The following is a 54,311-nucleotide window of genomic DNA, read 5'->3' as shown; positions in this document are numbered from 1 at the left end:
ACGCTTCTCCGTCGTCCGGATGAAGTCGTCGTTCGCGATGTTCAGGTGCTCCCAGAGGGGCTTCCACGCCTCCTCCACGAGCTTGTCGCACCAGGCCTGAGGCGTGACGTTGTTCGCCTCGGCCGTGCGCATGATCTTCTGACCGTGCTCGTCCGTGCCGGTGAGGTACCACACCTTCTCGCCGCGCTGACGGTGCCAGCGCGTGAGCACGTCGCCTGCGACGGTCGTGTAGGCGTGGCCCAGGTGAGGAGCGTCGTTGACGTAGTAGATGGGGGTCGATACGTAGAAAGACTTCACGCCGTTCGCCCCCTGCTTCTCGGATCCAGTGGCCGCCATGGTCGAAATCCTAACGGGCAGTTCAAGATCCACTCACATCCATAACAAGGGGTGGGACGGGACGGGGGACGGAACGGGGGACGGAGACGTTCGCGAAACGTCGGCCCGCGTAGAAAGCGGGGGTGAGGGAGGACGAGGGAGGAACGTATGCGCGTACTGGTCGCCGAGGACGAGGAGGTCCTCGCGGAGCTCGTCGCCACCGGTCTGCGGCGGGCCGGATTCGCCGTCGACACCGTCTACAGCGGCGACGCCGCCCTCGCCTGTCTCGGCCTGCACGACTACGACGTCGTCGTCCTCGACCGCGACCTGCCGCGCGTCCACGGCGACGACGTGGCACGGGAACTCGTCGCCGGGGCGGCCCGGACCCGGATCCTCATGCTGACCGCGTCCGCGACGACGGAGGACCGGGTCGAGGGGCTCGACCTCGGCGCCGACGACTACCTCGGCAAGCCCTTCGAGTTCCCCGAGCTGGTCTCCCGGGTGCGCGCGCTGCACCGGCGCAGCGCCCGGCCCGTACCGCCGCAGCTGGAACGGGCGGGGGTGCGCATGGACACCGTACGGCGGACCGTGACCAGGGAGGGCCGCGTGCTCGACCTCTCCCCGAAGGAGTTCTCCGTGCTGCAGGTCCTGCTGGAGGCGGACGGAGCCACGGTCTCGGCCGAGGAGCTCCTGGAGCGCGCCTGGGACGCGCACACCGATCCCTTCACCGGCGCCGTACGGGTCTGCATGAGCAAACTCCGCGGAAAGCTCGGGGAGCCGGCGCTGATCCGCACGGTTCAGGGTGTGGGGTACGCGCTGTGAGCGGCGGCGGCGGCCGTCCGATCGGCGCGGGGTCCACGATCCGCACCCGGATCGCGCTCGTCTACGGGGGTGCCTTCATCGTCCTCGGCGGCTGCCTGCTGACCGTCGTGAACCTGCTCTCCCGCGCCGGTACGGAAGGGGAGGCGGAGGCCATAGCGGCGCGGGTCCGGGTGGTGGCGCCCTTCGAGACCGTCACCGCCTACCGGCTGAGCGACGACGTCAGCCGGGCCGCCGGCGAGCAGATGCTGATGTGGTCCTGCCTCGCCCTGGCCGTCATGGCCTTCGGCGCGGTCGTCGTGGGCTGGTGGACGGCGGGGCGGGTGCTGCGGCCGGTCCACGAGATGACCGCGCGGGCGCGACGGCTCTCGGAGCGGAACCTCCACGAGAGGATCGCGGCGGGCGGGCCCGATGACGAGCTGAAGGAGCTCGGCGACACCATCGACGCGCTGCTCGGCCGGCTGGAGGCCGCCTTCGACAGTCAGCGGCGGTTCATCGCGAACGCCTCGCACGAGCTGCGGACCCCGCTCGCCACGCAGCGCACCGCGATCCAGGTCGGGCTCGACGACTCCTCCGAGGTCAAGCAGGTCCTGCTGGATGCCAACCGGCGCAGCGAGCGGCTCATCGAGGGCCTGCTGCTCCTCGCCCGGAGCGAGCGCGGGCTGGCGGAGCGGGAGGACGTACGGCTGGGGGCCGTGGTCGAGGAGGAGTGCGAGACGTACGGGGTGGAGGCGGTGTCCGTGACGGGGGGTGCGGGGGGCGTCGTGCGGGGGAGCCGGGTGCTGCTGGGGCAGCTCGTACGGAACCTGGTCGCGAACGCGGTCGCGTACAACGTGCCCCGGGGGCGGGTGGAGGTGTCCGTCGAGGGGGGCGTGCTCACCGTCGTCAACACCGGGCCTGTGGTGGCGGCGGACGACGTGCCGGGGCTCTTCGAACCGTTCCGGCGGGGGGAGGGGCGCGACCGGATGGGGCCGGGGGCGGGGCTCGGCCTGTCGATCGTCCGGTCGATCGCGGTGGCGCACGGGGGGACGGTGGGGGCCGTGGCGCGGGGGGAGGGAGAGGGGGGCGGCCTGGTCGTGGGCGGGGGGCCGCCCCCCCCCCCCCGCCCCCCCCCCCCCGCCCGCCCCCCCCCCCCCCCCCCCCCCCCCCCCCCCCCCCCCGGGGCGGGGGCCGCGGGGGGGGGGGGCGGGGGGGGGGGGGGCGGGGGGGGGGGGCGGGGGGGGGGGGGGGGGGGGGGGGGGGGGGGGCCCCGGCGGGCCCCCGGCCCCCGAGGCCGGGGATCAGAGCTGCCAGTCCGCCAGCAGCCCGCGGTAGAAGGCGGCGTGCGCGGTCTCGGACGGGGTCGCGCCGGCGAGGAAGTGGCCGGTACGGGGGGCGGTCAGCTTACGGAGGTAGTCGAAGGCCTTGTTGTCCTCCTCGCCCCAGGCCACGAACTGCCAGTGGATCGGGCGGTCGGCGGCCTCGGCGAGGGCCTGGGTGGCCGCGGTCTTCGACTCGGGGGCGCCGTCGGTCTGGAAGACGACGAACGCGGGTCGGGTGGGGTCGGTCTTCTCGTGGTGGGCGAGGACCTCTTCGACGGCGCGGTGGTAGTTCGTCCGGCCGAGGCGGCCGAGGCCCGCGTTGATCTCGTCGATGCGGCCCTCGAGGCCCGCGGGGCGGAGTTCGGCGGTGCCGTCGATGTCGGTGGAGAAGAAGACGGCGGTGACGGTGGCGTCCTCGTCGAGGTGCGCGGCGAGGGCGACGGTCTGCTCGGCGAGGCGCTGCACGGAGCCGTCCTTGAAGTACCCGCGCATCGAACCGGACCGGTCGACGACGAGATACACGGCGGCCCGCGCCCCGATGAGCCCCTGCTTCTTGAGCACGGCCCCGGCGGCCTTGTACGCCTCGACGAGGTACGGGGCGTCGGCCTTGACCTGGGAGAGCGGGGTCGCGGTCGTGGCGGGGGCGCCGTGCGGCTCCGTGGCCGGGGCGTCCTCTGCCTCCGAGGCGGGGGTGCCGCCTGCGTCCACGGCGGCGGCGACCGGCTCGGGGGCGTCGGCGTCGGTCGCGGTGTCGGTCTCCGGCTCCGCCGTGTCAGCTGCCGCCGGCTTCGCGGCGGTGGCGTTGTCGGACGCGTCCGCGTCCCCGCGCTCGGCCTCCTCGGCGGCGGGTGTGTCCGCCTCACCTTCCGGCACGGTGACGTCGGCGTCGACCGTCTCCGCTTCGGCCTGCTCGGCCGGGGTGGTGGCCTCCTCGGCGGCGGGTGCGTCCGCCTGCGGTTCCGCCGTGTCGGCTGCCGCCGGTTCCACGGCGGTGGCGTCGTCGGACGCGTCCGCGTCCTCGGCGATGGGTGCGTCCGCCTCGCCCTCCGGCGCGCGGGCGTCGGTGTCGACCGTCGCCTCCGGCGTCGCGGGCTCGCCCTCCGTGACCTTCTCGGCCGTCGGCTCCAGGGCGTCCGGCTGCTCAACCGCCGTCTCCGACAGCTCGGTCGCCGCCGGTTCCGCCGTGGAACCGGCGGCAGCCGACACCTCCGTCGCCTCGGCCGCGGCGGCCACCTCGGTCTCCGGTTCGGCGGGCTCGGGGGTCTCGGCCGCGGCGGCCGCCTCGGTCTCCGGTTCGGCGGGCTCGGGGGTCTCGGCCGCGGCGGCCGCCTCGGTCTTCGGCTCAGCCGGCTTCTCCGGCTCCGCCGGCCTCGCGTTCGGGACCTTCAGGTTGTCGAAGGCCGCCGCCACCAGGTCGTCCGCGGCGCGCTTCGCCGCCGTGTCCGTTGTGGCTCGTTCGGTCGCGCTCTCCGCCGGCGTCGGGGACGGGAGCGTCACCGACGGGGGCTCCTCAGGCGTCGCGTTCTCCGCCGGGGTCGGCGACGGGAGTGTCACCGACGTCGCGCGGTCCGCCTGGGGCGGGACGGAGGTTGCCGGAGTTTCGTCGTGCTGGTCCGCACGGTCGCGTCCGAACACCTTGCGCAGCAAGCTCCGAATGCCCATGGGCGAGGCCTTTCGCATGAGTTGGGTGCGATGAATGTCCGTACTGGGAGGAATCATCCCTGGCCAGGGCGGACACGTAAGGTTAGCGGCCCCGGGTGTGTCGCCATCGGCGCCCCAAGCACCCCCCGAATGCCCCCGGTTTCCGCGCATTCATCCGACGTTCACTCCGGCGCCGCTCCGGTGCCGAGATACGCACATAGCGTCGCCGCCGGACGGAATTCCCGACGCCCTGTCGGGACCACGGCGGCGCACTGTGCGCCGGAGGAGGACGAAGTGCGCAAACTGCTGCCCCTGCTGAGCACCAACCCGCACGGAGGCGGCCGTTCCGCCCTCACCTGCCGGTTCCGTTGCGGTGACGCCTGCTTCCACGAGGTGCCCAACACCAGTGACAACGAGTACGTCGGCGATGTCATAGCGAGCGCCTACTCCCGCCGCTCCCTGATGCGCGCCGCCGCCGTCGTGACCGTCGCCGCCGCCGCCGGTGGCGCGGTCGTCGGCAACGCGCCGGTGGCCGAGGCACGTACCCACGGGCACAAGCCCGGACGGGTCGACGGCGCCCGCGGCCTGCGCTTCGCGCCCGTCGCGCCCAACACCGCCGACCGGGTCACCATCCCCACCGGCTACGAGCAGAACGTCGTCATCCGCTGGGGCGAGCCGATCCTCCGCGGCGCCCCCGCCTTCGACGCCGACAAGCAGTCCGCCGCGGCGCAGGCCGGGCAGTTCGGCTACAACTGCGACTTCCTCAGCCTCCTCCCGCTCCGCGGGGAGCGGGGCCGCCAGGTCCTCGTCGCGAACCACGAGTACACCGACGAGATCCTGATGTTCAAGGGGTACGACTCCGAGAACCCGACCCGCGAGCAGGTCGAGACCGCCTGGGCCGCCCACGGTCTCTCCGTCGTCGTCGTCCAGGAGGAGTACCGCTCCGGCAAGCTGACCCCGGTCACCCGGCACCCCCTCAACCGCCGCCTGCACACGACGTCCGAGTTCGAACTGACCGGGCCCGCCGCGGGCAGCGACCTGCTCAGGACCTCCGCCGACCCGTCCGGCCGCAAGGTGCTCGGCACGCTCAACAACTGCGCCGGCGGCACCACCCCGTGGGGCACCACCCTGCACGGCGAGGAGAACTTCAACCAGTACTTCGCCAACGGGTCGAGCCCCACCGACAAGCGGTACGGCATCGGCTCCGGCGCGTCCGAGCGTAAGTGGGAGCGGTTCGACAGGCGCTTCGACCTCAAGCAGGAGCCGAACGAGGCCCACCGCCAGGGCTGGGTCGTCGAGCTCGACCCGTACGACCCGGACTCCACCCCGAAGAAGCGCACCGCGCTCGGCCGGTTCAAGCACGAGGCCGCGCAGCCCCGCCTCACCGAGGACGGCCGTCCGGTCGTCTACATGGGCGACGACGAGCGCTTCGACTACTTCTACAAGTTCGTCGGCAGCAAGCGCATGAAGAAGGGCACCTCCCGGGCGGCCCGCGAGCACAACCTCACCCTCCTCGACGAGGGCACGCTGTACGTCGCCAAGCTGACCGGTGACAGCCCGCAGGACATCGACGGCACCGGCAAGCTCCCGAACGACGGCGAGTTCGACGGCTCCGGTCAGTGGATCCCGCTGGCCACGAACGACGTCTCGCACGTCCCCGGCATGACCGCCGAGGAGGTGTACGTCTTCACCCGCCTCGCCGGTGACAAGGTCGGCGCCACCAAGATGGACCGCCCCGAGGACGTCGAGCCGTCCCCGCGCACCGGCCGGGTCTACGTCGCGCTCACCAACAACAAGGACCGCGGCGCCGCCGGCAAGGCCCCCGCCGACGAGGCCAACCCGCGCAACGCCAACAAGCACGGCCAGATCCTGGAGCTGGCCGAGCACTGGGACGACCCGGCGAGCGACGGCTTCGCCTGGCGTCTCTTCCTCGTCGCGGGCGACCCGAACGACCCGGCCACCTACTTCGCCGGCTTCCCCAAGGAGAAGGTGTCGCCCATCTCCTGCCCGGACAACGTCGCCTTCGACCCGCACGGCAACCTGTGGATCTCCACCGACGGCAACCAGCTCGGCTCGCACGACGGTCTGTTCGGTGTCGCCACGCAGGGCGAGCGGCGCGGTGAGCTCAAGCAGTTCCTGACGGTCCCGGCCGGCGCCGAGACCTGCGGCCCGATCATCCAGGACCGCCGCGTGGTCGTCGCCGTGCAGCACCCGGGCGAGATCGACGGCGCGACCGTCGAGAACCCGAAGTCGGCCTGGCCCGACGGCCCCGGCAGGATCGTCCGCCCGTCCGTCGTCGCCGTCTGGCGCAAGGACGGACGCGACATCGGCGTCTGACCGGAGGAAGACCGTACAAGGACGGTGGTGTGAGGGCGCGGGGGGCGTCCTCACACCACCCCCAGGCCCTCCCGGAACCGTACGAACTGCTCCTCCGGAGCCCCGGTGTACGACCAGGGCACCCACGTCGCCCGCGCCCCGAGCATCCCGAGCACCTCCCGCGCCACCTCCACCTGCCCGGCATAACAGGCGGCATGGGCCAGGTAGTTGAGGTCCGGGACCTCCTCCGGGGCGACCGGGCGGCCCGGCTCGCGGCCGCCGATCCAGCGGGCGTGCGTCCGCCGCACCTCCGTCACCGCGAGCTCGTGCTTCCAGTGCTGGTCGAAGCCGCGCACCGGGCCCCGCCCGAGCGCCCCGTCCGCGATGTAGCGGTACTCCTCCACCCGCGCGACCTGGACGAGCACCGGCAGCGGCGACCCGGGCGGCGCCACGCCGGCCGCGTCCCGGGCGAAGTCGTACATCGCGCCGTGCGTGCCGTGCCACCGCGCCGACCAGTAGCGCAGCAGCTGCGCGTGACCCTCGGTGTGGTACGGGTCCCTCCGCCGCAACTCGTCGAACCACTGCCGCAGTTCGCGGCGCGGCACCCCGCCCTCGTAGAGCCGGGCGACCGAAAGGAGAGAGACCCAGGGCATCGGGTCGGTGGGTGCCGCCTGCGCCGCCGCGAGGCAGGCGTCGACGGTCGCGTCGAGCCGCCCCCGGTCCACGGTGCCGCCCCGGCCGGCCGCGATGGCCGTGTCGAAGACCCGGACCACCTCGGTCGCGGCCCGCAGCACCGCCGCGTCCGGGTCGTCCGGCTCGGCCGCCCGCCAGGCCTCGACCGTGGAGCTGCCCGCGGCGGCGTGCGCGAGGAGCCGCAGCCGGTGCGTGCGGCGCGGCCAGTCCTCGCCGGTGGCCCGCAGGAGGTCCCGTACACCCTGCCAGCGCCCGATGACCATGTCGTGGCGCGCCTCGGTGAGCGCACGGTCCCCGCAGTCCGGGTCGAAGACCGGGGTGAAGCGCGCCGGGCGGGGCCGTCGGCGAAGAGCGGCCATCCGGGTCCTCCCTCAGGGGTTACGAGCTGTTGGTTTGTAAGACCACTCTTGTGAGTGATGATGTGTTTTGGTGTGGGTGGCTACGGTCGTCTGTATGAGTTTCGAAGGGGTGGGCGGGCAAGGCGCTGGGGTGGCGGCCGGTGACGGCTGACCTGCCGGGGCTGCGCGCGATTGCTCCGACGTTTGTCGTCTCTGGCCCCACGGGTGTGGCGATCCGTGACCGGCTCAAGCACCTGACCGTGGGGGATGAGCAGGTTCTGCGGCTGGTGGGTGACTATCAGGGGATGCTCGCGTCCCGTGATCTGAAGGCCCGCTGCGCGGACGGCCTGGATCACAGCGCGGAAACCTGGGCCGCACGTAAACGGGAGCTGACCGGATTCTCGTCGTCGCGGATCGCGGGGTCGATCACGAAGGCCACCCACGACCAGTGGGCGCTCGCCCGGCGCTGCCTCGCCGCGCACATCAGGAATCTCGAAGCCGGTATCCGCATGCTGCGCCACCGGTTGTCCCTGCCCATCAGGCAGAGGTGCACCAAACGCGCGGCCGGTGGTTACCGATCGAAGAGCGAGTGGTTTCGCAAGTCCCGGCGGCTGGCTGCTCTGGAGGCTCGGCTGGAGGCGGCCCGCGCGGATTGGCAGTCCGGGCGGGTGCGTGTGGTGCGGGGCGGACGGCGTCTGCTCACCAGCCGTCATCACCTCGCCGACGCGCAGCTGACGGAGGAGCAGTGGCGGGAGCGCTGGGAGGCCGAGCGGTGGTTTCTGTCGGCTGATGGGGAGTCGGGGAAGCGGTTCGGGAACGAGACGATCCGTGTCACGCCCGACGGCGAAGTGTCGATCAAACTGCCCGCCCCGCTCGCCCATCTGGCGAACGCCACACACGGGCGGTACGTCTTCGCCTCCACCGTCACGTTCGTGCACCGGGGTGAGGAGTGGCGGGACCGCATCGAAGCGAACCGGGCCGTCGCCTACCGCATCCACCTCGATGTCGATCGCGGACGCTGGTATGTGACCGCGTCCTGGCAGCCTCCCGTCGTCCAGACGATCCCGCTCGAAGCCGCCCGAGCGAGCGGCATGATCGGCGTCGCGGCCATCGCGGTCGAGGATCTGGACTTCGCCGCGGAGAAGACCCGGGAGAAGCACGGCCGCCGAAAAAGGTTCCGGCAGTTGATCTCGGGGATCCCGACGGGCAAGCTCAAGGCCCGGCTTGTTTCCATGGCTGCCGAGCTTGGTCTGGCGATTGTCGCGGTCGATCCCGCCTACACCACCCAGTGGGGTGGCCGGCACTGGCAGAAGCCGCTGGTCACTCCGCGCCGCGAGATGTCCCGTCACGATGCCGTCGGTATCGCGATCGGACGACGCGCCCTCGGACACCCGATCCGGCGACGGACGGCACCGCCCCGTGACGACCAGAGCGATCGTCACGGGCATCGGACCGCCCAGGCCAGGCCGGGTGCCCGTGGGCGTGAGGGAACCCGCCCGCCCGTCACGGACCACGCCCCCACAGACGTGCCGCCGAACGGGAAGCGAAAGCGGAGACCCAGCGCATCCACAACCGTTCGGGATACGCGGAGTGACCAGCTGTGGGTCCAAGACTCACTCCTGCTCACTTAAAAGGAACGGTCAGAAGTCGGTCGCGAGCGATTCGTCCGCGCGGCGAGCGCGTGGGGTGGTCGGTCCGAACGGTCCCGCGGCGGCCAGCGCGCGGGCCGCGTCGAGCCGGGCGGGGCGGTAGTACGTGCTTCCCTTCCGCCAGTACACGATCATCGGTACGACTCCGGTGAGCAGCCCGCCGAGCCCGATGACCAGGGCCGTCGTGGACAGTTCGCCGAGCGACTCCACGAACGCCCACAGCATGAACGCGGCGCCGAGCAACGGCCAGGCGCCGCCGAGGAGGAAGTTCCGTACGGAGGTCAGGAGCATGCCCTTGTACGCGACGACGGCGGCGATGCCCGCGAGACCGTAGTAGAACGCGATCTGGAGGCCGATCGCGGAGACCGCGTCGCGCAGGACCGAGCCCACGGAGCCCGCGGCCGCCGCCGCGCAGAACATCAGCAGCGCGGCGGCCCCGACGGCGGCGATCGCCACCCACGGGGTGTTCCAGCGGCGGTGGACGGTCCCGAGCGCGGCCGGCAGCGTGCGGTCGCGGCCCATCGCGAACAGCGAGCGGGTCACCTGGATGAGGGTGGTCTCCAGGGTGGCGACCGTGGACAGCAGGACCGCCGCGATCAGCAGCTTGCCGCCGACGCCGGGCCAGATCTCCTGGCCGAGGACGGCGAGGACGTTCTCCCCGGCGGACTCGATCTGCCCGGCGCTCATCAGCACGTTGACCGCGACGGTGAACGCCTCGAAGAGCAGGAAGACGACGCCGACGCCGACGAGCGCGGCGAACCCGGCCGTGCGGCGGCTGTCGCGGGTCTCCTCGCTGAGGTTGCTGGTGACGTCCCAGCCCCAGTAGTAGAACGCGGCGATCAGCGCGCCCGAGGCGAAGCCGGCCGGGCCGTCGAAGTGGCCGAAGCCGAACCAGGACCAGTCGAAGGCGGTGGCGTGCCCCCGGTGCAGCACGGCGGCGAGGACGAAGACGAGGAGGATCACCATCTCGACGCCCGACATGAGCAGTTGGGCCCGGACGGTGAGCCGGGCGCCGCCCAGGACCACGAGCAGCATCATCAGGAACCAGCCGGCGCCGACGGCGGCGGCCAGCGGGGTGTTGCCGGCGAGGTCCGGATCGATCAGGGAGAGGGTCATCGCGCCGGCGGGCAATGAGCCGGCGACCATGAAGACGGTCGCGGAGACGACGAGGGCCCAGCCGGAGAGGAAGCCGAGGAAGGGGTGGAGGGTGCGGCCCACCCAGGAGTACCCGGCGCCGGCGTTGACGTCGATCCGGCCGAGGCGGGCGTAGGCGAGGACGATGCCGAGCATCGGTATCGCGCAGTAGAGCAGGGCCGCCGGTCCCGCGAGGCCGACCGCGCCGAAGAGGACGGCGGTGGTGGCGGCCAGGGAGTAGGCGGGTGCGCTGCCCGCGACGGCCATGACGACGGTGTCGAAGGTCCCGAGGACATTGGGCTGGAGCCCTCTGCCGGTGGTGGTGCGCATGGCGATGTCCTTGGGGGCACGGGAGGGGAGGCGCAGGACGAAGTGACCGCGTCGCCGGGTCACTTGTTCGCCGGAACGAGCACGGATCAAGGTGAATCGAGCGCATCGTAGTCGCACCCGTGGATTCCGGTAACGGCGGTATGGAGGGTTCCGTTCAGTGACCGCCGGTAAGGGCGTCCGTACGCCCCGCGCCGGGTGTTCAGTCCCTCTCGCGGCGGGGAGTGGCGATGGCCCGGGCCGCCCGTACCTCCTGGCGCAGGGGCGCGAGCACCCCTTCCTCGTCGCCGGTCAGCTCCGCCCGTACCTCCACCAGGACGGCGCTGCTGCGCAGCCCCTCCGCGAGCTCCCGCAACTGCCGCTCCACGGCTTCCGCTTCCGCCGGATCGGGCGCCGGTGCGCCGTGGTCGACCCGGACGCGGGCGGCGGTCGTCGCGTCGACGATGCGCTCCACGGCGACGACCAGCGGCCACCAGGCGGCGGCCACGGTGCCGGTCGGCGGCGGCTCGGTCAGCGCGCGCTGGAACTCGGACCGTACGGCCGACAGGTCGCGGTAGAGCGCGCGCCGGGCCCGGACCCGGGCGGCCGGGTCCTCCTGCGCGGGCGGGCAGAACGCCCGGTTCACGTACGCCGCGGAGTCGGCGACGGCGTCCGCGAGCCGGTCGCCGATCCGGCTGTGCCAGGACTCCGGCCAGAGCAGATAACCGGCGACCAGGGCGATCCCGCAGCCGATGAGCGAGTCGTACAGCCGCGGCAGCACCAGGTCGAAGCCCTGGCGGTTGAGGAGGTCGGAGAGCAGCAGGATGACGGGCGTGATCGCCGCGGTCTGGAAGGCGTACCCCTTCGCGGAGAAGGCCGGGATCAGCGCGGCCAGCACCAGCATCACCGGCACGTCCCACCACCCACGGGGCACCTGCGCGAGCACCAGCGCGGCGACGACAAGGCCGGCCGCGGTGCCGGCCGCGCGCAGCACGGCCCGGGAGAAGACGGAGCCGAAGTCCGGCTTCAGGACGAAGGTGACGGTGAGGGCGACCCAGTAGGAGCGGGGGACGTCGATGAGCGAGACGAGCGCCTGGGCGAGGCCGATGCAGAGCGCGAGCCGCAGCCCGTACCGCCAGGACGCCTCGGAGAACAGCACGGCGCGGGCCGTGCGGCGGGCCCGGACGCGCAGGGCGGCGGGCCGGCCGAGCCGGTCGTCCACGGCGAAGGGCTGGGGCTCCGCCTTGTGGACGACCGTCGCCGCGTGGCGCAGGGCCTGGTCGACGGCCTTCTCGGAGGGGCGGGTGGCCTCGGGCAGTTCCAGGACGGGGGTGCCCGTGCGGCCCTCCTCGATGGCGTCGGCGAGCGTCCGCACCGCCGCGGGGATCTCCGGGGGCGGCGGGCGGTGGAACCGCCGCGCCGCGAGGTGCGTGGCGGGGGCGGCCTCCACCAGCGGGATCACCACGTTCAGCTGGGCGAGCAGCCGGACGAGGGTGGGCGCGCGGCCGTGCTCGCGGGCGCGGCGGGCGAGGACGAGGTCGTAGGACTGGTTGAGGGAGGTGGTGACGGCCTGGCGCTTCTCGTCGTACGCGTCCGTGCCGGCGGCTTCGAAGAGGTCGGCGAGGGCCCGGTAGGTGCCGGCCACGGCCGCCCGCTCCGGGACGCCGCCGCGCAGCGGCCAGCCGAGCAGGGTCAGCACGAGGACGACGACCCCGCCGAGGGTGAGCAGCAGCGGCGCCTTCCACCAGGGTTCGGGCATGGGCAGTCCGGCGCCGACGACCGCGTTGAGGAGGAGCAGCAGACCGGAGACGGAGGCGACGGCGCCGATCGAGGAGATCATCCCGGAGACGAGCGCGACCAGGGTCAGCACGGCGACGGCGAGCCAGCCCTGGCCGAAGACGAGGGCGCCGAGGGTGACGCCGAGCGCGCCGAAGAGCTGGGGCACGGCGATGTTGTAGAACCGCATCCGGTACGCGTCGGCGGTGTCGCCGATGACGCCGGAGAGGGCGCCCATGGAGACCAGGGCGCCGTAGACCGGCTGGTCGACGGCGAGGCCGACGGCGAGGGGCGCGGCGAGCGCGATCGAGGCGCGGGCGACGGCGGCCCGGGGAATGGGCGCGGTGGCCGGTCGGAGCCCGGCGGTGAGCCAGGGGGGTGGGGAGAGCCGTGCGGGTCGTGCCATGGAGCCAAACTACGACCCGTCCGCCCGCAACCCGACGACGGCGCCGCACCCGGGTGGCCGTGCGGACCGGGAGACCGGGGCCGGCAAGGGCGCCGTCCGTCGCTAGCTGCGGTAGCTCTCGACCTCCGCCGCCGGGCGGACCGCCGCCGTGTCCGGGTCCTCGCCGAACTCGGCCTTCGCGCGGCGCTGGCGCAAGAGGTCCCAGCACTGGTCCAGTTGCACCTCCAGTTCGGCGAGCCGGGTCAGCTCCTCCGGGAGCAGTCCGCCGACCCGCTGCCGCAGGGCGCGCTCCTCTTCGACGAGGGCGCCGATGTTCGCCAGGATCTGGTCGTCGTCGTACATGTGGTCCATGTAATCCAGCGTGGCCGATCAGCGCCCCGCGTGCAGGTCGAGCTCGGCGAGCACGGCCCGGTGGTCCGTCCCCGCGAGGTCGAGGAACCGCACTGCGCGCACCCGGAAGTCGTCGCTGACCAGCACGTGGTCGATCTGGACGTACGGCGGCAGCCGCGCCTCCCGCGGCCAGGTCGGGGTCCGGGCGGCGCCCGCGAGCCGGGCGGCGTCGTGCAGCCGGCCGGCGTCGAGGAGGGAGCGGAAGGCGGCGTGGTCCTGGGAGGCGTTGAAGTCGCCGGCCAGGAGGACGGGGTCGCCGTCGCGGTGCGCGGCGGCGAAGTCCGCCACCCGCCGCAGCTCGCGCTTCCACCGGTGGATCAGGTACGGGACCGGCGGCACCGGGTGCGCGAGCCGGAGCTGTACGGTCCGGCCGCCGATCCGCGCGGTGGCGCCGGGCATCCCCATCGCGGCCGGGATCGCGGGCCGCGCGGTCAGCGGGTACGCGCTCAGGATCACCGAGCCCGTCGGCCCCTCGCCGTCCACGACGGCCCGATGGGGGTGGCTCGCGGCCAGGGCGGCGGTGAGGACGCGGACACAGGCGCGGTCGCACTCGGAGACGTACACGAGCCGCGGCCGCTCCCGCCGCACGGCCCGGACCAGGTCCTCGGTGGCCTGGCCGAACTCGACGTTGGCGGTGAGCACCCGGACCCGTTCGGCGACGGGTCCGCGGGCGGTGGTCGTGTCGGGGCCGTACGGCAGGACGAACCAGGCGGTCACCGCGACGACGAGCGCCGCCCAGCCGGCGAGCGGCCGCCGCCGGGCGGCCAGGGCGAGCAGCAGCGCCAGACCGGCCGGGACGGTCAGCCAGGGCAGGAAGGACAGCAGCTGCGGTACGGGGGTGAACGCGTCGGTGCCGAGGAGCCGGCAGCCGGTGACCACGCTCGGTACGGCGACCAGCAGCCCGGCGGCCCAGGCGGCGGGGCGCCGCCCGGGCCGTGAGGGCGCTGCGGGTTCGGGCGCGGGGCTCGGGGGAGCGATTTGGTCGTGTCCGGGGTGCACGCCGTCAGTGTCGCAGCGCCTGGCCGACCTCCGCCGTCGTCTCCCCGGACAGGGTGCGATTGCTGCGGGCCGTCCCGGTCTTGGACTTCCCCGGCTCGACGCCGCCGATGGTCACGACGACGGAGTCGAGCAGACCGCCGCCGCTGTCACGGAAGTTGACCATGATCGTGTAGTCGGCGTTCTTGTCCTGAGGGTTCGTGGCCGTGATCTCCGCGATGGTCCGGTCCCCGTCGGCCTTCGTCGGTCCGGCCTTCACGTCGCCGGCCGCGTTCACCCCGTCCTTGACCTGGTCCATCCTCTCCTGGGCTGCCGAGGCGACGGCCCCGGTGGCGGAGCCGACGATGTCCCCGGCCTTCTGCCGGTCCTCCTCGGTGCAGCCGGTGAGGGTCACCGTCAGGGCGAGGAGCACGGCGGCGACGGGTCCGCGGGTGCGGATCACACCGGGGCCCTTCCGTAGGTGTCGTCGGTGGCCAGCGCCCAGATCACGAAGATCGAGATGGCCATCGAGAACAGCGCCCACCACGGGTGGTACGGCAGGAAGAGGAACTGGGCGATGACGTTCAGGGAGGCCAGGGAGATGCCGGCGATCCGCCCCCACTCGGCGCCCGTGAGGATGCCGGCGCCCGCGGCGGCGACGACGAGGCCGAGGCAGAGGTGGATCCAGCCCCAGCTGGTCAGATCGAACTTGAAGACGTAGTCGCCGAGGCGGGTGTAGACGTCGTCCTCGGCGATGGCGGCGATGCCCTGAAGGACGTCCATGATGCCGATGACCAGCATCAGGACGCCGGCGAACAGCGTGCCGCCGGAGGCCCAGGCGGCGCTGGAACCGGTGCTCTGCTTGCGGGGTGCGGTGTTCTGGCTCATGGGCTTATCGTCCGGCGGTTTGTTCAGAAGCGAACGTTCAGCTGGGCCGGACGAGTGAGTCGAGGAACGCGCCGAGCGCCGCGTCGAAGTCCTCCGGCCGCTCCAGGTTCGGCAGGTGCGCGGCCCGTTCGACGACCACGAGCGTGGAGTGGGGAAGCAGCCCGTGCATCGCCTCCGCGTCCGCCACCGGGGTGTACGTGTCGTCGCGGCCGACGATCACCAGAGCCGGTACGGAGGCGGAGCTGAGCACGGACGTGTAGTCGGGGCGCTCGGCCCGGCCGCGCAGGGCCGCCGCCGCGCCCTCGGGGTCGGTGGCGCACATCATCCGGTGGACGTGGGCCGCCGCGTGGGTGTTGTACGGCGCGACCATCCGGTCCAGCACCTCGTCGGCGTACCCCTTCATGCCCTCGCGGACCAGCCGGTCGGCGAGGGCGCGGCGGCCGGCCTTCCCCTCCTCGGTCTCGGCGGCGGGGAAGGTGTCGGCGAGGACGAGGCCGCGGATCCGGCCGGGGAAGAGGCGCAGGCACTCCATGGCGATCTGGCCGCCCATGGAGAGCCCGGCGAGGACGAACTCCTCGATGCCGAGGTGGTCGAGGAGCGCGGCCAGGTCCTCGGCGAAGGTGGAGAGCGGGGTGATGCCGGGGACGACGCTGGTCGTTCCGTAGCCGCGCAGATCGGGGGCGACCACCCGGTGGGTGGCCGAGAAGCGGTCGATCTGGGGCTGCCACATGGTGCGGTCGAAGGGGTGGCCGTGGACCAGGACGAGCGCGGGGCCCGTGCCGTGGTCCTCATAGCCGATGGTCAGGCCGTTGATCTCTGCGGAGGGCATGTCCCGAGGCTAGGCAGGGCTCTTGGCTCGGTGCAATAAAATCTTTGCTCTCGGTGCAATGCGGGGAGGGGGTCGGTCCGGTGGAGGAGTACCGCAGGATCGCCGACCGGGTGGCGGAGCGGATCGCGGACGGGCGCCTGCGGCCCGGCGACCGGCTGCCGCCGCAGAGGGTGTTCGCCCGTCGGCACCGGATCGCCAACTCCACCGCGATCCGCGTGTACGGGGAGCTGGCCCGCCGCGGCCTGGTCGTCGGCGAAGTGGGGCGCGGCACGTTCGTGCGGGCGGCTCCGCCGCTACCCGGGCCGGCGCTCGCCGAGGCGACCGGGGACGCCCCGGTCGACCTCCAGCTCAACTACCCCGTGGTGGAAGGGCAGTCCGAGCTGATGGGGCGGGCGCTCGCCTCCCTCGCCCGCGCCGACGTCCTCGCCGGGGCGACGGTGCGTCCGGCGGCGGCCGTGGGTACACCGGAGGCGCGGGCGGCGGCGGTGCGGGTGCTCGCGCGGGCGGACTGGGAGCCGAACCCCGACCGGGTGCTCTTCGCGGGCAACAGCCGCCAGGCCATCGCGGCCGCGGTCTCCGCGCTCGTCCCGCCGGGCGGCGCGCTCGGGGTCGAGGCGCTGACGTATCCGCTGGTCAAGGCGGTGGCCGAGCGGCTCGGTGTACGGCTCGTGCCGATCGGGCTCGACGGGGAGGGGATGCGGCCGGACGCGCTGGCGGCGGCCCACCGCGCGGGCCCGCTCTCGGCCGTGTACCTCCAGCCGACCCTGCACAATCCGCTGTCGCTGACGGCGGGTCCCGGGCGCCGGGCCGAACTGGCGGACGTCCTGCGGGAGTCGGGTCTCCTCGCGATCGAGGACACCACCTGGGCGTTCCTGGTCCCGGACGGCCCGGCGCCGCTCGCCGCCCACGCGCCGGAGCGGGTGGTGCTCGTGGGCAGCCTCTCCAAGCGGCTCGCCCCCGGCCTGACCGTCGGCCATCTCGTCGCGCCGGCGGACCGGGTGGAGGACCTCGCGCGGGCGCTGCGCTCCGGCGCGTGGACGGCGGGCGGCCTGGCGCTCGCGGCGGCGACCCGGTGGGCGGCGGACGGGACGGTGACGGAGGTCGTCGCGGCGAAGCGCGGGGACGCGGCGGCCCGGCACGCGCTGGTGCGGCGGCACCTGGGGGCGTACGCGATCCGCACCTCGCCGTACGCGTACTACTGCTGGTGGGAGCTGCCGGCGCCGTGGCGGGCGGAGACCTTCGTGGCCGCGGCGGCGGAGCGGGGCATCGCGCTCACCCCGGGCACGGCGTTCGCGGTGGGCGGGCGGGGGCGCGGGCGGGGAACCGGGCAGGGTGGTGGAGCGGCGGACGCGGTCAGGCTGGGTCTCGCCTCGCCGTCCGTACGCGTCCTGGGGGCAGCCCTCGCGCGGCTCGCGGAGCTGGCGGAGGCCGGACCCGGCGGAAACGGGTTGCCCCGATGATCCTGGACATCTAGCATCCAGGATATGCGGATGAACGAGGGCGTCGAATGGGCGCTGCACAGCTGTCTCAACCTGGCCTGGATCGGGCCGGAGCGGGCGGTGACGGCAGCCCGGCTCGCGGCGTACCACGAGCTTCCCGCCGCGTACCTCAACAAGCAGCTCCAGGCCCTCTCCCGCGCGGGCATCGTCAGCTCGGTCTCCGGCCCCAAGGGCGGCTTCCGGCTGGCGCGGCCGCTCGACCGGATCACCCTCATGGACGTCGTCACGGCGATCGAGGGCCCGGAGGAGGCGTTCCGCTGCTCCGAGATCCGGCAGCAGGGACCCGGTGCCGGGCCTGCCGGGAGCTACGCCGCCGAGTGCGCCATCGCGGGCGCGATGGGCGCGGCGGAGCTGGCGTGGAGGCGGGAGCTGGCGGCGCGGACGCTGGACGACGTACGGGAACGGGCGGAGCGCCAGGCGCCCGCGGCTCCGGAGCGCATCCGCCGCTGGTTCGCCAACGCCTAGATCTTTTTTCGTTCGACGCGCCCTCCCGTCGGGAGGGCCTTTCAAGGAAGGGATTCTGGATGTTAGATGTCCAGATTGACGGAGGGGCGGGGTCGGGGGTGGGGGCGTGGGCGCGGGTCGGGGTGGTCACGCTCGGCATCTTCACCGTGATGACGGCGGAGCTGCTGCCGGTCGGGCTGCTCACCCCGGTCGCGGCCGAGCTGGAGGTGTCCGCCGGTACGGCGGGCCTCATGGTGACCGTCCCGGGACTCGTGGCCGCCGTCTCCGCCCCGCTGATCGCCCTCCGGGCGGCCGGTGCCGACCGCCGCACGGTCCTCGTCCTCCTGATGGCCCTCGTCGCCGCCGCCAACCTGGCCACCGCGACCGCCGGCCACTTCGCGGTCGTCCTCGGCGCCCGGGTCCTGCTCGGCATCGCCATCGGCGGCTTCTGGGCCCTCGCGGGCGGCCTGGCGCCCCGGCTCGTCCCCGCCGCCGGCGTGGGACGAGCCACCGCCGTGATTTTCGGCGGGGTCTCGGCCGCCTCCGTGCTCGGCGTCCCCGCGGCCACCACGGCGGCGGAATGGACCGGCTGGCGAGGGGCGTTCGCGGGGGTGGGGGTGGTGGCCGTGCTGGCGACGGCCGGTCTCCTGGCCCTGCTGCCGCGCCTGCCGGGTGAACGACGCGCCCCCGGACGTCGTGCCGCTCCCGGACTCCGTCCCGGCCTCGGACCCCGGCCCAGCTCCGGCCCCCGGCCCGGCCCCGGACTCCGTCCCGGCCTCGGACTCCGTACCGCTTCCGGACCCCGTTCCGCTTCCGGGCTCCGGCCCATCCCTGGACGTCGTACCGCTTCCGGCCCCCGGCCCGGCCCCGGACTCCGTACCGGCCTCGGGGCGCTGCTGCGGCTGCCGCGCGAGAACGTCCGCGTCCGTACCGGGCTGCTGCTCACCCTCCTCCTGGTGACCGGTCACTTCCTCGCGTACTCCTTCGTACGGCCCGTGCTCGCCGAGCACTCCCACGTCTCCGAGGACCTCGTCGGCATGCTGCTCCTCGGGTACGGAGTCGCGGGCGTGGCGGGGAACTTCCTCGCCGGACCCGCGGCCGGCCGCTCCCCCCGCCGTACCCTCGCCGTCATCTCCGCCGGCCTGACCGCCGCACTCCTGGCGTTCGCCCTCGCCGGCGTTACGACCCCGGCCGGTGCCGGACTGCTGCTCCTGTGGGGGCTCGCCTACGGCGGGGTCTCCGTCGGGCTGCAGTCCTGGTTCATGGCCGCCGCGCCGGAGGACGTGGAGACGGCGACCGGCCTCTACGTCAGCGTCTTCTGCCTCTCGATCGCGCTCGGCGCCCTCCTCGGCGGGCTGCTCGTCGACGCGACCACGCTCGTCGCGGTGCTCTGCTCGGGCGCCGCGCTCACCCTGGCCGCCTGCCTGGCGGCCGTACGTCCCGGAAGGACACACCTGTCATGACCAGCCGTGACCAGCGCACGTTCACCAACCCCGACACGCTCCACGACCCGTCCCCCTTCGGCTACAGCCACGCCGTCTCCGCCCCCGGCGAACTCGTCTTCATCGGCGGCCAGTACGCCTCCGACGGAACCGGCGCGCCCGTCCCCGGGGACTTCCCCGCCCAGGTCGAGCTGTCCTTCGCGAACCTCCGGCGCGCGCTGGAGGGCGTGGGGCTCGGCTTCGAGCATGTCGTGCGTCTCGGCTCGTACATCGTCGACCACGACCTCGCGAAGCTGGAGGTGCTGGGCAAGGCGCTGCACGGCGCCTTCGGCGACCGGCTGCCCGCGCAGACGCTCAGCGGGGTCGCGTCCCTGGCGCTGCCCGGGATGCTCTTCGAGATCGACGCGGTCGCGGTGCGGCCGGCGGTCTGAATTCCGGTTCCGGTTCCGGTCCGGTTCCGGTCCGGTCCGGTTGCGGGGGCGGGGGCTCCGGGTGTGCCCTGGAGGGTGCAGGGGGGTGAGAGCGAAGGGAGCTCCTGCCATGGCCGCACATGCTGCACTGCCGTCCCGTCGGCGTCCGAAGACCCACGGCCGGCATCTGAGGACACGCGGCTGGGGCCTGCCCGTCACGCTGGGCCTCGCCTACGGCATCTACGCGGCGGCGATCCAGCGCTCCGGCGGCGTCATCACCTGGGGCCAGGTCCTGCTCGGCCTGGTCTCGGGTGTCGTGCTCGCCGGAGCGGTGTACGCGCTGCGGCAGCGGGGCCGCGCCCTGCCGCGCGAGCTGCGGGCGACGGCGTGGGCGGTGCTCGTCGGCGGTGCGATCGGCTTCCTCTACAGCATCTCCGACGCCAGCGTGCTGTCGGCGACGGTGCTGGGCCTGGTGATCGCCGCGGGCACGTTCCTCACCGCGTTCTACCTCTTCTACACGCACGAGGACGCCACGGGTACGGAGCCGGCTCCCACCACCGGCGCGGCACGTCCTCACACCACGGGCACGGAAGGTGCTGCCGCGCGACGGCGGTAGTAGGCGATCGCGACGGCGGCGAGCAGCGGGGCCCACGCGAGCAGCGGCAGGTAGCAGGCGTACAGCAGGGCCTGCTGGACCGGCCCGTCCGTGTGCGTGCCGACGGAGTTCCCTCCGAGCCCCGCGTACGCCGCGTACGTGAACCAGCCCACCAGCGCGAAGAGCGCGACCGCCCCGCCCAGCGCGGCGGCGGTCGCGCCGCGCGGGGAGACGGGCCGCCCGCCGAGGAACGGCAGTCGGCGGGGGAACACCTCGCCCCAGGAGCGGACCAGGCCGAGCGTCAGGAAGGCGAGCAGCTCGGCGACGACGGTCAGCACGATCTGGTACACGTCCTGCCCGATCCCCGGGTCGTCGACCCGGGCGACGGGCAGCCCCAGCGTCAGGGCGATCCGCCAGATGCCCGAGGGCAGCACGATCAGCGGCACGGCGTGCGCGGCGAGAACGGCCCAACGGGGCACGTGGGGCAGGGCCTTCATGTTCAGCATGCCCACCAGCCTGCCGTCGGGGCCCCTCCGGGACGTCGCCCCGAAGGCCGACCCCCCTCCGCCACGCGGCGGACCCGGCCTCATCCACGGCGGCCCCTCGGCGCCGGCGCGGACCCTCCGGTTCCCCGGGCCGCTCGCCCCGCAGCGCCTCCGTCCCCGGGGGCCGGTCCGCCCTGCGGCGCTCCGGGCCTGGCCCGCCCCGCAGCGCCTCCACGGCCTCCGCGCCCCCCGCCCCGCGACCCCCTCCGCGTCCCCCGGCCCGTCCTCCCCCTGGCATCACGGCCGCCTCCGTCGGAGACTGGTCGGAGCGGAACCGACCCCGCCGGCCGGGAGGACAGCACATGACCGACCTCGCCATCGAGACCGAGGGCCTGGTCAAGGTCTTCGGCGCGAACCGTGCCGTCGACGGCATCGACCTGCGCGTCCCCGCCGGCACCGTCTACGGCGTCCTCGGGCCCAACGGCGCCGGCAAGACCACCGCCGTCAAGATGCTCGCCACCCTCCTCCGCCCCGACGGCGGCCGGGCCAGCGTCTTCGGCAAGGACGTCGTCAAGGACGCCGACACCGTGCGCGGCCGGGTCAGCCTCACCGGCCAGTACGCCTCCGTCGACGAGGACCTGACCGGCACCGAGAACCTGGTCCTGCTCGGCCGGCTGCTCGGCCACACCCGCCCCGCCGCCCGGGACCGCTCCGCGCAGCTGCTCGCCGCGTTCGGGCTCGCGGAGGCCGCCGACAAGCAGATCAAGAACTACTCGGGCGGCATGCGGCGCCGTATCGACATCGCCGCGTCCATCCTCAACACCCCCGACCTGCTCTTCCTCGACGAACCGACGACCGGCCTCGACCCGCGCAGCCGCAACCAGGTCTGGGACATCGTCCGCGCGGTGGTCGCCCAGGGCACCACCGTCCTGCTGACCACCCAGTACCTGGACGAGGCCGACCAGCTGGCCTCCCGTATCGCCGTCATCGACCACGGGAAGGTCATCGCGGAGGGCACCAAGGGCGAGCTGAAGGCGTCCGTCGGCTCCGGGTCCGTGCACGTACGGCTCCGGTACCCCGAGCAGCGCCCGGAGGCGGAGCGGGTCCTCCGGGAGGCACTGAAGGCGTCCGTGCAGCTCGACCCGGACCCGGTCGCGCTCACCGCCACCGTCAACGGCCACGGGACCGACCTGGGCGCCGCCGAGCAGGCCGCGCGCGCCCTGACGGAACTCGCCAGGGCCGGGGTCACGATCGACAACTTCGGGCTCGGGCAGCCCAGCCTCGACGAGGTGTTCCTGGCGCTGACGGACAGGACGCTGACGGACAGGAAAGGAACCACGGCATGACCACCGTCACCACCGGCAAGGACGGGCAGCCGGCCGACGCCCTCGAGTTCGTCGCCCCGAAGGCGGACGAGCTGGCGGCGCTGCTCGTGGGGCACTCCCGCCCGCCGCGCCCCAGCGCGCTCTCCGCGTCGCTGACCTTCGGCTGGCGGGCCATGCTCAAGATCAAGCACGTGCCGGAGCAGTTGTTCGACGTGACGGCGTTCCCGATCATGATGGTGCTGATGTACACGTACCTCTTCGGGGGCGCGCTGGCCGGCTCCGTCTCGGCGTACATCCAGTTCCTGCTGCCGGGCATCCTCGTGATGAGCGTCGTGATGATCACGATGTACACGGGCGTCTCGGTCAACACCGACATCGAGAAGGGTGTCTTCGACCGCTTCCGGACACTGCCGATCTGGCGGCCCGCGCCGATGGTCGGCTATCTGCTCGGCGACGTCGTCCGCTATCTCATCGCCTCGGCGGTCATGCTCACGGTCGGCATGATCATCGGCTACCGGCCGGACGGCGGGGTGGTCGGCGTCCTGCTCGGCGTCGCGCTGCTGCTGGTGTTCTCGTTCGCCTTCTCGTGGATCTGGACCATGTTCGGGCTGATGCTGCGCAGCGAGAAGTCCGTCATGGGCGTCTCGATGATGGTGATCTTCCCGCTGACGTTCCTCTCCAACGTCTTCGTCGACCCCAGGACGATGCCGGGCTGGCTGCAGGCCTTCGTCAACAACAGCCCGGTGACGCATCTGGCGACGGCGGTACGGGAGCTGATGGCGGGGAACTGGCCGGCGGCGGACATCGCCTGGTCGCTGGGGTGGTCGGCGGTGTTCGTGGTGGTCTTCGGGGCGGTCACGATGCGGCTCTACAACCGCAAGTAGAAACCGCAAGGAGAAGATCGCTGCGGTCAGTCCAGGCGCAGGTCGGCGAGCTGCCGCTCGAACGGTACGACCTCGTCGTCGTCCGCGTCCCCGGCCGGGCCCCGGGCCGCGACCAGGTCGGCGAGGTCGTGCCCGGCCCGGGTGATCCGGGACGGCAGGCCGTCCGTGTACTCGTCGCCGCCCGAACCCCAGTCCTCCGAGGCCGCGTACACGGCCGTCGGGACGACGAGCGCCCGCAGGTAGGAGAAAAGCGGTCGCAGGGCGTGGTCGAGGACGAGGGAGTGGCGGGCGGTCCCGCCGGTCGCGCCGAGCAGCACCGGCGTGCCGGTCAGCGCGTCCGGGTCGATCAGGTCGAAGAAGGACTTGAACAGACCGCTGTACGAGGCGGTGAAGACGGGGGTCACCGCGATGACCCCGTCCGCGCCCGTCACCGCGTCGATCGTGTGCTGGAGCTCCGCCGAGGGGAAGCCCGTGACGAAGTTCTTCGCGATGTCGACGGCGTGGTCGCGCAACTCGACGACCTGGACCTCGACCGCGTACTCCTGCTCGGTGAGCCGCTCCCGCGCCGCCTCGGTGAGCCGGTCGGCGAGCAGCCTCGTCGAGGACGGGGAGCTCAGCCCGGCGGACACGGCGACCAGCTTGAGGGTCTGCATGACTTACGCCTCCTGCGTACGTACGGCGGGGTGGAGCGGGGCCGTCTCCGGGACACCGGCCGGCCGCAGGTTGGCGAACTCCTTGCGCAGCACCGGGACGACCTCCTCGCCGAGCATGTCGAGTTGTTCCAGGACCGTCTTCAGCGGCAGACCCGCGTGGTCCACCAAGAAGAGCTGACGCTGGTAGTCACCGACGTATTCCCGGAAGGACAGGGTCCGTTCGATGACCTCCTGCGGCGAGCCGACGGTCAGCGGCGTCTCCCGGCTGAACTCCTCCAGGGACGGGCCGTGGCCGTAGACGGGCGCGTTGTCGAAGTACGGGCGGAACTCCCGTACCGCGTCCTGGGAGTTCTTGCGCAGGAAGACCTGGCCGCCGAGGCCGACGATGGCTTGTTCGGGGGTGCCGTGGCCGTAGTGCGCGTACCTCTGCCGGTAGAGGCGGACCATCTTCTCGGTGTGCTGCTTGGGCCAGAAGATGTGGTTGGCGAAGAAGCCGTCGCCGTAGTAGGCCGCCTGCTCGGCGATCTCGGGGGAGCGGATGGAGCCGTGCCACACGAACGGCGGGACGCCGTCCAGCGGGCGGGGCGTGGAGGTGAAGCCCTGCAGGGCGCTGCGGAACGTGCCCTCCCAGTCGACGACGTCCTCCCTCCACAGCCTGTGGAGAAGGGCGTAGTTCTCGATGGCGAGCGGGATGCCCTGCCGGATGTCCTGTCCGAACCACGGGTAGACCGGTCCGGTGTTGCCGCGCCCCATCATCAGATCGACGCGCCCGTCGGCGAGGTGCTGGAGGGTGGCGTAGTCCTCGGCGATCTTCACCGGGTCGTTGGTGGTGATCAGCGTCGTGGACGTGGACAGGATCAGGTTCTCGGTCCGTGCGGCGATGTGCCCGAGCAGGGTCGTCGGGGAGGACGGAACGAACGGCGGGTTGTGGTGCTCACCGGTCGCGAAGACGTCGAGCCCGACCTCCTCCGCCTTGAGCGCGATGGCGACCGTGTTCTTGATCCGCTCGTGCTCGGTCGGGGTACGGCCGGTGGTGGGGTCGGTCGTCACATCGCCGACGGTGAAGATGCCGAACTGCATCGGGCTCACCTCGTAATAGTTGAAACTTGAACGTCTCGTTCTGCCTCGCTCAACGGTCCGCCTCCGGGCCGTATTCCCGGGTGACCCGGCTCACCTCTGAGGTCATGTTCCGGTCACGTAGAGTTCCGGCGTGAGCTCCGCACCCCCGCAGCCGTCCCCGCAGCCGTCCCCGTTCCCGGTCTCGGTCGTCGGCATCGGCGCGGACGGCTGGGACGGGCTCCCCGAGGCGTCCCGCCGGGTGCTGCGCGAGGCCGAGGTGCTGATCGGCGGCCCGCGCCAGCTCCAGCTCGCGCCCGCCGACGCCTGCCCCGGCGAGCGCGTCACCTGGCCCTCCCCCCTGCGCGAGGCCGTCCCCGGACTGATCGCCGGGCACGACGGCCGCCGGATCGCGGTCCTCGCCAGCGGCGACCCGATGTTCTACGGCATCGGCCGCACCCTCGCCGAGACGATCGGTGCCGACCGGCTGCGCGTCCTGCCCCACCCGTCCTCCGTCTCGTACGCCTGCGCCCGCCTCGGCTGGCCGCTGGAGACCGTCGAGATCGTCACGCTGGTCGGCAGGCCCCGCGCCTCCCTCGCCGGAGCGCTGTACGACGGCCGTCGGCTGCTGGTCCTCAGCGGCAACCGCCACACGCCCGGGCAGGTCGCCGGCCTGCTGCGCGAGAAGGGGTACGGCGGCAGCCGGATGCGGGTGCTCGAACAGCTCGGCGGCCCGTACGAGCGGATCGTCGACGGCGCCGCCGACACCTGGGACGACGCCGTGCGCCTCGATGCCCTGAACGTCGTCGCCGTCGACTGCGTCCGCGACCCCGGCGCGCTCCGCCTCGGCGCCGTGCCCGGGCTTCCGGACGAGGCGTACGAGCACGACGGCCAGCTCACCAAGCGGTACGTCCGCGCCGCCACCCTCGCCGCCCTCGCTCCCGCGCCGGGCGAACTCCTCTGGGACGTCGGCGGCGGCTCCGGCTCCATCGGCATCGAATGGCTGCGCGCGCACCGCTCCTGCCAGGCGATCGCCGTCGAGAAGGACCCGGAGCGGGCCGCTCGGATCGGCCGCAACGCCGTCGCCCTCGGTGTCGTCCCCAGGCTCCGCGTCGTCACCGGACCCGCGCCCGAGGCCCTGGCCGGACTACCGGTCCCGGACGCGGTCTTCATCGGCGGCGGGCTGACCGCCCCCGGTCTGCTCGACGCCTGCTGGGAGGCGCTGCCGGCGGGCGGCCGGCTGGTGGCCAACACCGTGACCCTGGAGTCCGAGGCGCTGCTCGCCGACCGGTACCGCGCGCACGGCGGCGAACTGGTCCGGCTCGCCGTGGCCGCCGCCGTCCCCGTGGGCGGGTTCACCGGCTGGCGCCAGGCGATGCCGGTCACGCAGTGGTCCGTAACGAAATCAGGAGTTGGAGCATGACCGTCTACTTCATCGGCGCGGGCCCGGGCGCGGCCGACCTGATCACCCTGCGGGGCGCACGCACCCTCGCGTCCTGCGGCGTCTGCCTCTACGCGGGCTCCCTGGTCCCCCGCGAGCTGCTCGCCGAGTGCCCGCCGGACGCGCGCCTGGTCGACACGGCGGACCTGGACCTGGACCGGATCGTGGCGGAGATCGTCCGCGCCCACGAGGCCGGCCAGGACGTGGCCCGGCTCCACTCGGGCGATCCGTCCGTCTTCAGCGCGGTGGCGGAGCAGATGCGCCGCCTCGACGCGCTGGACATCCCGTACGAGGTCGTGCCCGGCGTCCCGGCGTTCGCGGCGGCGGCCGCGGCGCTCAAGCGGGAGCTCACCGTCCCGACCGTGGGCCAGACGGTCATCCTCACGCGCATCGCCCAGCAGGCCACGCCCATGCCGGAGGGCGAGGACCTCGCGACGCTCGGCCGCAGCGGCGCCCTCCTGGTCCTGCACCTGGCGGCCCGGTACGTCGACCGGGTCGTCTCCGAGCTGCTGCCGCACTACGGCGCCGACTGCCCGGCCGCGGTGGTGGCGATGGCGAGCCGCCCGGACGAGATCGTGCTGCGGGGCACGCTGGAGGACATCGCGGCCCAGATGAAGGAGGCGGGGATCACGAAGACGGCGGTGATCCTGGTCGGCCGGACCCTGGCGGCCTCGCAGTTCCGCGACAGCCACCTGTACGACCCGGCGCGGGAGCGGCACGTCTGCTGACGCGCCGAGTCAGGCGGGGACGCGGACGGGCCGGGCGCGAGAAGCGCGCCCGGCCCGTTCCGTTCCGGCTGTTCGGCTGTCCGGCAGGGCTCAGGCGTTCGGCCGCTTGCCGTGGTTGGCCTTCTTCTTCTTGCGGGCCCGCTTCTTGTTGCCGCGCTTCGCCATGGGACTCCCTCTCATTCGATCGGAGTTGTGCCGAGGCAAGCCTAGGGACGCGGGGGCCGGGCCGCATCCGCTGAACGGCTGTCGGTGGCGTGCGCTTGGATGGCCGCGTGACCGTACATGACGTGGCCCGGGCGCTTCCGGGCATCGGTGAGCTGCGCGACCACTGCCGGGCGTTGGCGCTGCTGGACGCCGTCCTGAGCCCGGAGTGGGACTCGCGGTACTACTCGTTCGACTCGCGCTGGTCCGAGACCGAGGACATGGCCTCGATGCGCGACGGGCAGGGGGACGAGTACGCGATCGTCTTCTCCCCGGCCGGGGCGTACGTGCGCGGCTTCGACCACGAGTCGGTCATGAGCCCGTACGGGCCGCTCGCGGACGGCGAGCCGTGGCCCGGGGTGCTCGACGAGGTGCCCGAGGTGTTCCGGCCTTACGTGGACGAGCCGGCGTTCTCGGACGAGAACGATGTACCGGTCGTGACCGCCTGCCTGTGGCGGGAAACGACGGACACAGCCTGGCGGGCGGGCACGATCGACTTCCCCGACGAGGGGGACGGCGAACCGGACGGCTCCGACCACCTCTTCGAGCTTCTCGTCGACCGCTCGGCCGAGGCGTACCGGGAGTGGGCCGCGGATTATTACGAGACGCCTGTCGACCTCGACGCGGTACGGCACGTCATGGCGCTGCGCCCGCTGACGAACGAGCTCGTCGCCGCCCTGAACCCGGACATCGGCCTCGCCGAACTCGCCGACGACATCGCGGAGATCGGCTACCCGACCGCCTGACGGGGAGCCGAGACGATCACGGTCACCGAGCCCGGCCGTCCGCCGGTGGCCGCCGTCACGGCCCCGCCGGCGTCGAGCGGCCCACCACCGTGCCCGCGCGGTCGATGCAGACGACGTCGACCGTGACCGGGGCGCCGCGCAGGACCGTGAGGGCCTCGTCGCGGGCGCGGGCGGCCACCAGGTCGCCGAGGGGGACACCGGCGGCCTCGCAGAGGCGGAGGGCCGCCAGGCCCGTGTTCGCTTCGGCGATCTCCGCGGCGAGGGCCTCGGAGGCGCCGCCCGTGCGGGCCAGGTCCGCGAGGAACGGCTTGTCGACCTGGGAGCGGGCCGAGTGGAGGTCCAGGTGGCCCGCCGCCAGCTTGGAGAGCTTGGCGAAGCCGCCGCAGACCGTGAGGCGGTCGACCGGGTGGCGGCGGACGTACTTCAGGACCGCGCCCGCGAAGTCGCCCATGTCGAGCAGGGCGATCTCCGGCAGGTCGTAGAGCGTCGCCACCGTCTTCTCGGAGGTGGAGCCGGTGCAGCCCGCCACGTGCGTGAGGCCGGCCGCGCGGGCGACGTCCACGCCGCGGCGGATGGAGTCGATCCAGGCCGAGCAGGAGTACGGCACGACGATCCCGGTCGTCCCCAGGATGGACAGCCCGCCGAGGATGCCGATGCGCGGGTTCCAGGTGGAGCGGGCGATCTCCTCGCCGTGGTCGACGGAGACCGTGATCTCCACGTCGCCCGTGCCGCCGTGGGCCGCGGCCACCTCCGCCACGTGCGCCCGCATCATCTGCCGCGGGACCGGGTTGATCGCCGGCTCGCCGACCTCCAGGGGCAGGCCGGGCAGCGTCACCGTCCCGACGCCCGGCCCGGCCCGGAAGACGACGCCCGAGCCGGGCGGGAGGATCCGTACCGTCGAGCGGACCAGCGCGCCGTGCGTGACGTCCGGGTCGTCGCCCGCGTCCTTCACGATCGCCGCCATGGCGTGACCCGCCGCCAGCTCCTCGGCCGCCAGCGCGAACGACGGGCGCCCGCCCTTCGGCAGCGTGATCGTCACGGGGTCGGGGAAATCGCCCGTGAGCAGCGCCGTGTACGCGGCCGTCGTCGCCGCCGTCGCGCAGGCACCGGTCGTCCACCCCGGGCGCAGACCCGTGTGCTTGAGTTGGGCGTCGCGCCCGCCGCCCGCACTCATGAAGGGACTCCCATGGCTCCCGTGCACGTACTCATTCTCGGCGGGACGACCGAGGCCCGCGCCCTCGCCGCGCTGCTGCACCCGGAGACGCGGGTGACCAGCTCGCTCGCGGGGCGGGTCGCCAGCCCCCGGCTGCCCGTGGGCGAGGTGCGGATCGGCGGTTTCGGCGGCGCGGACGGCCTGGCGGCGTGGGTGCGCGCGCACCACGTGGACGCGGTCATCGACGCCACGCATCCCTTCGCGGAGAACATCAGCTTCAACGCGGCCCGGGCGGCCGCCACCGCCCATGTTCCCCTGCTCGCCCTGCGCCGACCGGGGTGGGTCCCCGTCGAGGGGGACCGGTGGCACTCCGCCGCCTCCCTGGAGGAGGCGGCGGCCCTCCTCGACGGTCTGGGGGAGAGGGTGTTCCTCACGACGGGCCGGATGGGCCTGGCGGCCTTCGCCGACTGCCGACAGTGGTTCCTCGTCCGCTCCGTGGACGCCCCGGAGTCCCCGATGCCGGACCGCACGGAGGTCCTCCTGGACCGGGGCCCCTTCACCCTCGACGGCGAGCGCGATCTGCTCCACCGGTACGGCATCGACGTCCTGGTCACGAAGGACAGCGGCGGCGCGGCGACGGCCCCCAAGCTCCGCGCGGCGCGAGAGGCCGGCATCCCGGTGGTGATCGTCCGCCGCCCGCCGGTCCCGGAGGGCGTGGAAACGGCCGCCTCCCCGGAGGGGGCGGCGGCCTGGGTGCACGGCCTGGCCGAGGGCTGACGGACCGGTCGCGCACCGACTCAGGTCGCGGACCGACGGACCGCCCTCGACCAGGCGTTTCGGCGGCGCCCGCGCTGCCTGGGGCGGTGGCGCCCGCGACAGCCTCGGTCACCGCCGCACAGGTCCCAGCGCGCGGATGATGCGCGCCAGGTCGGCCGGGGCGGCCGCGAGGCGGACCGGGCGGCCCCCGTCGTCGAGTTCGGCGACGTGCCAGCTGGTGGGGACGGTGTCGCCGTCGCTGCCCCGGGGGCGCCGCACGTCCTTCACCGCGAGCCGTTCCACCGGGATCCGCTTGGCCGCGAACCTGCCCGGGCCGGAGTGCGGTGTGACCGCCGGCGGGCCGCCGCCGAGGACGATGTGGGTGCCGAAGCCGTACGGGTTGTAGTCCGCGTGCTCCAGGAAGCGGGCGGCCAGGAACACCGCTTCCCCTTCCTCCCCGGAGGGCGCCTCGGTCGCTTCGGTCTCTCCGGGCGTACGGACGCGGGTGGCGCGCCAGGCCCAGGCGAGGAGCCCCAGCGTGGCCAGGGAGCCCACGGCCGCCCAGGTGACCGCCACGGGAGAGGCGAGCAACGTCGTGGGGTGCAGGTAGCAAAGGGGCAGCAGCCACAGGGCGGTGCCGACGAGCACGCCCGCGTACGGAAGCGCCGACGGGAGGACCTCGTCGTCGGGCAGTCGACGTCCGCGCAGGCGCAGCAGCGCCCGGGCGCCGGGGTAGCCGGCGGCGAGGGCGCACATCGCCGCGATGACGGCCTGGCTCCCGGCGGTGGGCAGGTGCGCGCGCCACACGTACCGCTCTCCGGCGACCTCCCTCACCGTGCCACGCCACCAGGTCAGTTCGACATGGTCGCCGGGCTCGAACCCCAGGGCCGCCTCCATCGGAACGTCGAGTCGTTCCAGCGGACGACTGTCGGCGAAGTACAGGTGGCTCTTCTGCTTGGGCCGGTTGGCCTCGGTCCGCGCGATGACGGCGGGCAGCGTGGTCAGACACTCCGCGCGTTCCGCGGCGGGCGTCCCGGCGGCACACGGGAGGGCCGACCTCCACGCCCGTTCCTCCGCCGAAACGGCCGGTACGAACCACGCGGCCGCCCCCGCGCCCGCGAGCAGCAGCGCGCACAGGGCGAGCGAACCGGCCCAGGCGCGCCCGGCGGTGCGGTACGGGACGACGGGGAGGTGACTCGACTCCGGGGCCCCGTAACGACGGTGCAGCGCACGGAGCGCCGCCAGGCCACCCACCGCGAGGAGCAGGCCGGCTCCCGCGTACACGTCCGGGCCCCGGAACGCCACGCGCAGGGCGGCGCAGCCCGCCCCGGCCGCCCCGAGCACGACGAGGAACCACAGCGCGCGCGTCCGGAGGGGACGGCGGGTCACATCCTGGGCACCGTTCATGCGCGAAGGCTGTCATCGGCGGGGCGGGACTCGCCTGTGCGGTGTCCGGCAGTCTTTCGCCCCCCGACGTTGCCGAACTGGTACCAGGTCAGCCGCGCCAGGCGAGGAAGGGGGACGGTGTGGGGGCGAGAGGGCACGACCGGGGCGGAGGCCCTGTCACACCCCTCTCCCCTCTTCATTCGGCGAGGCTGTCGCGTGCGTACGCGCGCAGTTCGACGATCGGCTGCTCGGTCCGCTCATCCAGGCGGCTGATGAATGCCGAGACGAGGTCGACGCAGCGGGCCGCTCCTGAGCCGAGGGCGGTGTCGAGGGCGGCGCGGGCATCGGCGGCAGCAGCCGCGGCGTCTCGGCTGTGGAGTGCGCCTTCGGCCCGGTAGGTCAGGAACACTGCCTTGGTGCGAGCGCGGCGCGGATCGAGCTCGCGCAGTCCGGCACCGATCACCGTACCGGCGCGGGCCGGGTCGCCGAGATCGAGCCAGCACCGCCCTGCGTCGGCGTTGACATCCGCCACCGACATCCAGGAGACCACAGGAGGCGTCGACTGCGGACGTACCCGCTCCAGTTCGGCCTCCGCGGAGGCCAGTGCGCGCTGGGTGCCGGAGCGGTCTTGGAGCACCGCGCAGGCGCGGGCGCGGCGCACGTCGAGCAGGGATCGGGCGGCCGGTGCGCGGGTGCGGGAGCGTGCGTGTTCCAGGATGCGGACCGCGTCGGCGGGCCGGGAGAGCCAGGTGGCCTGATAGGCGAGGTCGGACAGCGCGACCGCGGCCAGGTCCCGGTCCCGGGCCTGGTGGGCAGCGTGGACGGCGGCTTGCCAGTGCCGTTGGGCATCGGCGTGCCGGTCGGCGTCGAAACGCAGCCAGCCGGCCACGTGCGCGAGGTCCGCGGCCACCGCGTGCAGACGCCGCCCCGCTTCCGGGGCGTAGCGGTCCTGGGCGATGAGATCGACCGTTGTGTGCAGGTGGGCGTCGATGAGGGAGGCGACGTGCGAGTGCGGCCCGGAGGACATCGTCCGCAGCTCGAGAGAGCGACGCTCCAACCATTCCAGCAGTTCGGTATCGACTCCCTGCCGCCCGCCGAGGGCCTGGTCCAGGTGGCGGGGCTCAATGCGGGCCCAGTCGGCCGCGAGATCCACCAGGGTGCTGCTGCTCAGTACCAGGAAGGATCGTCGATCCATGCGGGTGACCTGCACCTCTCTCAGGGCTGCCCGGCTTCCCGACGGGCTGAACGGGCGTGGTTGTTCGAAGGCGGGTAGCCAGTCGGGCCACCTGAGTTGCTCGGTGACGACGACGGGAACGCCGAGGAGGTCGGCCAGCAGGGTCTGGCTTTCCTCGTTGGGTGTGGTGCCGTTCTCCCAGCGCCAGACGCGGTTGCGGTCGATGCCGCTGCGCAGGCCGCGCGCTCGGGCCTGGGCGCGCAGAAGGTGGGCGAGGTCGGCCATGGACCAGTTGTGCTGTCGGCGCAGATGCGCCAGCGGATGCCGGTCCAGCTCCATGCCGCCCCCCGGGCCTCGGCGCCGATGCCTTCCCTTTCACCATGCCGCACTCGGCCGCGTCGCGGGGCCGGTTCACCGGGGCCGGGCACACACCGGACACACAGCCATCCCCTGGGGCGCCTGCGCGGCCGGTGCTGTCCTTGGCAGTGCCATGCCGCGCCTCCTGCGCGGCCCTGTCGAGAAAGGCTGACCTGCGTGAACACTCTGGATCGCTTCGCTGAGCTGTCCGGTGCCACCGTGACGGTGACCGGCGGCTTCGGGCTCGTCGGCAGCCGTATCGTGCACAAGCTCCGAGCGGTCGGAGCCCGTCCGCTCGCCGTGGGCCGACTGGACGCCTACGGCTCCTCCACCCACTCCTCCGTGTTCAACGTCTCTCCCAGAGACCCAGATGTGATCGCGGGTGACATCACCGACGCCGCGCTGATGGATGACGTCATCTCACACAGTGATTTCGTCATCCACGCCGCGGCCCTGGCCGATGTCGCCGAGTGCACCCGCAACCCCGCGGCGGCACTGCAGGCCAACATCCACGGCACCCAGACTGTGCTGGATGCCGCGGCCCGGCATGCGAGCACGCTGAAGCGGCTGGTCTTCGTCTCCTCGGCCAGTGTCTATGGCCTCGGTACAGGTGCCGTGGACGCCGGGGCCCGGTTCAGGGAAAGTGACCTGCTGACGCCCGGGTCGGTATACGCCAACACCAAGTTGTGGGGTGAGCACCAGACCGCCCTGACCTTGGGCCGCGAGGCCGACTCGTACGCGATCGTGCGGTACTTCTCCGTCTACGGCGAGCCGCAGGTGGTCAAGGAGAACAGCCACAGCTGGGTGGTGGCGTGGTTCTCCATGCGGGCCGCGCTCGGTCTGCCGCTGCACCTCAACGGCGGCGGCCGGCAGATCCGCGACTTCGTCCATGTCGACGACGTCGCTGATGCGACGCTGCTGGCCGCCGTCACCGCGCACGCGCACCGCGCGACGGTCAACGTGGGCACCGGCCGAGCCACGTCCATTCGTCAGGTCGCCGATCTGGTGCGCGGCCACTACCCCGGTGCGAGGATCACCGAAACGCCACGGCCGCAAGGCGATCCGCTCGGCGGCTGTGCCGACACCAGGGTGATGCGGGAGCTGCTGACCTGGGCGCCGCAGGTGCGCGTCGAGGACGGGGTCCGCCGGTATACGGCATGGCTTCGACGGACTCCCGAGGCGATCCCGGCGTGGCTGCGCACTCAAGCTGAGAAGACAGCCGCGTGAGGCGTTCAGATCACCGGGGGGCGCCCCAGACGGGCGAGGGTGGACACAGTGCGCCAGTGCATCGGCCGACGGGGCCCGCACGGCGTGCGCCAGCCCTCGACAAACCCGCCGAACCACGCCTTGAGACCGGAGAGGCTGCGGGTGCGGGCTACCGTGAGCGCCACCCACACCCCCAGATAGACCGGCACCAGCGTCATCGGAAGGTGCCGACGCGCCAGGTAGACCCGGTTGCGGGCGTTGACCTGATAGAAGAACGCGTGCCGAGCCGGGGACGTCGCCGGGTGCTGCAGCAGCAACCGCGGCTCATAGCGCACACGCCAGCCGGCGTCGATCGCCCGCCAGGCCATGTCGGTCTCCTCGTGCGCGAAGAAGAACGCCTCCGGCCAGTCGCCGACCTGAGCCAGCATCTTCGTGGACAGCACGTGCGCGCCTCCGAGGAACCCGGTCACCAGACCGCCGCGCATCGGATCCCCGGTCCGCAGCCTGGGCACGTGGCGGCGCTGGGTGAGCCCAGTCTCGTCCGCGATGCGAAAACCGACGATCCCGAGCTTGTCGTCCGCCTCGTACAGTGCGGCGATCGTGGCGAAGACGTCGTCCGCGACGAGCAGGCCGTCGTCGTCCAGGTCCAGCACCAGGTCCATGTCCCGCAGCTGCTCCAAGGCCGCGTTGCGGCCGCCCGTCACCCCCAGGTTCTCCGCCAGCTGCACGGTCTCAACCCACGGTGGCAGCTCCGGCAGCCCGCACCCGTTGGCGACCACGACGGTCCGCGCGGCCGGGACCGTCTGCCGCTCGACGGATGCCAGTAGATCCGCCAGCTCCTTGGGCCGTGTGCCCATGGTCAGGATCGCCACACCCAGCTTCACGCCCGCCGCACCCTCTGTCGTGTGTTGAAGGAAGCCATGTCCGAACGAACCCCGCAACCGAGCGCCAGCCTGCGAGAACTCGCCCAGGAGCGCCGCCTGCCCGCCCACCAGCCGATGGACCACGTAACGCTGAAGTGGATTGAGAGCAACCGGCCGGCGAACTTCGACGCCGCGCCCAGCCTCCCACGCGAAGGACGGATGCTCGTACCACCGGCATCCTGGTTCGCCCTCCCGTCCCTGGCCGACTCCAACCACGGCATCCGCCACAACGCCCGCGTCAGCCTGATCGCCGCGCTCCTCGCCGAGGAGTACGGGCTTGATGGCGAGGACGTCGCGGCAGTGTGCGCCGCCGGGGCGGTCCACGACTGTCGGCGCTGCGACGACCGAGGAGATCCCGGCCACGGACGGCGCGCCGCCGCCTGGTTCCTGTGCAATTCCGACGTGGTCACCGGTGCCCTCGGCCGGCAGGTGTCGCTGGCCGCGCTGCACCGGGCGGCGACGGCGATCGCCCTGCACGACGTGTCGTACGACACGTTCACCGGCCCACAGCGGCGTGCCTACCGAGCTTCTCCGCACCTGGTGGACGTGCTCAAAGCAGCCGACTGCCTGGACCGCTACCGCTTGCCGCTCAGGCGGTGGTGGCCGGACACCTCCCGCCTGCGCATCCCGCTGCCCGGCTGGCTCCCGGCGACCGCGTTCGCCCTCGTCGTACGCAGTGAGCGGGCCCGCCTCGACGGCGCCACCCAAACCGACGCACTTGTCACCGCCCGTCAGATGCTCACCCGCAGCCAGTAGGGGACCCTCCCGTGGACACCGAACTCGACGACGCCCACACCGACTACACCAGCGCCGCCACCCGACCGGTGCCCGCCTCTCTCGCCGAGAGCGAAGCCGACTGGCGCCGCCGCCTGCGGCACGACACCCCCCAGGGCTGGCTGCTGACGGAGAACACCATGACGCAGACGCTGGTCGGCGGCCGGGCCATCCACCTGATGCACACGACGACGGCACTGGACGCCATCCGGGCCAGCGGCCAGCTCTACGCCTCCTCCGGCTGCCTCCTCGCAGCGCTGTACTGTGCGCCGCTCACCCCCGAGGCCGGCGGCCTGCGCCCGCACAACCTCGGCGCCTACCTGCTGGAGACCAAGCCGCACACCCGCACGTTGGTCATCGAGATCACCCCAGCCGCTCCGCTACCGGCCAAGGGCATCGACTATCTGCGCCTGGGCCGCGTCCACCTACGGACCTACCTGCACCACCACAGCTTCCTCACCCAGGCCGAAGACGCACGGCTGAGGCACACCGTGCTCCAGCGGATTCGCACCGCTGCCCCGTTCCTGGACCTTGCCTTGGCCAACGCCACGGGGAGGCGGACGCTGCCGGAGGCGTTCGTCGATCGGCTTGCCGCCGCGGTGCCGCAGATGCCGTTCCTGGGCTACCTGTACTTCGAAGTGCTCTCCGAGTACCTGATGCTTCACTCCGCCGCGCGGGAAACCAGGATGTACGCCCAGGCCGGCGAAATGAACAACCGCCTATACAAGAAGTTGGCGTTCTCCGCGGTCACCGGCATGGACAAGCTGTTCGACCTGTCGCGCTTCCACCCTGGGCACGCCCGTCTGTACGAGCTTGTCGCCGACATCGAGCCCCGACTGGCGCCGGGCGCGGCGATCTACGCCCGGGACCGTCTGGCGCACCTGTTCGCCGCGCTCGCGCTCGACCCTCATCAGGACGCGATCGCCTTCAGCTTTCGCGAAGCGGACTTCGACGCGCTCACCGAGGCAGCGCCGTCCCTGCTGGGACAGGCAATCTTCCGTGAGATGCGGATCCTGGACCGCTACCCACAGCTCTACCTCGCCTTCGAGCAGGCAAAGGCCCTGCAGACGTGGAGCTATTGGAACGAGAAGGGGATCGCGACGCCGTTCAACGGCTTCCTCCCCAAGGGTGAGATCGGCGTCAACCCCGCCTACCCGGCGGCTGACTTCACGGTGTGGTTGGCGGAGACGTGTGAGCGGGGCCTGCTCCACCCGGTCGAGCAACTTGATGTCGCCTTCGTCCCCCGCCTGGCCGAACTCGGCATGACCGCCATGCGCAGGGACAACAGTGGCAAAGCCGCCGGGCATCCACCATCACGACGGACAACGCTGCACGGGGCACAGCCGTGAGTCGACAGCAGTCACGGTGCCCCATGGTGGACGGACAGGTCTCTCATCCGCTCGGCGTGGGCGCTTCCGGCTCCTGCTCGGCCACGTACGTACCGCGTCCCGACACCGCGTACACGAGCCCTTCCTCAGCGAGCACGGCGATCGCGCGGCGGACGGTGGGGCGTGACAGTCGGTACTCGTCGGCGAGGGCGTTCTCGCTCGGCATGGCCCGGTTGGGTTTCCAATCGCCCCGCTTTACGCGTGCGCGCAGGATTCCCGCGAGCTGCTGAAACGGCGCGGCGGGCGCGTCGCGCTCCACTTGGTCATCCGGCCCGTACTCCATGGGTCGACGGTATCCGGCCGACGACACAGCACGCCTCTTGACAGGTCTTTACAGGCTTTTACAGGTGATCTAGTGTCGGCCCATGAAAAGACCCCCGCGACGCGGCGAACGTCCGGGGGCGTGGTCAACGCTGCTAAGGAGCGTCAACACGATGAACTCTATCCATCGACTTCTGGAGCCGATGCTCCGGCTGTTACTCCCTCCGACGGGGCGCCGCAGGCTCACCCATCAGCGAGCCGCCTCCCCCCGACCGAGGCCGCCCGCCAACGTCGCTGTGTCGCGACGGTGTACCCCGCTGCGCGGGGAGGACAGTCGGCTTGTACGCCCCTACGTGACTGCGCAAGAGGAACGGGACAAGCGCCGGTCGCAGCGGCAACGGAGGAGGGCCCTGTGGCTTGCCCTGCATGGTGTCGACGTGGGCCCGCGCCTCATCCACGGGGTGGTGGTGACGGGATGAGCCAGCCGGTGACGGTCGTACGGCGCTGGCGGCAGACGGCCCGCTCTGTCGGTCACGCGCGTGCGGCGTTGCGTGCAGCATTGGCGGGGTGGGGCCTGGGCTGCATCGAGGATGCCGCATCACTCGTCCTCTCGGAGCTGCTGACCAACGCGGTACGGCATGGGCGTGTGCCGGGTCGGGAGATCGAGACCCGTTACATCCCCATGTCTGACGGCCTTCGGATCGAGGTGCACGATGCTTCGGAGGTGCGGCCGCTGATGGCGATGAGCGGCGAGGACGCGACCGGCGGGTGGGGGCTCCCCGTCGTCGACGTGCTGACGGAACGGTGGGGGGTGACCGCCAGGAAGGGGCCGGGCAAGTTCGTGTGGGCCGAATTGACGGCCAGGGCTCTGCATGACGATGAGGAGGAACCCCCGAACTGCTCGCCATGACCGTCGGTGACCCATGACCGGCCCCAGCCGTTCACCCCCACTCTTCAGGGGAAGCGGCTGGGGCCGCCCCGCTCTTGGAGGCTCCATGACGGCCCATCCGCGGCCGGCGGCCTACGCCTCCGGGTACCGCCTCGGCGTCCAGGTGATCGTCCGGCCGTCGGCGCGTTCCGCCGCCCGGGTCTGCGACGAGCCGATCAGCAGCAGGGTGCGCATGTCGACCTCGCTCGGCTCCAGTGTCTTGAGCGTCACCACCCGCACCGACTGCTCCGGGCCGCCCACGTCCCGCGCCACCACCACCGGCGTCTCGGGCGAGCGCAGTTCGAGCAGCAGGTCGCGGGCCGCCGCCACCTGGTGGGTACGGGATTTCGAGCCCGGGTTGTAGAGCGCGAGGACCAGGTCCGCCTCCGCCGCCGCGCGCAGGCGTCCGGCGATGACGTCCCAGGGCTTGAGGCGGTCGGAGAGCGAGATCGTCGCGTAGTCGTGGCCGAGCGGGGCGCCCGCCGCGGCCGCCGCCGCGTTCGCCGCGGTCACCCCCGGCAGGACCCGTACCGGAACGTCCGCGTACGCGGGCTCGCTCGCGACCTCCAGGACCGCCGTCGCCATGGCGAAGACACCGGGGTCGCCGCCCGAGACGACCGCGACCCGGTGTCCGCGCCGGGCCAGGTCGAGGGCGAACTCGGCGCGCTCGGACTCGACCTTGTTGTCCGAGCCGTGCCGGCGCTGGCCGGGCCGCAGCACCGGGACCCGGTCGAGGTACGTGGTGTAGCCGACCAGGTCGTCGGCGTTGATCAGCGCGCCGCGCGACTCCGGTGTCAGCCAGGGCGCACCCGCCGGGCCGGTGCCGACGACGACGACCTCGCCCCGCTCCCGTACGGCGGGAACGGCGTCGATACGGGAGGGCAGCACGGCCACCGAGAAGTACGGGACCGTCTCCGGGTCCACCTCGGACAGGGTCTCCGTCCGCTCGCCCGCCATGAACGCCCGCTCCACGTACCGCGCGTCCTCCAGGCGGCCCGCCCGCTCCAGGGCACGCCGCACGGTCGGGAACGTCCGGCCCAGCTTCATCACGACCGCCGAGTCGGTGCCCGCGAGGCGGGCCGTCAGCTCGTCCTCCGGCAGCGTGCCGGGAATGATCGTCAGGACCTCCTCCGCCTCGCACAGCGGCTCGCCGAGCCGGGCGGCCGCCGCGCTGACCGAGGTGACACCGGGGATGACGGTGGTGTCGTAGCGGTGCGCGAGCCGCTTGTGCATGTGCTGGTACGAGCCGTAGAAGAGCGGGTCGCCCTCGGCGAGCACGGCGACCGTGCGACCGGCGTCCAGGTGGGCGGCGAGGCGGGCCGCCGCCTCCTCGTAGAAGTCGTCGAGCGCGCCCCGGTAGCCGCCGGGATGATCGGTGGTCTCCACCGTGAGCGGGTACATCAGCCGCTCCTCGATGTGGTCCTCACGGAGGTGCTCCGCCGCGATGGAGCGCGCGATGGACCGGCCGTGGCGGGCCGAGTGGTACGCGACGACGTCGGCCGAGGCGATCGCCTTGACGGCCGCCACGGTCATCAGGTTCGGATCGCCGGGCCCGAGGCCGACCCCGTACAGCTTTCCGGTCACTGCTGGATCTCCGCTTCGTGAGCGATCGCGTTGATCGCGCCGGCCGTCATCGCGCTGCCGCCGCGCCGGCCCCGTACGACGAGGTAGTCGAGGCCCAGTTCCTGACCGGCGAGGGCGAGGGCGTCCTTGGACTCGGCGGCGCCGATGAAGCCGACCGGTATGCCGAGGACGGCCGCAGGGCGGGGCGCGCCCTTGGCGATCATCTCCAGGAGGTGGAAGAGCGCGGTGGGGGCGTTGCCGATGGCGACGACGGAGCCTTCGAGGCGGTCGCGCCAGAGTTCGAGGGCGGCCGCGCTGCGGGTGGTGCCGAGCTCGGCGGCGAGGCCGGGCACGGACGGGTCGGAGAGCGTGCAGATCACCTCGTTGTCGGCGGGCAGCCGCTTGCGGGTGACACCGCTCGCGACCATCTGCGCGTCGCAGAGGATCGGGGCCCCGGCGCGCAGGGCGGCGCGGGCGCGGGAGACGACCTGCGGCGAGTAGGCGATATCGCGTACGAGGTCGGTCATGCCGCAGGCGTGGATCATCCGTACCGCGACCTGGGCGACATCGGCGGGCAGATCCGCGAGGTCCGCCTCGGCGCGGATCGTGGCAAAGGACTGGCGGTAGATCTCCGCGCCGTCCTTCTCGTAGGCGAACATCGTGTCGTTCTCGCTCATCTCGTTGTGCGGGCGGTGGTGCGGGCCGTTGCGACTGCTTCGGTGAGGCTTGTACGGGAGGTGGGGACGCCGTCGACCAGGTAGGCGCCCTCGCCGGTGGCGACGACGTCGACCCAGGTGCCGTGCGGGCCCTGGGGGTGGCCGCAGCGGCGGGCGCACCCGGAGAAGTGGACGGGGAGACCGGAGGCGCGACCGGGTGTCGCGTCGGCGCGGACGTCGGCGAGGGACTTGGCACAGCCGGGACGCCCGGTGCAGGCGCCGACGCCGGCCCAGGGGGAGTCGGGGTCGGTGATCAGGCCGTACGCGTCGAGGGCGCGCAGCCGTCGCGCGGCGGCCGTGCGGTCCGGGAAGCCCGTGACGACGGCCCCCCGCCAGGGGGTGAGCCGCACCTCGCCGCCCGTGGCGGCCAGGGCGCGCAGCTGTTCGGCCGTCAGCCGGCCGAGGGGCGCGAGGACGTGGAGGGCGGTCTCGCCGAGCACCCCGGGTGCGGGGGGTTCTCCGTGCGGGGGTTCCGTCGGGGGTACGGGCTCCGCCGCGATCCCGGCCCGGGCGAGCGCCCCCACCAGATCCGGCTCGTGCCCCTCGGGCAGCTCACGCACCCGCCAGGCACCGTTCCCCGCGCCATGGGCGGCGACCAGGAACGCCTCCGCGGCGGCGACGGCGGCGCGGGGCGCGTCGGTAGCAGCGACCCGGAAAACCTGGGCGCCGACGCGGAGGTGCGCGTCGGGGCGTCGGGGGCCGTCCGCGCCTGGCGCGCGGGGGCCGTCTTCGCCGGGGCTGTCCGCGCCCCGCGCGCCGGGGCCGTCTGCGCCTGGCGCACCTTCGCCGGGGCCGTCCGTGCCTGGCGTGCCTTCGCCGGGGCTGTCCGCGCCCCGTGCGCCGGGGTGCTGCGCGCCCACACCTCCCCTGGACGCCGGGGCCGCCCGGTCGGCCGATCCGTCCGAGGCCCGGGATCCGGCCGTACCCTCGTCGCCGGCCGCCCAGGCCCCCGCTGCGATCAAGGTCACATCTCCGCCGAGTCCGGCCACGTCCCCCCGGCCGTCGTCCAGGACGAAGAGGAAACGGCCGGAAAGGGCCGCCGTCCCCTCCCGCGCGCACAGCAGCGCGTCCAGCTCGCGCGCCCACAACTGCACGTCACCGCCGCCGAGTCCGTCCAGCCCCGCGGTCGGCGAGGCCACCACGTTCCGGACGCGTTCGTGGGTCGGGGACGGCAGGAGACCGGCCGGCGCCAGCAACTCCGCGAGCTCGGTGCCGCAGCCCTCTCCGAGGCCCCGCAGCTCCACGTTCCCCCGCGAGGTGACACTGACCCGCCCGTCGCCCAGCACCTCCGCCGCGGTGGCCAGGACCCCGACCTGACCTGCAGTCAACAAGCCTGCGGGCAGGCGCAGTCGGGCCAGACGCCCGTCGTCGGCGGCGTGCAGCCGGAGCGCCCCGGGGCAGGCGTCACCGCGGTCCCGTATGAGGGGTTCGCCCGGGTTGGGCGTGGTGGGTGGGGTGGGCGGCATGGCGGCGAGCATACCCACGTGAATCCGCGTGACCACCGGGTGTGATCCGGCCAACCCCCCAGTCCGGCGGGGGCAGGATCTACTATGCAGAACGGCATGGGGTCCCAGGGCCCCGGGGAGGAAGCCCGGTGAGAATCCGGCGCGGTCCCGCCACTGTGAGCCAGGTCGCACCCGCGTCCCGGTGAGTCAGGAACTCCCGCCGTCCACACGACCACCCGGGGCGCGGACAACCCCGAGGAAGGCCTGCGCTCGCATGCGAATTCTGTTGCTGTCGCACTCCGACACCGACCTGCTCAGCGCCCGCGCGGCCGGCGGTCCGGTCGCGTACCGGTTCGCCAACCCCTCCCGCCTCGGCCTCGACGAGCTGCCCGCGCTCCTGGACGGCGCCGACCTCGTCCTCGTACGCCTCCTCGGCGGTCTGAGGGCCTGGGAGGACGGCCTGGACGCGTTGCGCGCCACCGGCAGGCCGCTGGTCGTGCTCTCCGGCGAACAGGCTCCCGACGCCCAGCTCATGGAGGCCTCCACCGTCCCCATCGGTGTCGCCACCGAGGCCCACGCCTACCTCGCGCACGGCGGCCCGGCCAACCTGGAGCAGCTGGCGCGCTTCCTCTCCGACACCGTGCTGCTCACCGGGCACGGCTTCGAGGCCCCGGCCGCCGCGCCGACCTGGGGCCCGCTGGAGCGCGAGCCGCGGCGGACCGACGGCCCGACGGTCGCCGTGCTCTACTACCGCGCCCACCACATGAGCGGGAACACCGCCTTCGTCGACTCCCTCTGCGAGGCGATCGAGGACGCCGGTGCCCGCGCCCTGCCCCTGTACGTCGCCTCCTTGCGCGCCCCCGAGCCGGAGCTGCTGGAGACGCTGAGGTCCGCCGACGCGATCATCACCACCGTCCTCGCGGCCGGCGGCACCAAGCCCGCCGAGGCGCAGGCGGGCGGCGACGAGGAGGCCTGGGACGCGGGCGCGCTCGCCGCCCTCGACGTACCGATCCTGCAGGCGCTCTGCCTCACCGGCTCGCGCGCGGCCTGGGAGGAGAACGACGAGGGTCTCTCCCCGCTGGACGCCGCGAGCCAGGTCGCTGTCCCCGAGTTCGACGGCCGGCTCATCACCGTCCCGTTCTCCTTCAAGGAGATCGACGAGGACGGCCTCCCGGCGTACGTCGCCGACACCGAGCGTGCCGCCCGCGTCGCCGGGATCGCCGTGCGCCACGCCCGTCTGCGGCACATCCCGAACGCCGAGAAGAAGCTCGCGCTCGTCCTCTCCGCGTACCCGACCAAGCACTCCCGGATCGGCAACGCGGTCGGCCTCGACACCCCCGCGTCGGCGGTGGCCCTGCTGCGCCGTCTTCGGGAGGAGGGGTACGACTTCGGGCCCGAGGACGAGATCCCCGGCCTGGTCTCCGGCGACGGTGACGAGCTGATCTACGCCCTGATCGAGGCCGGCGGCCACGACCAGGACTGGCTGACCGAGGAGCAGCTCGCCCGCAACCCGGTCCGTATCCCGGCCGCCGACTACAAGCGCTGGTACGCGACCCTGCCGGAGGAACTGCGGACGCACGTCGAGGAGCACTGGGGCCCGCCGCCCGGCGAGATGTTCCTCGACCGGTCGCGGAATCCCGAGGGTGACATCGTCCTCGCCGCGCTGCGCCGCGGGAACCTGCTGATCCTCATCCAGCCCCCGCGCGGCTTCGGTGAGAACCCGATCGCGATCTATCACGACCCCGATCTCCCGCCCTCCCACCACTACCTGGCCGCCTACCGCTGGATCGCGGCGCGCGCCGAGGACGGCGGCTTCGGGGCGGACGCCATGGTCCACCTCGGCAAGCACGGCAACCTGGAGTGGCTGCCGGGCAAGAACGCGGGCCTGTCCGCCGCGTGCGGCCCGGACGCGGCGCTCGGCGACATCCCGCTGATCTACCCCTTCCTGGTCAACGACCCGGGCGAGGGCACCCAGGCCAAGCGGCGCGTACACGCGACGCTCGTCGACCACCTGGTGCCGCCGATGGCGCGGGCCGACTCCTACGGCGACATCGCGCGCCTGGAGCAGCTGCTCGACGAGTACGCGCAGATCTCCTCCATGGACCCGTCCAAGCTGCCCGCGATCCGCGCGCAGATCTGGACGCTGATCCAGGCCGCGAAGCTCGACCACGACCTGGGGCTCGAGGACCGTCCCGAGGACGACGGCTTCGACGACTTCCTGCTGCACGTCGACGGCTGGCTCTGCGAGGTCAAGGACGCGCAGATCAGGGACGGTCTGCACGTGCTGGGCGGGGCGCCGACCGGCGAGGCCCGGGTCAACCTGGTCCTGTCGATCCTGCGCGCCCGGCAGATCTGGGGAGGTACGCAGGCCCTGCCGGGTCTGCGCGAGGCGCTGGGCCTGGACGAGTCGGCCGCGACCCGTACGACCGCCGACGAGGCGGAGGCGACGGCGCGCGAGCTGGTCGAGGCGATGGAGGCCGCGGACTGGTCCGTGGACGCGGTCCCGACGGTCGCCGAGGCCCACGGCCCGGATGTCGCCGCCGTGCTCCGTTTCGCCGGTGAGCAGGTCGTGCCCCGCCTGGCCGCGACGACCGACGAACTCACCCACGCCGTCCACGCGTTGGACGGCGGGTTCGTGCCGGCCGGACCGTCCGGCTCGCCGCTGCGCGGTCTGGTCAACGTGCTGCCGACCGGCCGGAACTTCTACTCCGTCGACCCCAAGGCCGTGCCCTCCCGCCTCGCGTGGGAGACCGGCCAGGCGCTCGCCGACTCCCTCCTGGAGCGCTACCGCTCCGACAACGGCGAGTGGCCGACCTCCGTGGGCCTGTCCCTGTGGGGCACGAGCGCGATGCGCACGGCGGGCGACGACGTCGCCGAGGCGCTGGCCCTGCTGGGCATCCGCCCCACCTGGGACGACGCCTCGCGCCGGGTGAACGGCCTGGAGGCGATCCCCCTGGCGGAGCTGGGCCGCCCGCGCATCGACGTCACGCTGCGCATCTCGGGCTTCTTCCGGGACGCGTTCCCGCACGTCATCGGTCTCCTGGACGATGCCGTACGGCTGGCGGCGTCCCTGGACGAGCCGGCCGCGGAGAACTACGTACGCGCTCACGCGCAGGCCGACCTGGCCGAGCACGGCGACGAGCGGCGGGCCACCACCCGTATCTTCGGCTCGCGTCCGGGCACGTACGGCGCGGGCATCCTGCAGCTGATCGACTCGCGCGACTGGCGCACGGACGCGGACCTCGCCGAGGTGTACACGGTGTGGGGCGGGTACGCGTACGGCCGCGGGCTCGAAGGCCGTCCGGCGCGCTCCGAGATGGAGACGGCGTACAAGCGGATCGCCGTCGCCGCGAAGAACACGGACACGCGTGAGCACGACATCGCCGACTCCGACGACTACTTCCAGTACCACGGCGGCATGGTGGCGACCGTCCGCGCGCTGACGGGCACGGCCCCGGAGGCGTACATCGGCGACTCGACCCGCCCGGAGACGGTCCGCACCCGGACGCTGGTCGAGGAGACGTCGAGGGTCTTCCGCGCGCGGGTGGTGAACCCGAAGTGGATCGAGGCGATGCGCCGCCACGGCTACAAGGGCGCGTTCGAGCTCGCGGCGACGGTCGACTACCTCTTCGGCTACGACGCGACGACCGGCGTGGTCGCCGACTGGATGTACGACAAGCTGACGGAGACGTACGTCCTGGACCCGGAGAACCAGGCCTTCCTGAAGGAGGCCAACCCCTGGGCCCTGCACGGCATCGCGGAGCGCCTCCTGGAGGCCGAGTCCCGCGGCATGTGGGAGAAGCCGGACCCGCAGACCCTGGCGGCGCTGCGCCAGGTGTTCCTGGAGTCGGAGGGCGACCTGGAGGACGACGGCTCCGAGGGCTGACCTCGGCGCTGTACGGCCCCGGCACCCGGGTGACGATCCCGGCCGCACGCGTGTGCGGATCGGAACGTCACCCGGGGTGTCGAGATCCCCGTGCCCTGGTAGCGGGCGAGCGCTGCCTCCACTTCCTCCACCAGGCCCGGGGACAGGCGGTTCGTCGGCGCGCGCTCGCCGAGCTGCCGCAGGGTCGTCTCGACCCTGCGGTCGCCGTCCGGGCCGCCGCGTACCCGTCGAGGTCCCCGGTCTCCCGGAGGCTCGCCTCGGCCCGCAAGACGTTGCGTCTCGTTGTTTTTCCGCCGCCTCACGCGGAGGTGATCCGCAGCACGGCGGCGGCCACCGCGACCAGCGTCAGCACCACCGCCGGCGCCATCGCGTAGTCCTTGGCCCGTATGTGCGTGACCACCGCTCCGGCGAAGTAGAGCGCCACCCCGACCGCCGCGGCCGTGCCGAGCGGTGCCACCACCAGTCCCGCGAGGAGGCCCACCGCACCCGCCGCCTTCGCGGTGCCCAGCCAAGGGAGCCAGGGGCCCGGGACGCCGAGCTTGGTCATGCTCTCGATGACGTCGGCGTTGCGCGTGAGGGTCAGGAAGGCGGAGGCGGAGATCGCCAGGGCGAGGATCGCGGCGACGACGGCGTAGGCGATGAACATGGTGACGCTCCAACTATATTCAGGGACTAATCATTGAACGGTATCAACGATCCCACTCGTTCCACAATGGAGTCGCTGTTACGGTGAGTGGTATGGCAGCTTCACCGTCCGACAGCCTCGGCTTTCTCCTCTCCTTCCGCGGCGAGCTCACCGGTGCGCGCATCCGGGCCGCGCTCGGCGTCGCCGGGCTGCATCCGCGTCACGCGATGACCCTGATGCAGCTCGCCCCCGGAGCGATGAGTCAGCGCGAGCTGTCCGCCGTGATGGAGGTCGATCCGAGCCAACTCGTCGCGATCCTCAATGAGTTGGAAAGTTCGGGGCTCGCGGAGCGGCGCCGCGATCCGGCCGACCGCCGTCGGCACATCGTGGAGATCACCCAGGCCGGCGCGGACGCGCTCGAGCGGGTCGACGCGGCGGTGAGCGCGGCGGAGCGCGAGCTCTTCGCCGATCTGTCGGAGGCCGAACAGGCCATGCTGCGCGCGCTGTTGGACCGGGTCAGCGTGGACGGGAGCGCCCACGACTGCGCGGCGGAATAGCGCCGGGCCGGCGCGGGACGGCAGGCCCCGGTGCCGCGCCAAGCGTCAGGCGCGCCGGCCCAGGGTCAGGCGCGCTCGCCCAGGACCCGTACCGCCTCGACGATCAGGTCCCAGAAGCGGGGTACGTCGACCTCCATCCCCACCTCCACGGTGGCCGGGCGGCCCGTCACGCCGTCCAGGTCCACGACCGTCGCGCCCCGCGTGTACGTACCCGTCAGCTCGACGGCCACCGCCGCCCGCACCAGGCTGATCAGCGACGGGTCGATCAGATGCGCCACGGTCAGCGGGTCGTGCAGCGGCGGCGCCTCGAAGCCGAAGACCTCGCGGTAGGTGCCGGCGAAGTAGGTCAGCAGCTCGGTGCAGAGCCTGGCGAGCGGGGTGCCGAGCGCTTCGATACGGGAGATCACGTCCGGGGTCGCCCGGACCTGGTGGGTCGCGTTGAGCCCGAACATCGTGACCGGCAGCCCGCTGCTGAAGACGATGTCCGCCGCCTCCGGGTCGCACAGGATGTTGAACTCCGCGGCCGGGGTCGTGTTCCCGCGCGCGGTCGACCCGCCCATCAGCACGATCCGCTCGATCCGGCGGGTCAGCTCCGGATGGGCGAGCAGCAGCGTCGCGATGTTGGTCAGGGGTCCCGTCGGGACGAGGGTCACGGGCGCGGGCTGCGTGAGCAGGGTGTCCCGGATCAGGGTGAGGGCGTCGCGCGGATCCTGCGGGACGTCCGGCTCGGAGTCGCCGAAGCCGGGCCCGTCGAGGCCGGATCCGCCGTGGATGTTCTCGGCGACCAGCGGCGCGCCGTGCAGGGGGCGGTCCCGGCCCGCCGCGATCGGTACGTCGCGGATCCCGGCGACGGAGCAGACACGGCGGGCGTTGAGGGTGGTCTTCTCCACCGTCTGATTGCCCGCCACGGTGGTGATGGCCAGCAGGTCGACGGCCGGATGCGCGGCGGCCAGCAGGATGTTGAAGGCGTCGTCGTGACCGGGATCGCAGTCGAGGATCACGGGTACCGGCATACGTCCACCGTCCCACAGGGCCGCCCGGTCGTCACTTGTCCCCGTTCTCGTCCCCGTTTACTGGTTCTCCTTCGCCGCGCTCACGGCGGCCGCCGCGTCCACGTTCCCGAGCCCCAGCTTGGCGAGCTTGTCGGGGTTGGTCGCCGTGTCGCGGATCGCCTTCGTGATCGCCGCCGGGTCGAGGCCTTGCTGGTGCAGGAGCGCGGCCACGGCGGAGACGTACGGCGAGGCCATCGACGTACCGTCCAGCTGTCCGTACCCCGAGGTGTTCTTCAGGGTCTCCCTCGTCGTGTACGTCGGGAGGGTGGACAGGATGCCGACGCCGGGCGCGCTCACGGCGTTCTGCGCGCCGAAGTTGGTGAAGGAGGCGGGCTGCCCGTCGCGGTCGGCGGCGTTGACGACCAGGACCGGGGTGTCGAGCTTGTACGGCTGCAGGGCGGTCGCGTCGTTGCCGGCCGCCGCGATCACCACCGCGCCCCTGGCGTCGGCGGCGGAGATGGCCTGGTTGAGGACGCCGCCTTTGAGCAGTCGGGCCATCAGGCCGGATTCGCCGAGGGAGAGGTTGATGACGTCGGCGCCGTGCTCGGCGGCCCAGACGATGCCCTTGGTGATGTCCGCGTCACTGCCGCTGCCGTCGGCGCCGAGGACCCGGACGGGCATGATCTTCGCGCCCGGGGCGCCGCCCGCCACCCCGACGCCGTTGTCGGTGTGAGCGGCGGCGATGCCGGAGACGTGGGTGCCGTGGCCGTTGAGGTCCTTGGGTTCGTCGTCGTTGTCGACGAAGTCGTATCCGTCGACCAGTCGGCCCTTCAGGTCGGGGTGGTCGAGGTCCACGCCGGTGTCCACGACGGCGATGACGGTGTCCCCGCCCTTGGAGGAGTCCCACGCGGCGGGGAGCTTCAGCGCGTCCAGCCCCCACTGCTGGTCGCGGAGGGGGTCGGGCTCGGGGTCGCCGCCGCAGCCGGTGACCAGGGCGGTTACCAGGGCGGTGGTGAGGGCGGCGAAGGTGACGGTCGTGACAGGCCGACGACGCATGAAATATCCCCTTGTGTACGCGTTTTGCCCAGTCAACAGTCGACGGCGAGGAGCCGCATCCCGGGCGGCCTGAGGGGCTCCTTGGCGGCCGACAAGGGGCGGCGCCGGGCCCGGGGCCGGTCCCGCGGGTCACCCGCGGCGGCGGCCCCGCGGGTCAGCCCAAGGCGGCAGCGCTGGGCCCAGAAACGTTGCCCCAGATCGCGCCCGGAGGCAGCCACGGCGCCACCCCAGGCGCCAGCCTGCGGCCGCCCAGGGAACCACCCCTGAGGGCACCCCCCGAGGCCGGCCCGAGGACAGCCGGGGGCCGCCCAGGGAACCATCCCAGGGCGGCAGCCGGGGGCCGCCCAGGGAACCACCCCAGGGCGTCAGCCCAGCGTCCGTACCGGCGAGCCCGCCAGGAACGCCTCGATGTTCTCGACCGCCTGTCCGAAGTAGCGGCCGTAGTTGCCCTCCGTCACGTACCCCAGGTGCGGCAGCGCCAGGACGTTCGGCAAGGAGCGCAGTGGGTCCTCGGGAGCGAGCGGTTCGGTGGCGAAGACGTCGAGGCCGGCGCCCGCGATCCGGCCCTCGCGCAGCGCCCGCAGCAGCGCCTCGCCGTCGACCAGGTCCGCGCGGGACGTGTTCACCAGGTACGCGGACGGGCGCATCGCCCCGAGTTCGGCCTCTCCGATCAGCCCTCGGGTGCGGTCGGACAGCACCATGTGCAGCGAGACGATGTCACTGCGCTCCATCAGCTCCCGCTTTCCGGGCGCGAGGGCGACCCCGTGCTCCGCGGCCCGCGCCTCCGTCAGGTTCGGGCTCCAGGCGAGGACGTCCATGCCGAAGGCGAGGCCGACACGGGCGACCCGGCCGCCGATCTTGCCGAGGCCCACGAGGCCCAGCGTCCGCCCGGCCAGGTCCGTCCCGACGGTCGACTGCCAGGGCCCGCCCTCGCGCAGCGCCTGCGCCTCGGTCCGCACGTGCCGGGCGAGGCCCAGGATCAGCGCCCAGGTCAGTTCGGCGGGCGGCTCGGAACTGCTGGCCGTACCGCAGACCGTGATCCCGAACCCGGCCGCCGCGGCCAGGTCGATCGACGCGTTGCGCATCCCGGACGTGACGATCAGCCGCAGCCGCGGCAGCCGCTTCAGCACCTGCGCGTCCATCGGCGTCCGCTCCCGCATCACGACGACGATCTCGCAGTCCTCGATCGCGGCGACGAGCGCGTCCCGGTCGGTCAGATGCTCGCGCAGCACCCGTACGTCGACCCGGCCGGCGAGCGGGCTCCAGTCGGCGGACGAGAGGGCGACGCCCTGGTAGTCGTCGAGGACGGCGCAGCGCGGCTTCGTGACCATGGACCCGTTCATGGCCCCATGATCGCGCGGCCGGCGACCGTACGACAGGGGTCCACGGCCCGCGCCCCACCGGGTACGTCCTCGCGGACTCCCCGGCATGCGGGGTGCCGTCCGCCGACGCAGGCTGGTGCTGAGCTGCCTGTCCGCGGAGGAAAGGACGTCCGTCGATGTTCGCGAGGCTGAGCACGTACCAGGGGTCACCGGTTCCGGCGGAGGGCGATCTGGCCGCCAAGTCGGAGGCCATCGTCCGGCAGGTGGAGACGCTTCCGGGGTTCCGGGGCGCGTACTACCTCGTCGACCGGGCGACAGGGAAGGCGAGGTCGCTGACCCTGTGGGAGGACGAGGCGTCGATGACGGCCAGCGAGCAACGGGCGGCGCAGGTACGGGACGAGTCGGCGCAGCGGGAGGGGCAGCGGGTGGTGTCGGTCGAGCACTTCGAGGTGGCGTTCAGCCGACTGGCACCGTAGAAAGACATCCCATATCTGAGATATCTTCTCAGGTATGGGAACAACGTCAGAATCCGAGCCTCACGAGCTCGACGCCCGCCTGGCGAGCCGCCTCGCCGAACTGCGGACCGAGCGCGGCTGGTCGCTGGAGGGGCTCGCGGGCCGTACGGGCGTGAGCCGGTCGACGCTGTCCCGCCTGGAGCGCGTGGAGCTGAGCCCGACGGCGGTCCTGCTGGGCAAGCTGTGCGCGGTGTACGGACGGACGATGTCCCAGCTCCTCGCGGAGGTGGAGTCCGAGCCGCCGCTGGTGATGCGCGCCGAACGGCAGGCGGTGTGGCGCGACGAGTCCGTGGGGTTCACCCGGCGCTCGGTGTCGCCCCCGCATCCGGGACTGCGCGGCGAGGTCGTCGAGGGCCTGCTGCGCCCGGGGGCGGACATCGCGTACGACGATCCTCCGGTCGACGGCATGGAGCAGCACATCTGGGTCCTGGAGGGCGCCCTCGAAGTGACCGAGGGCGGCCGCACGCACGAACTGGGGGCGGGGGACTGTCTGCGGTTCCGGCTCTGGGGGCGCTCCCGGTTCCGCTGCCCGGGACCGGACCCCGTCCGCTACGCGCTGCTGATCGTCCTGCCCTGACCGTCCTGCCCTGACCGTCCCGTACGGCGACCCGCCCTGAGCAACCTGCTAACCGAGCGACCGACTAACCGACTTACCGAGCGACCGAGCAACCGAGCAACCGAGCAACCGAGCGACCGAGCGACCGAGGCACTGAGGAACCAGGACATGCCCACCATCACGCACCTCTCCCCCGAAGGATTCGGCGCCGCGGTCAAGGGCCTGGCCGACGTCCTGGTCGACGCCGTCGCGGACGGCGCGTCGCTGGGCTTCCTCCAGCCCTTCGACCACCAGGAGGCGGCCGCCTGGTGGGAGAGCCGGCAGCCCGCGGTCGACGTCGGCACGCTGAGGGTCTGGGCCGCCGAGACCCCCGACGGCATCGTCGGCACCGTGAGCCTGGCCCTGGAACCCAGGGCCAACGGCCGCCACCGCGCCGAGATCGTCAAGCTGATGGTCCACCGCACGGCCCGGGGCCGCGGCCTGGCCCGCCGTCTGCTGTCCACGGCCGAACAGGCCGCCCAAGAGGCGGGCGTCACCCTGCTGTTGCTCGACACGGAGGCCGACAGCGCGGCCGACCGCCTCTACGCCACGACAGGCTGGACCCGCTTCGGCACGGTCCCCGCGTACGCCGCCGACCCCGCCGGCGTCCTCCAGGACTGCAGCTTCTTCTACAAGAACCTGGCCTAGCTCCGCGCTCCGGTGCGACCTGGGAGACGTACGTCACACAACCGTCCTGTCACAGCCCGCCGAGCCGCACTGTCCAAGAGGTGTCATCACCGACGACGACACAGGAGTGCACCATGGAAGCTCGGTTGAACATCATGGCCAGCCCCGTCGCTGCCCAGGCCCTCAAGCACCTCGTCGCCGCGGGCAAGGCGCTCGGGGAGTCGACGCTGCCGGCCGCGACGCGCGAACTGGTGATGCTCCGCGTCAGCCAGATCAACGGCTGCGCCGGATGCATCGACATCCACACCAAGGAGGCCACCGCGGCCGGGGAGACCGCGCAGCGCCTCCACCTGGTCGCGGCCTGGCGCGAGGCGAAGGTCTTCACCGACGCGGAGCGCGCCGCGCTGGAGCTGGCCGAGCAGGGCACCCGCATCGCGGACGCGGCAGGCGGCGTCACGGACGAGGCGTGGGCCGACGCCGCCAAGCACTACGACGAGGACCAACTCGCCGCCCTGGTGACCCTGATCGCCGTCATGAACGCCTTCAACCGCGGGAACGTGATCACGCAGCAGCCCGCGGGTGATTACCGGGTCGGCCAGTACGCCTGACCGGAGGGCCTCCGCCGCCGGTGCCCTCCGGCACCGGCGGCAACCCTGGTTCCAGCCCGAGCTCCAGCCCGGGCTCCAGCCCGGGCTCCAGCCCTGGTTCCAGCCCGGGCTCCAGCCGGCTCAGGCCCCAGGGCGGTGTTCATGGCCTCAGGGAGCCATGGTGCACGCCGTCCAGGCGGGCGCCGGTCAGGATCGTGCCCTCGGTCCTGGCCGCGATCAGCACGGCGTCCGACAGATCCGCGTCCGTGAGATCCGCGTGCGTCAGGTCGGCACCGACGAGCCTCGCGCCTCGCAGGGACGCACCCCGCAGGGTGGCGCCGGCCAGGCGGGCGCGCGAGAGCACGGCGTCGTCGGCGCGGGCGCCGGAGAGGTCGGCGCCGGTGAGGTCGCAGAGGCCGCCGTTCACCCGGGTCAGCGTCGCGTTCACCAGGATCGCCCCGTTCAGGTCCGCGCCCGTCAGCGACGCGTCCGTGAGGTGACAGCCGCTCAGGTCGCAACCGCGGAGGTCGGCGTAGCCGAGATGAACACCCGTCAGATCCGCGCCCGTGAGTTCTGCCCCGACCAACGGGACGCCGGCCAGATCGTGGTCGATGCCCCACGGCCGGGTCCACGTACGCACCATGCCGCGCCAGTCTCCACCACCGGTCAGCGCGTCACGGATTCCGGCGAGGACGGCGGCGTTCTCCGGCCGGTTCCACCGTTCCCGTACCTCGGTCGCGTGGCCGTTCCGGTCACCGTTCTCGTCGGTCATGGGCACGGTGTCCGTTTCTGGGAGCGGCCACGGCCGCTGATTCTCGCTCCGGTGCGGAAAGCCTTCCACATCGGTCCGTGCTCCTGCGCCTCTCCGTCTCCGCGGGCGGCCGCCAGACCGATCAGGAATCGAGAAGCACCCATGGGGGTGCGGCCGTTAGCGTCGCGGTCATGGACATCAGCATTCACACCACCGCCCTTCCTCACGACGACCCGGACGCGTCCCTCGCCTTCTTCCGCGACGCCCTCGGCTTCGAGGTCCGCAACGACGTCGGCCAGGGCAAGATGCGCTGGATCACGGTCGGCCCCGTCGGTCAGCCCGGCACGTCCATCCTGCTGGCGCCGCCGGCCGTCGACCCCGGGATCACCGAGGACGAGCGCCGCACCATCGCCGAGATGATGGCCAAGGGAACGTACGGCTGGATCCTGCTGGCCACCCCGGACCTCGACGGGACGTTCGAGAAGGTCCAGGCCGCCGACGCCGAGGTCGTGCAGGAGCCGACCGAGCAGCCGTACGGCATCCGTGACTGCGCCTTCCGCGATCCCGCGGGCAACCTCATCCGCATCCAGGAGCTTCGCTGAGAAGAGAGGGGTCCTCCGATGTGTCACCCCGCGTGGGCGCGCGCGCTGATCGCGGCGCAGCGCCTGACCGACTTCGCACGACTGCGCCGTGTCCGTGACCGGATCGACCGGGAGTACGCGCGGCCGCTGGACGTCGAGGCCCTCGCCCGCGGCGCGGGCATGGCGGCCGGGCACCTCAGCCGCCAGTTCCGGCTCGCGTACGGCGCCTCGCCGTACGCCTACCTGATGGCGCGTCGCATGCAGCGGGCGACGGTGCTCCTGCACCTTGGCGAGCTCAGCGACGCCGAGGTCTCCGCCGCGGTCGGCTGCTCGTCGCCGAGTGCCTTCCGTACGCGCTTCACCGACCTGGTCGGCATGCCGCCCAGCGTCTATCGGGGGGTACCGCCGCACGTGCCCCACCAGGCGCCGGGACCGGCGGCCGAACCGGTCGCCGAGCCGCAACCGGCATGACCCGGGCCCGGCCCCACGTCCGACGACCGAC

General features: G+C 72.9%; 54 protein-coding genes, 1 pseudogene and 1 riboswitch (1 of these 56 cut by a window edge). Of the genes and pseudogenes, 27 read left to right on the top strand and 28 right to left on the bottom strand.

The window, feature by feature from the left end; genetic code table 11:
* A protein-coding gene (gene metG / locus ACFYV5_RS14730) for a methionine--tRNA ligase (protein ID WP_389168432.1) crosses the window boundary here: on the bottom strand, positions 1-336 show its 5' portion. 1,284 nt of this gene lie to the left of the window's left edge; only the first 336 of its 1,620 coding nucleotides appear in the window; its start codon is at positions 334-336; the stop codon falls past the left edge of the window.
* Positions 337-483: 147 nt separating this feature from the next.
* On the opposite strand from metG, the gene ACFYV5_RS14725 reads away from it, so the two are divergent.
* Positions 484-1,137 carry a response regulator transcription factor gene (locus ACFYV5_RS14725; RefSeq protein ID WP_355110609.1) on the top strand — a complete coding sequence of 218 codons (654 nt, stop codon included), beginning with the start codon at positions 484-486 and terminating at the stop codon, positions 1,135-1,137.
* A gap of 199 nt (positions 1,138-1,336) precedes the next feature.
* Here the strand turns inward: ACFYV5_RS14725 and ACFYV5_RS14720 are convergent, their stop codons facing one another.
* Entirely contained in the window at positions 1,337-1,576 is a 240-nt protein-coding gene (locus tag ACFYV5_RS14720) for a hypothetical protein (RefSeq protein ID WP_389168429.1), read from the bottom strand.
* Here ACFYV5_RS14720 and ACFYV5_RS14715 point away from each other — a divergent pair.
* Positions 1,479-2,126, top strand: a pseudogene (locus ACFYV5_RS14715) (sensor histidine kinase); the annotation flags it as partial. The gene ACFYV5_RS14720 and the pseudogene ACFYV5_RS14715 overlap by 98 nt on opposite strands.
* A gap of 288 nt (positions 2,127-2,414) precedes the next feature.
* On the opposite strand, the gene ACFYV5_RS14710 reads toward ACFYV5_RS14715, so the two are convergent.
* Positions 2,415-3,932, bottom strand: a complete 1,518-nt coding sequence (locus ACFYV5_RS14710; protein ID WP_389168427.1) for a VWA domain-containing protein — start codon at positions 3,930-3,932, stop codon at positions 2,415-2,417.
* Between the two features lie 438 nt (positions 3,933-4,370).
* Between ACFYV5_RS14710 and ACFYV5_RS14705 the strand changes: the two genes are divergently transcribed.
* Complete coding sequence (locus ACFYV5_RS14705) at positions 4,371-6,413, top strand: PhoX family protein (protein ID WP_389168934.1); 2,043 nt, start codon at positions 4,371-4,373, stop codon at positions 6,411-6,413.
* Positions 6,414-6,463: 50 nt separating this feature from the next.
* Here the strand turns inward: ACFYV5_RS14705 and ACFYV5_RS14700 are convergent, their stop codons facing one another.
* Positions 6,464-7,444, bottom strand: a complete 981-nt coding sequence (locus tag ACFYV5_RS14700; RefSeq protein ID WP_355110605.1) for a hypothetical protein — start codon at positions 7,442-7,444, stop codon at positions 6,464-6,466.
* A 152-nt stretch (positions 7,445-7,596) separates the two neighbouring features.
* On the opposite strand from ACFYV5_RS14700, the gene ACFYV5_RS14695 reads away from it, so the two are divergent.
* On the top strand, positions 7,597-9,054 hold the full coding sequence (locus ACFYV5_RS14695) for an IS200/IS605 family accessory protein TnpB-related protein (RefSeq protein ID WP_389168932.1): 1,458 nt from the start codon (positions 7,597-7,599) through the stop codon (positions 9,052-9,054).
* Positions 9,055-9,063: 9 nt separating this feature from the next.
* Here ACFYV5_RS14695 and ACFYV5_RS14690 read toward each other — a convergent pair whose 3' ends face one another.
* From ACFYV5_RS14690 to ACFYV5_RS14660, 7 genes are all read right to left on the bottom strand, one after another.
* On the bottom strand, positions 9,064-10,536 hold the full coding sequence (locus ACFYV5_RS14690) for an APC family permease (protein WP_355110604.1): 1,473 nt from the start codon (positions 10,534-10,536) through the stop codon (positions 9,064-9,066).
* Positions 10,537-10,735: 199 nt separating this feature from the next.
* Complete coding sequence (locus tag ACFYV5_RS14685) at positions 10,736-12,694, bottom strand: FUSC family protein (RefSeq protein ID WP_355110603.1); 1,959 nt, start codon at positions 12,692-12,694, stop codon at positions 10,736-10,738.
* A 102-nt stretch (positions 12,695-12,796) separates the two neighbouring features.
* A complete protein-coding gene (locus ACFYV5_RS14680) occupies positions 12,797-13,045 on the bottom strand; it encodes a DUF2630 family protein (protein ID WP_389168424.1) in 249 nt (82 codons plus the stop codon).
* An 18-nt stretch (positions 13,046-13,063) separates the two neighbouring features.
* Positions 13,064-14,083 carry an endonuclease/exonuclease/phosphatase family protein gene (locus ACFYV5_RS14675; protein ID WP_389168422.1) on the bottom strand — a complete coding sequence of 340 codons (1,020 nt, stop codon included), beginning with the start codon at positions 14,081-14,083 and terminating at the stop codon, positions 13,064-13,066.
* Between the two features lie 4 nt (positions 14,084-14,087).
* Positions 14,088-14,522 carry a hypothetical protein gene (locus ACFYV5_RS14670; RefSeq protein WP_389168420.1) on the bottom strand — a complete coding sequence of 145 codons (435 nt, stop codon included), beginning with the start codon at positions 14,520-14,522 and terminating at the stop codon, positions 14,088-14,090.
* Complete coding sequence (locus tag ACFYV5_RS14665) at positions 14,519-14,947, bottom strand: hypothetical protein (protein WP_389168418.1); 429 nt, start codon at positions 14,945-14,947, stop codon at positions 14,519-14,521. Before ACFYV5_RS14665 ends, ACFYV5_RS14670 begins: the two co-directional genes overlap by 4 nt.
* A gap of 37 nt (positions 14,948-14,984) precedes the next feature.
* Entirely contained in the window at positions 14,985-15,776 is a 792-nt protein-coding gene (locus ACFYV5_RS14660) for an alpha/beta fold hydrolase (protein WP_389168416.1), read from the bottom strand.
* An 80-nt stretch (positions 15,777-15,856) separates the two neighbouring features.
* Between ACFYV5_RS14660 and ACFYV5_RS14655 the strand changes: the two genes are divergently transcribed.
* From ACFYV5_RS14655 to ACFYV5_RS14635, 5 genes are all read left to right on the top strand, one after another.
* Positions 15,857-17,236 (top strand): PLP-dependent aminotransferase family protein, encoded by a 1,380-nt coding sequence (locus ACFYV5_RS14655; protein ID WP_389168414.1) that lies wholly within the window; start codon positions 15,857-15,859, stop codon positions 17,234-17,236.
* Between the two features lie 30 nt (positions 17,237-17,266).
* A complete protein-coding gene (locus ACFYV5_RS14650) occupies positions 17,267-17,740 on the top strand; it encodes an Rrf2 family transcriptional regulator (protein ID WP_355110976.1) in 474 nt (157 codons plus the stop codon).
* Positions 17,741-17,799: 59 nt separating this feature from the next.
* The gene (locus ACFYV5_RS14645; protein WP_389168412.1) at positions 17,800-19,182 is read left to right on the top strand and encodes an MFS transporter; all 1,383 of its coding nucleotides are present in this window, start codon (positions 17,800-17,802) and stop codon (positions 19,180-19,182) included.
* Entirely contained in the window at positions 19,179-19,592 is a 414-nt protein-coding gene (locus tag ACFYV5_RS14640) for a RidA family protein (RefSeq protein WP_389168410.1), read from the top strand. Before ACFYV5_RS14645 ends, ACFYV5_RS14640 begins: the two co-directional genes overlap by 4 nt.
* A 109-nt stretch (positions 19,593-19,701) precedes the next feature.
* On the top strand, positions 19,702-20,187 hold the full coding sequence (locus ACFYV5_RS14635; RefSeq protein ID WP_389168408.1) for a hypothetical protein: 486 nt from the start codon (positions 19,702-19,704) through the stop codon (positions 20,185-20,187).
* Here the strand turns inward: ACFYV5_RS14635 and ACFYV5_RS14630 are convergent.
* Positions 20,145-20,672, bottom strand: a complete 528-nt coding sequence (locus ACFYV5_RS14630; protein WP_389168406.1) for a hypothetical protein — start codon at positions 20,670-20,672, stop codon at positions 20,145-20,147. The genes ACFYV5_RS14635 and ACFYV5_RS14630 overlap by 43 nt on opposite strands.
* A gap of 341 nt (positions 20,673-21,013) precedes the next feature.
* Between ACFYV5_RS14630 and ACFYV5_RS14625 the strand changes: the two genes are divergently transcribed.
* Complete coding sequence (locus tag ACFYV5_RS14625; protein ID WP_389168404.1) at positions 21,014-21,997, top strand: ATP-binding cassette domain-containing protein; 984 nt, start codon at positions 21,014-21,016, stop codon at positions 21,995-21,997.
* Positions 21,994-22,860 carry an ABC transporter permease gene (locus ACFYV5_RS14620; RefSeq protein WP_355110592.1) on the top strand — a complete coding sequence of 289 codons (867 nt, stop codon included), beginning with the start codon at positions 21,994-21,996 and terminating at the stop codon, positions 22,858-22,860. Before ACFYV5_RS14625 ends, ACFYV5_RS14620 begins: the two co-directional genes overlap by 4 nt.
* Positions 22,861-22,886: 26 nt before the next feature.
* Here ACFYV5_RS14620 and ACFYV5_RS14615 read toward each other — a convergent pair whose 3' ends face one another.
* Together ACFYV5_RS14615 and ACFYV5_RS14610 are read right to left on the bottom strand one after the other, a co-directional pair.
* Complete coding sequence (locus ACFYV5_RS14615) at positions 22,887-23,513, bottom strand: FMN reductase (RefSeq protein WP_389168402.1); 627 nt, start codon at positions 23,511-23,513, stop codon at positions 22,887-22,889.
* A 3-nt stretch (positions 23,514-23,516) separates the two neighbouring features.
* Positions 23,517-24,593 (bottom strand): LLM class flavin-dependent oxidoreductase, encoded by a 1,077-nt coding sequence (locus ACFYV5_RS14610; protein ID WP_355110590.1) that lies wholly within the window; start codon positions 24,591-24,593, stop codon positions 23,517-23,519.
* Positions 24,594-24,723: 130 nt separating this feature from the next.
* Between ACFYV5_RS14610 and cbiE the strand changes: the two genes are divergently transcribed.
* Both cbiE and cobM read left to right on the top strand, forming a co-directional pair.
* Positions 24,724-25,992 carry a precorrin-6y C5,15-methyltransferase (decarboxylating) subunit CbiE gene (gene cbiE, locus ACFYV5_RS14605; RefSeq protein WP_389168399.1) on the top strand — a complete coding sequence of 423 codons (1,269 nt, stop codon included), beginning with the start codon at positions 24,724-24,726 and terminating at the stop codon, positions 25,990-25,992.
* Complete coding sequence (gene cobM, locus ACFYV5_RS14600; protein WP_355110588.1) at positions 25,989-26,738, top strand: precorrin-4 C(11)-methyltransferase; 750 nt, start codon at positions 25,989-25,991, stop codon at positions 26,736-26,738. Before cbiE ends, cobM begins: the two co-directional genes overlap by 4 nt.
* 90 nt (positions 26,739-26,828) lie before the next feature.
* Here the strand turns inward: cobM and ACFYV5_RS14595 are convergent, their stop codons facing one another.
* Positions 26,829-26,903 (bottom strand): 50S ribosomal protein bL37, encoded by a 75-nt coding sequence (locus ACFYV5_RS14595; protein WP_099895366.1) that lies wholly within the window; start codon positions 26,901-26,903, stop codon positions 26,829-26,831.
* A gap of 107 nt (positions 26,904-27,010) precedes the next feature.
* On the opposite strand from ACFYV5_RS14595, the gene ACFYV5_RS14590 reads away from it, so the two are divergent.
* Positions 27,011-27,685 (top strand): hypothetical protein, encoded by a 675-nt coding sequence (locus tag ACFYV5_RS14590; protein ID WP_389168397.1) that lies wholly within the window; start codon positions 27,011-27,013, stop codon positions 27,683-27,685.
* A gap of 55 nt (positions 27,686-27,740) precedes the next feature.
* On the opposite strand, the gene ACFYV5_RS14585 is transcribed toward ACFYV5_RS14590, so the two are convergent.
* Positions 27,741-28,859, bottom strand: coding sequence for a cobalt-precorrin-5B (C(1))-methyltransferase (locus tag ACFYV5_RS14585; RefSeq protein WP_355110586.1), 1,119 nt, complete (start codon positions 28,857-28,859; stop codon positions 27,741-27,743).
* Positions 28,860-28,880: 21 nt separating this feature from the next.
* Here ACFYV5_RS14585 and ACFYV5_RS14580 point away from each other — a divergent pair, with 21 nt between their 5' ends.
* The gene (locus ACFYV5_RS14580) at positions 28,881-29,615 is read left to right on the top strand and encodes a cobalt-precorrin-6A reductase (protein ID WP_389168394.1); all 735 of its coding nucleotides are present in this window, start codon (positions 28,881-28,883) and stop codon (positions 29,613-29,615) included.
* Positions 29,616-29,723: 108 nt separating this feature from the next.
* Here the strand turns inward: ACFYV5_RS14580 and ACFYV5_RS14575 are convergent, their stop codons facing one another.
* Complete coding sequence (locus ACFYV5_RS14575; protein WP_389168393.1) at positions 29,724-31,001, bottom strand: PH domain-containing protein; 1,278 nt, start codon at positions 30,999-31,001, stop codon at positions 29,724-29,726.
* A 175-nt stretch (positions 31,002-31,176) separates the two neighbouring features.
* Positions 31,177-32,493, bottom strand: coding sequence for an XRE family transcriptional regulator (locus ACFYV5_RS14570; RefSeq protein WP_389168391.1), 1,317 nt, complete (start codon positions 32,491-32,493; stop codon positions 31,177-31,179).
* Between the two features lie 195 nt (positions 32,494-32,688).
* Here ACFYV5_RS14570 and ACFYV5_RS14565 point away from each other — a divergent pair, with 195 nt between their 5' ends.
* Positions 32,689-33,738: an NAD-dependent epimerase/dehydratase family protein gene (locus ACFYV5_RS14565; protein ID WP_389168389.1), complete on the top strand. Its 1,050-nt coding sequence runs from the start codon at positions 32,689-32,691 to the stop codon at positions 33,736-33,738.
* Between the two features lie 5 nt (positions 33,739-33,743).
* Here ACFYV5_RS14565 and ACFYV5_RS14560 read toward each other — a convergent pair whose 3' ends face one another.
* Positions 33,744-34,574 (bottom strand): glycosyltransferase family 2 protein, encoded by an 831-nt coding sequence (locus ACFYV5_RS14560; RefSeq protein WP_389168930.1) that lies wholly within the window; start codon positions 34,572-34,574, stop codon positions 33,744-33,746.
* 63 nt (positions 34,575-34,637) lie between these two features.
* Between ACFYV5_RS14560 and ACFYV5_RS14555 the strand changes: the two genes are divergently transcribed.
* Entirely contained in the window at positions 34,638-35,396 is a 759-nt protein-coding gene (locus ACFYV5_RS14555; RefSeq protein ID WP_389168388.1) for a hypothetical protein, read from the top strand.
* An 11-nt stretch (positions 35,397-35,407) separates the two neighbouring features.
* Positions 35,408-36,763, top strand: coding sequence for a hypothetical protein (locus ACFYV5_RS14550; protein ID WP_389168386.1), 1,356 nt, complete (start codon positions 35,408-35,410; stop codon positions 36,761-36,763).
* A 43-nt stretch (positions 36,764-36,806) separates the two neighbouring features.
* On the opposite strand, the gene ACFYV5_RS14545 is transcribed toward ACFYV5_RS14550, so the two are convergent.
* The gene (locus ACFYV5_RS14545; RefSeq protein ID WP_389168384.1) at positions 36,807-37,085 is read right to left on the bottom strand and encodes a GntR family transcriptional regulator; all 279 of its coding nucleotides are present in this window, start codon (positions 37,083-37,085) and stop codon (positions 36,807-36,809) included.
* Positions 37,086-37,538: 453 nt separating this feature from the next.
* Here ACFYV5_RS14545 and ACFYV5_RS14540 point away from each other — a divergent pair, with 453 nt between their 5' ends.
* The gene (locus ACFYV5_RS14540; RefSeq protein WP_389168382.1) at positions 37,539-37,973 is read left to right on the top strand and encodes an ATP-binding protein; all 435 of its coding nucleotides are present in this window, start codon (positions 37,539-37,541) and stop codon (positions 37,971-37,973) included.
* Between the two features lie 111 nt (positions 37,974-38,084).
* Here ACFYV5_RS14540 and ACFYV5_RS14535 read toward each other — a convergent pair whose 3' ends face one another.
* From ACFYV5_RS14535 to ACFYV5_RS14525, 3 genes are read right to left on the bottom strand one after another with little or no spacing between them, the layout of a single operon-like run.
* A complete protein-coding gene (locus tag ACFYV5_RS14535; protein WP_389168380.1) occupies positions 38,085-39,575 on the bottom strand; it encodes a precorrin-2 C(20)-methyltransferase in 1,491 nt (496 codons plus the stop codon).
* Positions 39,572-40,231, bottom strand: coding sequence for a precorrin-8X methylmutase (locus tag ACFYV5_RS14530; protein ID WP_355110582.1), 660 nt, complete (start codon positions 40,229-40,231; stop codon positions 39,572-39,574). The genes ACFYV5_RS14535 and ACFYV5_RS14530 overlap by 4 nt, the downstream gene beginning before the upstream one ends.
* Complete coding sequence (locus ACFYV5_RS14525; RefSeq protein WP_389168378.1) at positions 40,228-41,736, bottom strand: cobalamin biosynthesis protein CobG; 1,509 nt, start codon at positions 41,734-41,736, stop codon at positions 40,228-40,230. Before ACFYV5_RS14525 ends, ACFYV5_RS14530 begins: the two co-directional genes overlap by 4 nt.
* 81 nt (positions 41,737-41,817) lie before the next feature.
* A riboswitch (cobalamin riboswitch) is annotated at positions 41,818-41,951 on the top strand.
* 38 nt (positions 41,952-41,989) lie between these two features.
* Between ACFYV5_RS14525 and cobN the strand changes: the two genes are divergently transcribed.
* Positions 41,990-45,601, top strand: coding sequence for a cobaltochelatase subunit CobN (gene cobN / locus ACFYV5_RS14520; RefSeq protein WP_389168376.1), 3,612 nt, complete (start codon positions 41,990-41,992; stop codon positions 45,599-45,601).
* A 298-nt stretch (positions 45,602-45,899) separates the two neighbouring features.
* On the opposite strand, the gene ACFYV5_RS14515 is transcribed toward cobN, so the two are convergent.
* Complete coding sequence (locus ACFYV5_RS14515) at positions 45,900-46,247, bottom strand: DoxX family protein (protein WP_389168374.1); 348 nt, start codon at positions 46,245-46,247, stop codon at positions 45,900-45,902.
* A gap of 92 nt (positions 46,248-46,339) precedes the next feature.
* Between ACFYV5_RS14515 and ACFYV5_RS14510 the strand changes: the two genes are divergently transcribed.
* Positions 46,340-46,783 carry a MarR family transcriptional regulator gene (locus ACFYV5_RS14510; RefSeq protein WP_355110578.1) on the top strand — a complete coding sequence of 148 codons (444 nt, stop codon included), beginning with the start codon at positions 46,340-46,342 and terminating at the stop codon, positions 46,781-46,783.
* A 65-nt stretch (positions 46,784-46,848) separates the two neighbouring features.
* Here ACFYV5_RS14510 and ACFYV5_RS14505 read toward each other — a convergent pair whose 3' ends face one another.
* From ACFYV5_RS14505 to ACFYV5_RS14495, 3 genes are all read right to left on the bottom strand, one after another.
* Positions 46,849-47,796: a nucleoside hydrolase gene (locus ACFYV5_RS14505; protein ID WP_389168372.1), complete on the bottom strand. Its 948-nt coding sequence runs from the start codon at positions 47,794-47,796 to the stop codon at positions 46,849-46,851.
* A gap of 57 nt (positions 47,797-47,853) precedes the next feature.
* Entirely contained in the window at positions 47,854-48,831 is a 978-nt protein-coding gene (locus ACFYV5_RS14500; protein ID WP_389168369.1) for a S8 family serine peptidase, read from the bottom strand.
* 365 nt (positions 48,832-49,196) lie between these two features.
* A complete protein-coding gene (locus ACFYV5_RS14495; protein ID WP_389168367.1) occupies positions 49,197-50,174 on the bottom strand; it encodes a D-2-hydroxyacid dehydrogenase family protein in 978 nt (325 codons plus the stop codon).
* A gap of 155 nt (positions 50,175-50,329) precedes the next feature.
* On the opposite strand from ACFYV5_RS14495, the gene ACFYV5_RS14490 reads away from it, so the two are divergent.
* The 4 genes from ACFYV5_RS14490 to ACFYV5_RS14475 all read left to right on the top strand — a co-directional run bounded on the left by ACFYV5_RS14490 (position 50,330) and on the right by ACFYV5_RS14475 (position 52,498).
* Positions 50,330-50,629, top strand: a complete 300-nt coding sequence (locus ACFYV5_RS14490) for a hypothetical protein (protein WP_355110575.1) — start codon at positions 50,330-50,332, stop codon at positions 50,627-50,629.
* Positions 50,630-50,663: 34 nt separating this feature from the next.
* Positions 50,664-51,245, top strand: a complete 582-nt coding sequence (locus tag ACFYV5_RS14485) for a helix-turn-helix domain-containing protein (RefSeq protein WP_389168365.1) — start codon at positions 50,664-50,666, stop codon at positions 51,243-51,245.
* A 147-nt stretch (positions 51,246-51,392) separates the two neighbouring features.
* Positions 51,393-51,911 (top strand): GNAT family N-acetyltransferase, encoded by a 519-nt coding sequence (locus tag ACFYV5_RS14480; protein WP_389168363.1) that lies wholly within the window; start codon positions 51,393-51,395, stop codon positions 51,909-51,911.
* Between the two features lie 113 nt (positions 51,912-52,024).
* Positions 52,025-52,498 carry a carboxymuconolactone decarboxylase family protein gene (locus ACFYV5_RS14475; RefSeq protein WP_389168361.1) on the top strand — a complete coding sequence of 158 codons (474 nt, stop codon included), beginning with the start codon at positions 52,025-52,027 and terminating at the stop codon, positions 52,496-52,498.
* 139 nt (positions 52,499-52,637) lie between these two features.
* On the opposite strand, the gene ACFYV5_RS14470 is transcribed toward ACFYV5_RS14475, so the two are convergent.
* Positions 52,638-53,249: a pentapeptide repeat-containing protein gene (locus ACFYV5_RS14470; RefSeq protein ID WP_389168359.1), complete on the bottom strand. Its 612-nt coding sequence runs from the start codon at positions 53,247-53,249 to the stop codon at positions 52,638-52,640.
* Positions 53,250-53,419: 170 nt separating this feature from the next.
* Between ACFYV5_RS14470 and ACFYV5_RS14465 the strand changes: the two genes are divergently transcribed.
* Complete coding sequence (locus ACFYV5_RS14465; protein ID WP_389168358.1) at positions 53,420-53,830, top strand: VOC family protein; 411 nt, start codon at positions 53,420-53,422, stop codon at positions 53,828-53,830.
* A gap of 18 nt (positions 53,831-53,848) precedes the next feature.
* Complete coding sequence (locus ACFYV5_RS14460; RefSeq protein ID WP_389168356.1) at positions 53,849-54,280, top strand: helix-turn-helix transcriptional regulator; 432 nt, start codon at positions 53,849-53,851, stop codon at positions 54,278-54,280.
* Positions 54,281-54,311 lie beyond the last annotated feature (31 nt).

The organism is Streptomyces sp. NPDC003035 (genome assembly GCF_042888285.1).
Classification (GTDB): Bacteria; Actinomycetota; Actinomycetes; order Streptomycetales; family Streptomycetaceae; genus Streptomyces.
The sequence above is the reverse complement of the archived record's forward strand: the minus strand, read 5'-3'. Positions and strand labels throughout refer to the sequence as shown.

What these genes read in the sequence shown, in the direction of transcription:
- ACFYV5_RS14725 (WP_355110609.1), top strand. Translation starts at nt 484, where the DNA reads ATGCGCGTACTGGTCGCCGAGGACGAGGAGGTCCTCGCGGAGCTCGTC.
- ACFYV5_RS14720 (WP_389168429.1), bottom strand. Translation starts at nt 1,576, where the DNA reads ATGGTGTCGCCGAGCTCCTTCAGCTCGTCATCGGGCCCGCCCGCCGCG.
- ACFYV5_RS14700 (WP_355110605.1), bottom strand. Translation starts at nt 7,444, where the DNA reads ATGGCCGCTCTTCGCCGACGGCCCCGCCCGGCGCGCTTCACCCCGGTC.
- ACFYV5_RS14690 (WP_355110604.1), bottom strand. Translation starts at nt 10,536, where the DNA reads ATGCGCACCACCACCGGCAGAGGGCTCCAGCCCAATGTCCTCGGGACC.
- ACFYV5_RS14685 (WP_355110603.1), bottom strand. Translation starts at nt 12,694, where the DNA reads ATGGCACGACCCGCACGGCTCTCCCCACCCCCCTGGCTCACCGCCGGG.
- ACFYV5_RS14680 (WP_389168424.1), bottom strand. Translation starts at nt 13,045, where the DNA reads ATGGACCACATGTACGACGACGACCAGATCCTGGCGAACATCGGCGCC.
- ACFYV5_RS14665 (WP_389168418.1), bottom strand. Translation starts at nt 14,947, where the DNA reads ATGAGCCAGAACACCGCACCCCGCAAGCAGAGCACCGGTTCCAGCGCC.
- ACFYV5_RS14660 (WP_389168416.1), bottom strand. Translation starts at nt 15,776, where the DNA reads ATGCCCTCCGCAGAGATCAACGGCCTGACCATCGGCTATGAGGACCAC.
- ACFYV5_RS14650 (WP_355110976.1), top strand. Translation starts at nt 17,267, where the DNA reads ATGAACGAGGGCGTCGAATGGGCGCTGCACAGCTGTCTCAACCTGGCC.
- ACFYV5_RS14645 (WP_389168412.1), top strand. Translation starts at nt 17,800, where the DNA reads ATGTTAGATGTCCAGATTGACGGAGGGGCGGGGTCGGGGGTGGGGGCG.
- ACFYV5_RS14640 (WP_389168410.1), top strand. Translation starts at nt 19,179, where the DNA reads ATGACCAGCCGTGACCAGCGCACGTTCACCAACCCCGACACGCTCCAC.
- ACFYV5_RS14635 (WP_389168408.1), top strand. Translation starts at nt 19,702, where the DNA reads ATGGCCGCACATGCTGCACTGCCGTCCCGTCGGCGTCCGAAGACCCAC.
- ACFYV5_RS14630 (WP_389168406.1), bottom strand. Translation starts at nt 20,672, where the DNA reads ATGCTGAACATGAAGGCCCTGCCCCACGTGCCCCGTTGGGCCGTTCTC.
- ACFYV5_RS14625 (WP_389168404.1), top strand. Translation starts at nt 21,014, where the DNA reads ATGACCGACCTCGCCATCGAGACCGAGGGCCTGGTCAAGGTCTTCGGC.
- ACFYV5_RS14620 (WP_355110592.1), top strand. Translation starts at nt 21,994, where the DNA reads ATGACCACCGTCACCACCGGCAAGGACGGGCAGCCGGCCGACGCCCTC.
- ACFYV5_RS14615 (WP_389168402.1), bottom strand. Translation starts at nt 23,513, where the DNA reads ATGCAGACCCTCAAGCTGGTCGCCGTGTCCGCCGGGCTGAGCTCCCCG.
- ACFYV5_RS14610 (WP_355110590.1), bottom strand. Translation starts at nt 24,593, where the DNA reads ATGCAGTTCGGCATCTTCACCGTCGGCGATGTGACGACCGACCCCACC.
- cobM (WP_355110588.1), top strand. Translation starts at nt 25,989, where the DNA reads ATGACCGTCTACTTCATCGGCGCGGGCCCGGGCGCGGCCGACCTGATC.
- ACFYV5_RS14585 (WP_355110586.1), bottom strand. Translation starts at nt 28,859, where the DNA reads ATGAGTGCGGGCGGCGGGCGCGACGCCCAACTCAAGCACACGGGTCTG.
- ACFYV5_RS14575 (WP_389168393.1), bottom strand. Translation starts at nt 31,001, where the DNA reads ATGAACGGTGCCCAGGATGTGACCCGCCGTCCCCTCCGGACGCGCGCG.
- ACFYV5_RS14570 (WP_389168391.1), bottom strand. Translation starts at nt 32,493, where the DNA reads ATGGAGCTGGACCGGCATCCGCTGGCGCATCTGCGCCGACAGCACAAC.
- ACFYV5_RS14560 (WP_389168930.1), bottom strand. Translation starts at nt 34,574, where the DNA reads ATGGGCACACGGCCCAAGGAGCTGGCGGATCTACTGGCATCCGTCGAG.
- ACFYV5_RS14555 (WP_389168388.1), top strand. Translation starts at nt 34,638, where the DNA reads ATGTCCGAACGAACCCCGCAACCGAGCGCCAGCCTGCGAGAACTCGCC.
- ACFYV5_RS14545 (WP_389168384.1), bottom strand. Translation starts at nt 37,085, where the DNA reads ATGGAGTACGGGCCGGATGACCAAGTGGAGCGCGACGCGCCCGCCGCG.
- ACFYV5_RS14540 (WP_389168382.1), top strand. Translation starts at nt 37,539, where the DNA reads ATGAGCCAGCCGGTGACGGTCGTACGGCGCTGGCGGCAGACGGCCCGC.
- ACFYV5_RS14530 (WP_355110582.1), bottom strand. Translation starts at nt 40,231, where the DNA reads ATGAGCGAGAACGACACGATGTTCGCCTACGAGAAGGACGGCGCGGAG.
- ACFYV5_RS14525 (WP_389168378.1), bottom strand. Translation starts at nt 41,736, where the DNA reads ATGCCGCCCACCCCACCCACCACGCCCAACCCGGGCGAACCCCTCATA.
- cobN (WP_389168376.1), top strand. Translation starts at nt 41,990, where the DNA reads ATGCGAATTCTGTTGCTGTCGCACTCCGACACCGACCTGCTCAGCGCC.
- ACFYV5_RS14515 (WP_389168374.1), bottom strand. Translation starts at nt 46,247, where the DNA reads ATGTTCATCGCCTACGCCGTCGTCGCCGCGATCCTCGCCCTGGCGATC.
- ACFYV5_RS14510 (WP_355110578.1), top strand. Translation starts at nt 46,340, where the DNA reads ATGGCAGCTTCACCGTCCGACAGCCTCGGCTTTCTCCTCTCCTTCCGC.
- ACFYV5_RS14505 (WP_389168372.1), bottom strand. Translation starts at nt 47,796, where the DNA reads ATGCCGGTACCCGTGATCCTCGACTGCGATCCCGGTCACGACGACGCC.
- ACFYV5_RS14500 (WP_389168369.1), bottom strand. Translation starts at nt 48,831, where the DNA reads ATGCGTCGTCGGCCTGTCACGACCGTCACCTTCGCCGCCCTCACCACC.
- ACFYV5_RS14495 (WP_389168367.1), bottom strand. Translation starts at nt 50,174, where the DNA reads ATGAACGGGTCCATGGTCACGAAGCCGCGCTGCGCCGTCCTCGACGAC.
- ACFYV5_RS14490 (WP_355110575.1), top strand. Translation starts at nt 50,330, where the DNA reads ATGTTCGCGAGGCTGAGCACGTACCAGGGGTCACCGGTTCCGGCGGAG.
- ACFYV5_RS14485 (WP_389168365.1), top strand. Translation starts at nt 50,664, where the DNA reads ATGGGAACAACGTCAGAATCCGAGCCTCACGAGCTCGACGCCCGCCTG.
- ACFYV5_RS14480 (WP_389168363.1), top strand. Translation starts at nt 51,393, where the DNA reads ATGCCCACCATCACGCACCTCTCCCCCGAAGGATTCGGCGCCGCGGTC.
- ACFYV5_RS14475 (WP_389168361.1), top strand. Translation starts at nt 52,025, where the DNA reads ATGGAAGCTCGGTTGAACATCATGGCCAGCCCCGTCGCTGCCCAGGCC.
- ACFYV5_RS14470 (WP_389168359.1), bottom strand. Translation starts at nt 53,249, where the DNA reads ATGACCGACGAGAACGGTGACCGGAACGGCCACGCGACCGAGGTACGG.
- ACFYV5_RS14465 (WP_389168358.1), top strand. Translation starts at nt 53,420, where the DNA reads ATGGACATCAGCATTCACACCACCGCCCTTCCTCACGACGACCCGGAC.
- ACFYV5_RS14460 (WP_389168356.1), top strand. Translation starts at nt 53,849, where the DNA reads ATGTGTCACCCCGCGTGGGCGCGCGCGCTGATCGCGGCGCAGCGCCTG.